54 protein-coding genes and 5 pseudogenes (1 of these 59 only partly in view) are annotated in these 54152 nt (G+C 70.6%); 22 read left to right on the forward strand and 37 right to left on the reverse strand.

Annotated elements, in window-relative coordinates; genetic code table 11:
- On the forward strand, positions 1-15 hold the final stretch of the coding sequence (locus ABZT04_RS25130; RefSeq protein WP_356059222.1) for an NAD(P)H-binding protein. Its footprint begins 867 nt before the window's first position; 15 of the gene's 882 nt are visible here — the last part of the coding sequence; its start codon lies beyond the left edge, outside the window; its stop codon occupies positions 13-15.
- Between the two features lie 451 nt (positions 16-466).
- Here ABZT04_RS25130 and ABZT04_RS25135 read toward each other — a convergent pair whose 3' ends face one another.
- The 6 genes from ABZT04_RS25135 to ABZT04_RS25160 form a co-directional block, all read right to left on the reverse strand.
- Positions 467-961 carry a peptidylprolyl isomerase gene (locus ABZT04_RS25135; RefSeq protein WP_356059223.1) on the reverse strand — a complete coding sequence of 165 codons (495 nt, stop codon included), beginning with the start codon at positions 959-961 and terminating at the stop codon, positions 467-469.
- A 160-nt stretch (positions 962-1121) separates the two neighbouring features.
- On the reverse strand, positions 1122-3137 hold the full coding sequence (locus tag ABZT04_RS25140; RefSeq protein WP_356059224.1) for an NB-ARC domain-containing protein: 2016 nt from the start codon (positions 3135-3137) through the stop codon (positions 1122-1124).
- A 114-nt stretch (positions 3138-3251) separates the two neighbouring features.
- Positions 3252-3911, reverse strand: coding sequence for an MSMEG_1061 family FMN-dependent PPOX-type flavoprotein (locus ABZT04_RS25145; RefSeq protein WP_356059225.1), 660 nt, complete (start codon positions 3909-3911; stop codon positions 3252-3254).
- 78 nt (positions 3912-3989) lie between these two features.
- Positions 3990-5324: a D-alanyl-D-alanine carboxypeptidase/D-alanyl-D-alanine-endopeptidase gene (gene dacB, locus ABZT04_RS25150; RefSeq protein WP_356059226.1), complete on the reverse strand. Its 1335-nt coding sequence runs from the start codon at positions 5322-5324 to the stop codon at positions 3990-3992.
- 153 nt (positions 5325-5477) lie between these two features.
- Positions 5478-6146: an endonuclease gene (locus ABZT04_RS25155; RefSeq protein WP_356059277.1), complete on the reverse strand. Its 669-nt coding sequence runs from the start codon at positions 6144-6146 to the stop codon at positions 5478-5480.
- Positions 6147-6261: 115 nt separating this feature from the next.
- Positions 6262-7797: a CYTH and CHAD domain-containing protein gene (locus ABZT04_RS25160; RefSeq protein WP_356059227.1), complete on the reverse strand. Its 1536-nt coding sequence runs from the start codon at positions 7795-7797 to the stop codon at positions 6262-6264.
- 191 nt (positions 7798-7988) lie between these two features.
- Here ABZT04_RS25160 and ABZT04_RS25165 point away from each other — a divergent pair, with 191 nt between their 5' ends.
- The 5 genes from ABZT04_RS25165 to ABZT04_RS25185 are packed head-to-tail and all read left to right on the forward strand — an operon-like array spanning position 7989 to position 11096.
- Entirely contained in the window at positions 7989-8861 is an 873-nt protein-coding gene (locus ABZT04_RS25165) for a Rieske 2Fe-2S domain-containing protein (protein ID WP_356059228.1), read from the forward strand.
- 40 nt (positions 8862-8901) lie between these two features.
- Positions 8902-9378 (forward strand): SRPBCC family protein, encoded by a 477-nt coding sequence (locus ABZT04_RS25170; RefSeq protein ID WP_356059229.1) that lies wholly within the window; start codon positions 8902-8904, stop codon positions 9376-9378.
- A 40-nt stretch (positions 9379-9418) separates the two neighbouring features.
- Complete coding sequence (locus ABZT04_RS25175; protein WP_356059230.1) at positions 9419-10078, forward strand: nucleotidyltransferase family protein; 660 nt, start codon at positions 9419-9421, stop codon at positions 10076-10078.
- Positions 10075-10365, forward strand: a complete 291-nt coding sequence (locus ABZT04_RS25180) for a hypothetical protein (RefSeq protein WP_356059231.1) — start codon at positions 10075-10077, stop codon at positions 10363-10365. Before ABZT04_RS25175 ends, ABZT04_RS25180 begins: the two co-directional genes overlap by 4 nt.
- Positions 10362-11096 carry a metallophosphoesterase gene (locus ABZT04_RS25185; RefSeq protein ID WP_356059232.1) on the forward strand — a complete coding sequence of 245 codons (735 nt, stop codon included), beginning with the start codon at positions 10362-10364 and terminating at the stop codon, positions 11094-11096. Before ABZT04_RS25180 ends, ABZT04_RS25185 begins: the two co-directional genes overlap by 4 nt.
- Positions 11097-11104: 8 nt before the next feature.
- Here ABZT04_RS25185 and ABZT04_RS25190 read toward each other — a convergent pair whose 3' ends face one another.
- On the reverse strand, positions 11105-12577 hold the full coding sequence (locus tag ABZT04_RS25190) for an ornithine decarboxylase (protein ID WP_356059233.1): 1473 nt from the start codon (positions 12575-12577) through the stop codon (positions 11105-11107).
- A 128-nt stretch (positions 12578-12705) separates the two neighbouring features.
- Here ABZT04_RS25190 and ABZT04_RS25195 point away from each other — a divergent pair, with 128 nt between their 5' ends.
- Entirely contained in the window at positions 12706-14055 is a 1350-nt protein-coding gene (locus tag ABZT04_RS25195) for an ATP-grasp domain-containing protein (protein WP_356059234.1), read from the forward strand.
- Between the two features lie 32 nt (positions 14056-14087).
- Positions 14088-16139, forward strand: coding sequence for a CocE/NonD family hydrolase (locus tag ABZT04_RS25200; protein ID WP_356059235.1), 2052 nt, complete (start codon positions 14088-14090; stop codon positions 16137-16139).
- Here the strand turns inward: ABZT04_RS25200 and ABZT04_RS25205 are convergent.
- The 7 genes and pseudogenes from ABZT04_RS25205 to ABZT04_RS25235 form a co-directional block, all read right to left on the reverse strand.
- A pseudogene (locus tag ABZT04_RS25205) lies at positions 16048-16296 on the reverse strand (hypothetical protein); the annotation flags it as partial. The gene ABZT04_RS25200 and the pseudogene ABZT04_RS25205 sit on opposite strands and share 92 nt — an antisense overlap.
- 214 nt (positions 16297-16510) lie before the next feature.
- Positions 16511-16762: a hypothetical protein gene (locus ABZT04_RS25210; protein WP_356059236.1), complete on the reverse strand. Its 252-nt coding sequence runs from the start codon at positions 16760-16762 to the stop codon at positions 16511-16513.
- A 454-nt stretch (positions 16763-17216) separates the two neighbouring features.
- Positions 17217-18194 carry an NrfD/PsrC family molybdoenzyme membrane anchor subunit gene (gene nrfD, locus ABZT04_RS25215; RefSeq protein ID WP_356059237.1) on the reverse strand — a complete coding sequence of 326 codons (978 nt, stop codon included), beginning with the start codon at positions 18192-18194 and terminating at the stop codon, positions 17217-17219.
- Positions 18191-19099 (reverse strand): 4Fe-4S dicluster domain-containing protein, encoded by a 909-nt coding sequence (locus ABZT04_RS25220; RefSeq protein WP_356059238.1) that lies wholly within the window; start codon positions 19097-19099, stop codon positions 18191-18193. Before ABZT04_RS25220 ends, nrfD begins: the two co-directional genes overlap by 4 nt.
- On the reverse strand, positions 19096-22341 hold the full coding sequence (fdh, locus tag ABZT04_RS25225) for a formate dehydrogenase (protein WP_356059239.1): 3246 nt from the start codon (positions 22339-22341) through the stop codon (positions 19096-19098). The genes ABZT04_RS25220 and fdh overlap by 4 nt, the downstream gene beginning before the upstream one ends.
- Positions 22342-22382: 41 nt before the next feature.
- Positions 22383-22544, reverse strand: a complete 162-nt coding sequence (locus ABZT04_RS25230) for a hydrophobic protein (protein ID WP_356059240.1) — start codon at positions 22542-22544, stop codon at positions 22383-22385.
- Between the two features lie 119 nt (positions 22545-22663).
- On the reverse strand, positions 22664-22888 hold the full coding sequence (locus ABZT04_RS25235; protein ID WP_356059241.1) for a DUF5133 domain-containing protein: 225 nt from the start codon (positions 22886-22888) through the stop codon (positions 22664-22666).
- 240 nt (positions 22889-23128) lie between these two features.
- On the opposite strand from ABZT04_RS25235, the gene ABZT04_RS25240 reads away from it, so the two are divergent.
- Complete coding sequence (locus tag ABZT04_RS25240) at positions 23129-23965, forward strand: ANTAR domain-containing protein (protein ID WP_356059242.1); 837 nt, start codon at positions 23129-23131, stop codon at positions 23963-23965.
- Here the strand turns inward: ABZT04_RS25240 and ABZT04_RS25245 are convergent.
- From ABZT04_RS25245 to ABZT04_RS25305, 13 genes are all read right to left on the reverse strand, one after another.
- Complete coding sequence (locus tag ABZT04_RS25245) at positions 23952-24842, reverse strand: DUF72 domain-containing protein (RefSeq protein ID WP_356059243.1); 891 nt, start codon at positions 24840-24842, stop codon at positions 23952-23954. The two genes, ABZT04_RS25240 and ABZT04_RS25245, sit on opposite strands and share 14 nt — an antisense overlap.
- Before the next feature lie 76 nt (positions 24843-24918).
- Positions 24919-25629: a glycosyltransferase gene (locus ABZT04_RS25250; protein WP_356059244.1), complete on the reverse strand. Its 711-nt coding sequence runs from the start codon at positions 25627-25629 to the stop codon at positions 24919-24921.
- Positions 25626-26252, reverse strand: coding sequence for an SAM-dependent methyltransferase (locus ABZT04_RS25255; RefSeq protein ID WP_356059245.1), 627 nt, complete (start codon positions 26250-26252; stop codon positions 25626-25628). The genes ABZT04_RS25250 and ABZT04_RS25255 overlap by 4 nt, the downstream gene beginning before the upstream one ends.
- On the reverse strand, positions 26249-27013 hold the full coding sequence (locus ABZT04_RS25260; protein ID WP_356059246.1) for a PIG-L family deacetylase: 765 nt from the start codon (positions 27011-27013) through the stop codon (positions 26249-26251). Before ABZT04_RS25260 ends, ABZT04_RS25255 begins: the two co-directional genes overlap by 4 nt.
- A complete protein-coding gene (locus ABZT04_RS25265; protein ID WP_356059247.1) occupies positions 27010-28092 on the reverse strand; it encodes an acyl-CoA dehydrogenase in 1083 nt (360 codons plus the stop codon). The genes ABZT04_RS25260 and ABZT04_RS25265 overlap by 4 nt, the downstream gene beginning before the upstream one ends.
- A 231-nt stretch (positions 28093-28323) precedes the next feature.
- Positions 28324-28734 carry a hypothetical protein gene (locus tag ABZT04_RS25270; RefSeq protein WP_356059248.1) on the reverse strand — a complete coding sequence of 137 codons (411 nt, stop codon included), beginning with the start codon at positions 28732-28734 and terminating at the stop codon, positions 28324-28326.
- Between the two features lie 72 nt (positions 28735-28806).
- Complete coding sequence (locus tag ABZT04_RS25275; protein WP_356059249.1) at positions 28807-29409, reverse strand: hypothetical protein; 603 nt, start codon at positions 29407-29409, stop codon at positions 28807-28809.
- Between the two features lie 5 nt (positions 29410-29414).
- Entirely contained in the window at positions 29415-30287 is an 873-nt protein-coding gene (locus tag ABZT04_RS25280) for a carbohydrate ABC transporter permease (protein WP_356059250.1), read from the reverse strand.
- On the reverse strand, positions 30284-31228 hold the full coding sequence (locus tag ABZT04_RS25285; protein WP_356059251.1) for a sugar ABC transporter permease: 945 nt from the start codon (positions 31226-31228) through the stop codon (positions 30284-30286). The genes ABZT04_RS25280 and ABZT04_RS25285 overlap by 4 nt, the downstream gene beginning before the upstream one ends.
- Entirely contained in the window at positions 31225-32508 is a 1284-nt protein-coding gene (locus tag ABZT04_RS25290) for an ABC transporter substrate-binding protein (RefSeq protein WP_356059252.1), read from the reverse strand. Before ABZT04_RS25290 ends, ABZT04_RS25285 begins: the two co-directional genes overlap by 4 nt.
- 56 nt (positions 32509-32564) lie before the next feature.
- Positions 32565-33326 (reverse strand): cupin, encoded by a 762-nt coding sequence (locus ABZT04_RS25295; RefSeq protein WP_356059278.1) that lies wholly within the window; start codon positions 33324-33326, stop codon positions 32565-32567.
- Complete coding sequence (locus ABZT04_RS25300; RefSeq protein ID WP_356059253.1) at positions 33323-34249, reverse strand: PmoA family protein; 927 nt, start codon at positions 34247-34249, stop codon at positions 33323-33325. The genes ABZT04_RS25295 and ABZT04_RS25300 overlap by 4 nt, the downstream gene beginning before the upstream one ends.
- A complete protein-coding gene (locus ABZT04_RS25305; RefSeq protein ID WP_356059254.1) occupies positions 34246-35400 on the reverse strand; it encodes a Gfo/Idh/MocA family oxidoreductase in 1155 nt (384 codons plus the stop codon). Before ABZT04_RS25305 ends, ABZT04_RS25300 begins: the two co-directional genes overlap by 4 nt.
- Before the next feature lie 405 nt (positions 35401-35805).
- On the opposite strand from ABZT04_RS25305, the gene ABZT04_RS25310 reads away from it, so the two are divergent.
- The gene (locus ABZT04_RS25310) at positions 35806-36924 is read left to right on the forward strand and encodes an NAD(P)/FAD-dependent oxidoreductase (protein ID WP_356059255.1); all 1119 of its coding nucleotides are present in this window, start codon (positions 35806-35808) and stop codon (positions 36922-36924) included.
- Positions 36925-37136: 212 nt separating this feature from the next.
- On the opposite strand, the gene ABZT04_RS25315 is transcribed toward ABZT04_RS25310, so the two are convergent.
- Positions 37137-37634, reverse strand: coding sequence for a pyridoxamine 5'-phosphate oxidase family protein (locus tag ABZT04_RS25315; protein ID WP_356059256.1), 498 nt, complete (start codon positions 37632-37634; stop codon positions 37137-37139).
- Positions 37635-37771: 137 nt separating this feature from the next.
- Positions 37772-38788 (reverse strand): endonuclease/exonuclease/phosphatase family protein, encoded by a 1017-nt coding sequence (locus tag ABZT04_RS25320; RefSeq protein WP_356059279.1) that lies wholly within the window; start codon positions 38786-38788, stop codon positions 37772-37774.
- Between the two features lie 228 nt (positions 38789-39016).
- Here ABZT04_RS25320 and ABZT04_RS25325 point away from each other — a divergent pair, with 228 nt between their 5' ends.
- Entirely contained in the window at positions 39017-39712 is a 696-nt protein-coding gene (locus ABZT04_RS25325) for a response regulator transcription factor (RefSeq protein WP_356059257.1), read from the forward strand.
- Positions 39705-40787, forward strand: a complete 1083-nt coding sequence (locus ABZT04_RS25330) for a HAMP domain-containing sensor histidine kinase (RefSeq protein WP_356059258.1) — start codon at positions 39705-39707, stop codon at positions 40785-40787. Before ABZT04_RS25325 ends, ABZT04_RS25330 begins: the two co-directional genes overlap by 8 nt.
- 34 nt (positions 40788-40821) lie before the next feature.
- On the opposite strand, the gene ABZT04_RS25335 is transcribed toward ABZT04_RS25330, so the two are convergent.
- Positions 40822-41106 (reverse strand): zinc-ribbon domain-containing protein, encoded by a 285-nt coding sequence (locus ABZT04_RS25335; protein WP_356059280.1) that lies wholly within the window; start codon positions 41104-41106, stop codon positions 40822-40824.
- Positions 41107-41334: 228 nt separating this feature from the next.
- Between ABZT04_RS25335 and ABZT04_RS25340 the strand changes: the two genes are divergently transcribed.
- From ABZT04_RS25340 to ABZT04_RS25355, 4 genes are all read left to right on the forward strand, one after another.
- Positions 41335-42483 (forward strand): beta-propeller fold lactonase family protein, encoded by a 1149-nt coding sequence (locus ABZT04_RS25340; protein WP_356059259.1) that lies wholly within the window; start codon positions 41335-41337, stop codon positions 42481-42483.
- 683 nt (positions 42484-43166) lie between these two features.
- Entirely contained in the window at positions 43167-43829 is a 663-nt protein-coding gene (locus ABZT04_RS25345) for a hypothetical protein (protein WP_356059260.1), read from the forward strand.
- 240 nt (positions 43830-44069) lie between these two features.
- On the forward strand, positions 44070-44933 hold the full coding sequence (locus ABZT04_RS25350) for a DedA family protein (RefSeq protein ID WP_356059261.1): 864 nt from the start codon (positions 44070-44072) through the stop codon (positions 44931-44933).
- Positions 44930-45124: a hypothetical protein gene (locus ABZT04_RS25355; RefSeq protein ID WP_356059262.1), complete on the forward strand. Its 195-nt coding sequence runs from the start codon at positions 44930-44932 to the stop codon at positions 45122-45124. The genes ABZT04_RS25350 and ABZT04_RS25355 overlap by 4 nt, the downstream gene beginning before the upstream one ends.
- Positions 45125-45142: 18 nt before the next feature.
- Here the strand turns inward: ABZT04_RS25355 and ABZT04_RS25360 are convergent, their stop codons facing one another.
- Both ABZT04_RS25360 and ABZT04_RS25365 read right to left on the reverse strand, forming a co-directional pair.
- A complete protein-coding gene (locus ABZT04_RS25360; protein ID WP_356059263.1) occupies positions 45143-45799 on the reverse strand; it encodes a hypothetical protein in 657 nt (218 codons plus the stop codon).
- 706 nt (positions 45800-46505) lie between these two features.
- Positions 46506-46889 carry a BlaI/MecI/CopY family transcriptional regulator gene (locus tag ABZT04_RS25365; RefSeq protein WP_356059264.1) on the reverse strand — a complete coding sequence of 128 codons (384 nt, stop codon included), beginning with the start codon at positions 46887-46889 and terminating at the stop codon, positions 46506-46508.
- Between the two features lie 217 nt (positions 46890-47106).
- On the opposite strand from ABZT04_RS25365, the gene ABZT04_RS25370 reads away from it, so the two are divergent.
- Together ABZT04_RS25370 and ABZT04_RS25375 are read left to right on the forward strand one after the other, a co-directional pair.
- Positions 47107-48525, forward strand: coding sequence for a hypothetical protein (locus tag ABZT04_RS25370; RefSeq protein ID WP_356059281.1), 1419 nt, complete (start codon positions 47107-47109; stop codon positions 48523-48525).
- Positions 48522-49475 (forward strand): lysylphosphatidylglycerol synthase transmembrane domain-containing protein, encoded by a 954-nt coding sequence (locus ABZT04_RS25375; RefSeq protein WP_356059265.1) that lies wholly within the window; start codon positions 48522-48524, stop codon positions 49473-49475. The genes ABZT04_RS25370 and ABZT04_RS25375 overlap by 4 nt, the downstream gene beginning before the upstream one ends.
- A gap of 239 nt (positions 49476-49714) precedes the next feature.
- Here ABZT04_RS25375 and ABZT04_RS25380 read toward each other — a convergent pair.
- Positions 49715-50005 (reverse strand): annotated as a pseudogene (locus ABZT04_RS25380) (winged helix-turn-helix domain-containing protein); the annotation flags it as partial.
- Between the two features lie 27 nt (positions 50006-50032).
- Here ABZT04_RS25380 and ABZT04_RS25385 point away from each other — a divergent pair.
- Both ABZT04_RS25385 and ABZT04_RS25390 read left to right on the forward strand, forming a co-directional pair.
- Positions 50033-50119 (forward strand): annotated as a pseudogene (locus ABZT04_RS25385) (histidine kinase); the annotation flags it as partial.
- A gap of 109 nt (positions 50120-50228) precedes the next feature.
- Positions 50229-50729: an ATP-binding protein gene (locus ABZT04_RS25390; protein WP_356059266.1), complete on the forward strand. Its 501-nt coding sequence runs from the start codon at positions 50229-50231 to the stop codon at positions 50727-50729.
- Between the two features lie 33 nt (positions 50730-50762).
- Here ABZT04_RS25390 and ABZT04_RS25395 read toward each other — a convergent pair.
- Positions 50763-50897 (reverse strand): annotated as a pseudogene (locus tag ABZT04_RS25395) (sodium-dependent transporter); the annotation flags it as partial.
- Positions 50898-51050: 153 nt separating this feature from the next.
- On the opposite strand from ABZT04_RS25395, the gene ABZT04_RS25400 reads away from it, so the two are divergent.
- Both ABZT04_RS25400 and ABZT04_RS25405 read left to right on the forward strand, forming a co-directional pair.
- Positions 51051-51890, forward strand: a complete 840-nt coding sequence (locus tag ABZT04_RS25400) for a hypothetical protein (protein ID WP_356059267.1) — start codon at positions 51051-51053, stop codon at positions 51888-51890.
- 311 nt (positions 51891-52201) lie between these two features.
- Positions 52202-52510, forward strand: a complete 309-nt coding sequence (locus ABZT04_RS25405) for a hypothetical protein (protein WP_356059268.1) — start codon at positions 52202-52204, stop codon at positions 52508-52510.
- Positions 52511-52529: 19 nt separating this feature from the next.
- Here ABZT04_RS25405 and ABZT04_RS25410 read toward each other — a convergent pair whose 3' ends face one another.
- The 3 genes and pseudogenes from ABZT04_RS25410 to ABZT04_RS25420 all read right to left on the reverse strand — a co-directional run.
- Complete coding sequence (locus ABZT04_RS25410; RefSeq protein WP_356059269.1) at positions 52530-52745, reverse strand: hypothetical protein; 216 nt, start codon at positions 52743-52745, stop codon at positions 52530-52532.
- A 248-nt stretch (positions 52746-52993) separates the two neighbouring features.
- Positions 52994-53665 carry a hypothetical protein gene (locus ABZT04_RS25415; protein ID WP_356059270.1) on the reverse strand — a complete coding sequence of 224 codons (672 nt, stop codon included), beginning with the start codon at positions 53663-53665 and terminating at the stop codon, positions 52994-52996.
- 352 nt (positions 53666-54017) lie between these two features.
- Positions 54018-54152 (reverse strand): annotated as a pseudogene (locus tag ABZT04_RS25420) (IS5/IS1182 family transposase); the annotation flags it as partial.

Below are 54152 nucleotides of genomic sequence, written 5' to 3' on the forward strand. Positions count from 1 at the left end.
CGGGGGACGGCATAACCCCCTTGCCCGGAAGCGGCGTTGGGCCTGACCGCTCCCTCCGCCGAAGGCCCGGTGACCACACACAGTCGCCCCCGCCTTCTCCGGCTTTCCCGTGCTTCTGGTCCCAGCGCTCTGCTTGCGGTGTGCGGCGGCACGCAGCCTTGCTCGTCGGCCTGGAGTGGGACGCCGCGATGATCCGCGGCCGGGGGAGGCTCGCCGTGACGGTGTCGTTCAGTTCCATCCCGCTGCCGTTCGGCTTCGGCAGGCTCCTGGCGCTCCTGATGGACGACTACGGCTCCAGGTCGACCTGTCAGGGCTGGACGCGGGCGCGCTGGGCACGCTGGGGCTCATCCTGCTGGTGGCAGTCGGGGGCAAATTCACGTCGGGCACGGTCGCCTGAGAGGGCCCGAGACGGCCGGGCCCGGCCCTTCCAGGGGAGGACCGGGCCTGGTCTGTTAGGGGGTCTGGCTCAGGCCTCGACGACGCCGGAAGCGGCGATCTCGATCTTGGCCTTCGTGGCGCCCGACTGCGAGCCCAGGGACTCGATCTTGTCGATGACCTCCTGGCCCTCGACGGCCTCGCCGAAGACGACGTGCTTGCCGTCGAGCCACGGGGTGACGACGGTCGTGATGAAGAACTGCGAGCCATTGGTGTTGCGCCCGGCGTTCGCCATCGACAGCAGGTAGGGGCGGTCGTGCTTCAGGTCGAAGTTCTCGTCCGCGAACTTCTCACCGTAGATGCTCTTGCCACCGGTGCCGTTGTGGTTCGTGAAGTCGCCGCCCTGCAGCATGAACTGCGGGATGACGCGGTGGAAACCGGAACCCGCGTAGCCGAAGCCGTTCTGTCCCGTGGCCAGCTCGCGGAAGTTCCGGGCGGTCTTGGGGACGACCTCGTCGAAGAGGTTGAAGACGATGCGGCCTGCGGGGGCGCCGTCGATGGTGATGTCGAAGTAGACGTTGCTCATAATCAATTCTGTCGCTTTCAGTGTGTTGCACACCGCCCGACGAGGCCGTGTGCCGAACGCCAGGACCGATACTCCGAAGAGCCCCGGCCCGGATTCCGGACTACGGAACTCTATCCGCCGACTGGCTCTCTCACCTTCCGGGGCGAACCGACGCGGCCCGTCAGGACGGGGACGGCCCGTGCATCACGAGGGCAAGACTCTGCTCGGCGTCGTTGTTCAGCGCGTTGTGGAAGGCCTTCTCGTAGGCGTCGTCCCCGATCGACTTGCGGGCCTGCAGCTCCCACTGGTCGCGGACCTCGGAGAGTTCGGGTGTGCCGTGATGGGGATGGCCGAGCATGCGCCAGAAGGTGTTCCCGGTGCCGGAGGTGCGGGCGGCCGCGATGCCGTTGCCCTGGATCGCGTTGGCTCCGGTGAGGAGGTCGAGGGCGAGGGCGATTCCGAGGTTGTCGTTGAGGTTGTGCTTGCTGGTGAGCATGGCCCGGGCATGGCGTTCGGCGTCGCGGGCGCGGCCCTGGACGAGGTCTATGAAGGCGAGCTGGTGGAACGCGTAGGACCGCGCCCAGTGCTCGCCGTAGCGGACGCTGAGGCGGTGCAGGGCGGTGGCCGCTTCGTAGGCCTCGGCCAGTCGGCCCAGCGCGGAGTGGGCGAAGATCCGGATCACCATGCAGCACAGTTGCGGGGCGCCCGCCGGGGGCGAGGTGCCGTGGGCGATCAGGGCGTGGTCGCACACGTCGTACGCGGCCTGGGGCCGGCCGGCCATGAGGTGGGTGAGGCCGAGGGTGTGGGCGGCGAAGAGCGCGGAGGGCGCGGTTCCGTCCTGGTGCGCCGCGGCGGCGCATTCCTCGCCGACGCGCAGGGCGGTCCGGTGGTCGCCCTGGAGGGTGAGCGTGATGCCCAGGGCCCACAGCGCACGGGTGCGGGAGGGACCCGGTTCGGTGCGGAGGGCCAGGACGCGTTCGAGGTAGTCGCGGGACTCGTGGAGGTGCCCGCAACAAGGCCAGAACAGGCCGGTGCGGCCGGCCGCCTCCACGGCGATGTCGGGCTCCGTCTCGATGAGGTGGTCGAGGGCCGCGCGCACGTCGCTGTGGCTCGCCGAGATCCGTCTGTACCAGGCGACCTGCCGATGGCTGAGCCAGCCGGCTTCGGACTCGGCCAGTACGTCGGCGAAGTGGGCGGCATGGAGCTGGGCGAGGGTGCCCTTCTCACCGAGTTCCGCGAGCCACATGGCTCCGTACTCGCACAGGGTGTCGAGCATCCGGTAGCGGGTGCCCACCGGCTGGAGGACGGACTGGTCGACGAGCCGTTCGAGAAGCCGGGGGACGGCGTCGCTGTCGAGCGGACCGCCCGCGCAGACGGACTGTGCGTCGGCGGCGTCGAAGGGGCCGCGGAAGACGGAGAGCCTGGCCCACAGCAGTCGTTCGAGCGGGGAGCACAGTTCGTGGCTCCAGCCGATCGCCGTGCGCAGGGCCCGGTGGCGCCTGGGCCGCGCCGTCGCGTCGACGAGAGTGTCGAGCCGTGAAACGAGGCGCTCGGCGATCTCCGTGAGGCTGCTCTCCCGCAGGCGGGCGCAGGCGAGTTCGACGGCGAGCGGGATGCCCTCCAGGCGGCGGCAGATGGCGAGGACGGTTTCGGCGGAGCCGGGGGAGTCGAGCGCCAACCCGGGGGCGGCCGTGGCACAGCGATCGTGGAACAGGCGCACCGCGTCGCCGCCGTCGTCGTCCAGGGAGAGCGGAGCCACCTCGATCCGGTGCTCACCCCGCACGCCGAGGGGCTGTCTGCTGGTGGCCAGGACGGTCAACTGCGGTGCTGAGGCGAGGAGTTCACTCACCAGGAGAAGACAGGATGACAGCACCCGTTCGCAGCAGTCGAAGACGAGCAGCACCTGGCGGCCGGTCAGCCACTCGCACAACGCCTCGACCGGGGCGCGCGGGTTGTGGTCCAGGAGATCGACCGCGTCGCAGACCGTGGCGGTGAGCAACCGGTCGTCGTAGAGGTGGGAGAGATCGACCCACCAGACCCCGTCCGCGTACTGGCCCCGTACCTGCTCGGCGGTGTGGAGTGCCAGGCGGCTCTTGCCCACACCCCCGCCGCCGGTGAGAGTGACCGACCGATGCTGGGCCAATGCTGCTTCGACTGCGTCGACTTCGCTTTCGCGGCCGACGAAGCTGGTCGTCACGACAGGGAGATTGCCTACCACGGCCCTATCCTGCACGGCCCGGCGCGGGGCCGGACCCACTCGCGGGAAACGGTCACAAGTGATCGACCTGGGCCACCGTTCGATCGGGGCCTACTACTCGTACCGGTACTTCAGCGCGTCCGCCTCCGCCTGCTCGATGTCGGCGATCGTCAGCTCCGGCATCCGCAGTTGGGCCAGCGTCACCTCGGCCGAGGCCGGCTGGGCGTCCGCTGGCAGCCACTGCTCCGGCTTCCAAGCCCCGCTGCGCAACAGCGACTTGGGGCAGTGCGGATAGACCTCCTCGATCCCCACCACCAGCGCACTGGCCGGCGGCTTGCCCACCGCGGTCAACTGGGACAGCAACTCGGGGCGGGTGGAGACGCAGGCCCGGCCGTTCACCCTGAGCGTCGTGGTGCGCCCCGGGATGACGAACAGCAGCCCGGCCCGTCCGGTGGCGATGACGTTCTGCAGGGTGTCCAGACGCTTGTTGCCGGTCGCGTCCGGTATCGCCACCGTCCGTGCGTCCAGGACGGCGACAAACCCGGCGGGACCGCCGCGCGGCGACACGTCACAGTTGCCCTCGGTATCCGCGCTGGCGACCAGGACCAGCGACGAACATCCGATCAACCGCCGTGTCTGCTCGGTGAGTTCGGTCATCTGCTTCCGTCGGGCCGCCTCGCCCGGGAGTTCGTAGACCTGGCGCAACTCCTCCTGGTCGGACACGGCGTCGAGGCTGAGCGAGTCGAAGGCATTGCCGGCAAGGGATGTCGTCATGAGGGCGACCCTAGCGGGCGCAAGCAGCCGGACCTCCGGGCCGGGGCAGGCGGGCCCCGGCCCGGAGGCCGAACTCGGTTACGCCCAGCAGCCGTTGACCGTGGCGGCGAGGCCGTCGAGGGCGTCCTTGGTCGCGGCCGGGTCGGCGGTGGAGTTGTTCTCGATGAAGGAGAAGATCTTCCAGGCCCCGTCCTCGGCCTTGGTCAGTCCGCTGAGCGCGATCGCGCCGGTGAGCGTGCCCGTCTTTGCGCTGACCTTTCCCACGGCGCACTGGGAGTCCGCGGTGTCGAACCGGCCCCACTCAGGCCCCAGCGTCGAGCCCGCCTCGCCCGCGACGGGCAGTCCGTCCACGATGTACTTCAGGGTCGGGCCGTTGGCCGGGTCGTCCGCCAGGTCGAGGATGTCGGCGATGGTCTGCGCCGGGATCCGGTTGGAGCGGGACAGCCCGCTGCCGTCGTGGATCTCGAAGTTGGCCAGGGACACGCCGTACTGGGTGAGCACCTGGCGTACGACCGCCACGCCGTCCTCGAAGGTGGCCGCACGGCCGGCGGCGAGCGCGGTCTGCCGGAGCAGTGTCTCGGCGATATCGTTGTCACTCACCTTGAGCATGTGCTCCACGACGGTCGACAGCGCGGCGGACTGGTGCTCGGCCACGGGGACGGTTCCTGTACCGGCGGTGCCGCGGGTGACGCTCCCGGGGACGGTGACACCCTGCGCGGTGAGGAGCCTCGCGAAGGTCTGGCCGGCGTCCAGGGAGGTGTCCGTGACGTGGTGGCCGTCGACCACCAACGCCCGTACCGGGGCGACGGAGTCGGGGTAGTAGCCGTCGTTCCAGCCGGTGGCGAGGGTGGGCGCCGGGAAGAGGCTGTCGTCGACCTTCACCTTCACCGAGGTCAGGCCCGCGTTCTTCAGACCCGCGACGACGGTCTCGGCCATCGCCTCCAGGTCGGCGGAGGTCAGGGTGCGGTCGCCCCCTCCGACGAGGGTGACGGTGCCGTCGCCGTAGACGGCCTTCGTGGTGAAGCGGTGGTCGGGGCCGAGGATCGTCAGCGCGGCGGTCGAGGTGGCCAGCTTCGTGTTGGACGCGGGCATCAACGCGGTGGTCGCGTCATGGCCCCAGACGACCTTGTCGGACGCGGCGTCGATGACGACTCCGCTGAGCGTGCTGCCCAAACGGGTGTCCTGGACACGGGTGTTGAGGTTGTCCGCGATCTTCTGCTCGGCGGGATCGAGCGTGGCGGCGGCGGTCTTGGGGGTGGTCGTACCGGCGGCGAAGGCCGACGTACCGAACAGGATCGTCCCGGCGACGGGGGTGGTGACGGCGATGACGGCGGCACGCCGCAGGACCGGAGTCATTGTTCTGCTCTTGCGGTGGCGTCCGCCGGAGCGGTCGGCGGACGGTGAGTCGAGCATGGGGCCTCTCTGCAGGGTGTGAGGGGTGGCTGACTGGGGAGAACACCGAAGATCCAAGGAATCTTGGAAGGAAGGTAACAGCACCAACTGCCGTTACCCATGGGTACGTTGTGTTCTTCCGCTTCTGGTCAGCCAGCCGGCCACCCCGTCCCGCTATGAGGCCTTCGCCTGCGACAGGATGTCCTCGGCGAGCCGCTTCTCCAGCGCCACGTGGACCAACCCGTCGGTGAATCGGGCCAGTTCGTCCTCGGCAACCAGGCTCGCGAGCCGGTCGGGCGAGGTGGGGAGGCCGAGGCGCTCGGCGCCCTGCAGTGCCTTGCCGTCGACGTACGGCGCGAACTCCGGCCAGACCGTCTGTACGCCGCGCAGGAAGATGTCGACGCCCGTGGGCCCCAGGCCGGGAAACTTCCGCAGTGCCTGCTTCGGGTCGTCCTCCTCGCGGAGTTTCCGGAGGTCACCGCTGTACTGCTCGATGAGCAGTTCCGCGCCGTCGCCCAGCATGGTGGCGGTGCTTTCGTCGTAGCGCCGGTAACCGCCCTCGCCGAGTGCGTCCACGCGCTGTTGCCAGGTCGCCTTCGCCATGGCCCGTGGGGTGGTCATGCCTGCTTCGAACAGGGCGCGTCCGGCGGCCACCGCGATGTCCGCCCGGATCCGGGCGGACAGGAGCACGGCGAGGACGAGCGCCTGGTAGAGCGGGGCGGGCGTGTTCCGGAGCCTGATACCCGCCTGTGCCAGATACGTGGATTCCTGTCGGTCGAGGAGCGCCCTGACGACCGCCTTCTGTGTGCGGCCGGGGGTCCTCTTCGGGGTCGTGGTGCTCATGACGCCTCGCAGGTCGACGGAACGGGAACGGCCCTTGTGCACAGTGACGAGTTGCACGGCGTCGACGATCGAAAACCCCGGTGCGGGAGGATTTCGGGATGAGATGGGCCGTCGGTCAGTGCGCGAGCGCCTTGCGCATCCCGGACTTCGATGCCTCGGCCCACACCGTCGGCAGCTCCCGCTCGCGCTGCTCGGCGAGGGCCCGCTCCTGGCCGTACAGCAGCCCCCACGTGAAACCGGCTTCTCCCGCCGTCTGCGCGGCCACGGCCAGTTGGTGCAGGGTGTCCCGGGCGACGACACTGTCCTGGTGCTCGCCGAGCACCTTCTGCACGGCCTTGACGCGTTTGCCGAACCGCTTGGCCGGCTTGCCGAGCGCGGAGCGCGCCGGTTCGGTCGCGTACCTCGTCCGCTTGGCCGCCTTGCGGGCCCGGTGGAGGGCCGTGTCGCGCTCCGTGCCCGGCGGGATCTCCATCGCGTGGGTCACACGGGCGGCGAGTCGCTCGTACTCCTTGAGGATCGCCTTCGTCATCACCTTCTCCGGAGCCCGCTCCGCCTTGCGCCGCAGCGGGGGCCGCTGGACGAGCGTGGCCACGGAGTCGAGGAGCGCCAGGTAACGGGGCGAGCGCAGGGCGTCGAGGGTGCGCTGTCGGGCCTCCGCGGTGCGGGCGACGTCCCACACCCGCAGGCGGGCCTCCACCGGTCCGAGCACCAGCTCCGTGGGCGAGGTCCTGATGTGGGAGCCGAGCCGTTCGCGGAGGACCTCCTGATCGCGTTCCGCCCCCAGCTCGGCGCCGAGCCACTTCAGCTCCGCGCGGACCGGATCGGTGACCTCACGCGCGAGCACCGGCCGGTAGGAACGCAGGATGCTGCGCAGCCGACGGCAGGTGACCCGCATTTGGTGCACGGCGTCCGGTAGATCACGGCGTACCGAAGGGTCGAGTTCGACGAGCGTGCTCACCTGCTCGTCGACGTACCGGAGTAGCTCCTCGCCCGCCGTGCCGGTTTCGCCGGCCTTCGCGTCCGTTTCCGGCTGGGGCTGTGTTCCCGCCCCGGTCTCCTCCAAGGCGCGGGCCAGCTTGGACCGATGGTCCGCACGGGAGATGCTGTGGGCACGGAGTGTCTTCTCCAGCGTGTCGAGCAGCGCGGGGTCGGAGTCCTCGGCGAGCTCGATCTCCATCTCGGTCCACGAGGCCGAGGTGTCCCCGGTGGGCAGGGGATCGGCGCGGACCGTGTCGACGCTCAGCTCCGCGAGGACGTCGCCCTCGTGGCCGACGAGGTGCCGGGTGCGGCGGGTGGAGCGGACCCGGACGACGGGTCGGACGTCGGCTCCCCGGGTGCGGGAGAGGACCAGCTCGCGCAGAGTGTCCGGAAGCGTGTCGGATAGCGGTTCCTCCACCTCCTCCCGGCTGTCCCCGGACAGCGGCAGTTTCAGGTGCCAGCCGGCGTCGGCCCCGCCAGTCCTGCGGCGGAGCGTCGCCGACGCCCGGGCGATGCGCAGGTCGTCCGTGTCGTAGTACACGGCGTCGAGTTCGTCGGTGCCCTGGTCCAGGACCGATTCGACACCGCCCACGCCGGTGAGATCCGGCAGCCACGAGCCGTCGCGGGCCGACGGCGCCTCGTACTTTCGTTCTGTTTCTCGCTTCTGTGCCATAAGAGTCGCGTGCACGTCTGGACACGGCTCAAACATCGTCTGTCCGCCTGTACGACCGACACCTCGCGGAGCCGCGTTTGGAAGCTGAGGCGCCTGGCTACCCGGCGGGCATGAACGCGCCGACAACACCACCTTTCTCCCAGTTCCGGGAGGCAGACCCATCCGTACGGGGGCCCGAAGAAGGGGGTCGCGTGGCCGGCTGGCTCGCCGCGGGCGTGCGGGCCCTCGACAGGTTGGGGGAGTGGGACCGGATCGACCCACTGGCCGACCGCGTTCGGGACACCGTCCGCGCGCTGCCCCTGGGCCGGGCCCGTGATGTGCTGCACGGCCGCCATCTCGGACACCCCCTTCACCCGCTGCTGGTCCAACTGCCCACCGGCGCCTGGGTGTCCGCCGCGATCCTGGACGCGTTGCCGGGCTGTCAGCGCCAGAGCCGCCTCCTGGTCGGCGCTGGTGTTCTGACGGCGTTGCCGGCCGCGGCGGCGGGCTGGGTGGACTGGGCCGAGCAGCATGAGCAGCAGATGCGCACCGGTCTCGTCCATGCGACGGGCAACGTGCTGGCCGTCGGCCTGTACGCCGGGTCCTGGCGTGCGCGAGGCGCCGGCAGGACCGGCTGGGGACGCGTGCTCGCCTATACGGGCCTGGCCGTGGCGGGAACCGCCGGGGCGATCGGCGGACACCTGGCCTACCGGCAGGGTGCGGGAGCCAACAAGACCGAACCGGTTCCGCACCTGGTGGCTCCCGGCTGGCACGCGCTGGGCTCCGCCGCGGAACTGCCCGTGGGCAAACCCGTACGGCGACAACTGGGTGAGGTGCCGCTGCTGGTGTACCGGCACCCCGACGGCCATGTCGACGTGCTGGCCGACCGGTGCAGCCATCTCTCGGGCCCGCTTTCGGAGGGCGACGTCGAGGACGGCTGCGTCGAGTGCCCCTGGCACGGCAGCGTCTTCCGCCTCTCGGACGGCTGGAACGTCGCCGGACCGGCCACGGCACCCCAGCCCTCCTTCGCCTCACGCATCACTGCGGACGGAACCCTGGAGGTATGTCTGCCGGGGGCGGGCTGAGGGTACCCGGTGCGGCACAACCACTGACAAGGAGGAACAGATGAGCACAGTGAAGGAAGCGGTGGACGTCGAGGTGCCCGTCCACACCGCCTACAACCAGTGGACGCAGTTCGAGGAGTTCCCCCACTTCATGGAGGGCGTCGAGGAGGTACGACAGCTCGACGAGCGGCACAACCACTGGACCACCAAGATCGGTGGAGTGCGGCGCGAGTTCGACACCGAGATCGTCGACCAGTTCCCGGACGACCGCATCACCTGGCGCGTCGTCGACGGCGAGACCCAGCAGCAGGGCTCGGTGCGTTTCGAGCCGCTGGACGACACCCACACCCGGGTGGAACTCACGATGGACGTCGAGCCCACCGGCGTGGCCGAGAAGGGCGCGGACATGCTGGGCGTCATCGACCGTCGGGTGAAGGGCGACCTGCGCCGCTTCAAGGACTACATCGAGCAGCGTGGCGGCGAGACCGGAGCCTGGCGGGGCCGTATCCGCCCCGGAGGCCCTGACTCGGTGCTGTGACGGCCTCGGCCCACTGACGGCAGGAGACGGAGGCGGAGGCATGTCCGAGGTGAACGACGCCGCCATGGACGACGGCGGCACCGTGACCGATCTGCGTCCCGCGGTAGCGCGGGGCGTGGCGGACGGGCCTCCGCCCGATCGCCACCAGGCGATCCTGGAGGCGGCCAAACAGGTCGGCTCGCTGCTGAAACGCGACGGCCACCGCTTCGCCCTCGCCGGCAGCGCGGCCGTCTACGCCCACGGCGGACCTGGCCGTCTCGGGCACGACGCCGACTTCTGCGTACGGCGGGAGGACGCGGAGGCCGTCGCCGCCACGCTCACCGAAGCGGGCCTGACGGTCGTCGAACCGCCGGAGGACTGGCTGTGGAAGGCGAAGTGCCGGGACCAGGACATCGACCTGCTCTTCGAGATGGCCCATCGGCCGGTGACGTCCGAGCTGCTGGACCGGGCGGTTGAACTGCCCCTGGACTCCGTGCACATGCCGGTGCTGGACGCCACCGACCTTCTGTGGAGTCTGCTGGCGTCCTTCTCCGAGCACCACTGCGACTTCGGCGCGGTGCTGCCCATCGCACGGGAGCTGCGCGAGAAGGTCGACTGGGAGCGGGTCCGCGCGGAGTGCGCGGGCGCGCCGATGCCGGAGGCCTTTCTCTATCTCCTGGAGCGACTGCGGGTGATCACGCCGGTGAGGAGACCCTCATGACGGACCGAGGAGGAGAGCGGGGCGCCGCTACGGGGCAGCCGGCCACCAACATCGAGTACCGGATCGCCCAGTTGGAGAACCGGCTGGCCTCGGGCGAATGCGGCGAACTGGGCCTGCGCGTCGAGACGCACGGCGCGGCCGTGACCGTCCGGGGGATCGTGCCCACCGCCGTGTGCCGCGAGGAAGTGCTGCGCACGGTCCGCCGGGAACTGGCCGGGCTCACCGTGCACACGGACATCGGCGTCGCCGAGGTCGTCCCGCCCGAGAGCCCGGAGGACCTGCCATGATCCGCGTCGCGGCCGTGGGTGACATCCACATGGGCCCGGACAGCAAAGGGCTCCTCAGGCCCGCGTTCGACACCCTGCCGGACCATGCCGACCTGCTGCTCCTCGCGGGAGACCTCACCCGGCACGGCACACCCGAGGAGGCACGAGTGGTCGCCGGTGAGCTGTCCGGTCTCGCCGTGCCGGTCGTCGCCGTCCTCGGCAACCACGACCACCACGACGAGAAACCGGAAGAGGTCACCGCCATCCTCCGTGACGAGGGCGTGCGGGTGCTGGAAGGCGAGGGGACGGTCCTCGAGGTCGACGGCGAGCGCGTCGGTGTCGCGGGGACCAAGGGGTTCGGCGGCGGCTTCGCCGGACGGTGCGGCAGCGAGTTCGGCGAACCGCTGATGAAGGAGTTCGTCCGCTACAGCCGCCGGTGCGCGGACGGACTGCGGGGGAGTCTGGAAGCGCTGGCACGGGAGGGGTGCGCGGTGCGGATCGCCCTCACGCACTTCTCACCGGTTCCCGACACCCTGGCGGGCGAGCCCCTCGAAATCTATCCCTTCCTCGGCAGCTACCTGCTGGCGGAGGCCATGGACACCGCGGGCGCCGACCTCGCCGTGCACGGCCACGCCCACGCCGGTACGGAACACGGTATGACCGGCGGAGGCGTACGCGTACGAAATGTCGCACAGCCGGTCATCCGCAGGGCGTTCAGCGTCTACCACCTCCACGTCGCCGGAGAAGGCTGAGCAGGGGGTCACGAGGAAGCCACGACACGGACCGTCCTGAGGCGCGGGTCCGCCGCGTCGGGCAGGTTCATGCCGGCCTCGACGCCGGTGGTCAGGTAGCGCAGGACGGGTTCGGTGAGACGTTCGCCAGGGAGGACCGCCGGGATGCCCGGCGGGTACGGCGTGATCATCTCTGCCGCGATCCGCCCGACGGCCTGCTCGGTGGCGACGTCCGTATGCGCGTCGAAGTACGCGTCACGGGGCAGGAGGGCCTGGTCCATCCGTAGTTCGGCCGGAGCCGGGACGGCTACCTGGGGGCCGCCGCGCAGTTCGTCGGCATGAGTCCGGAGATCCTTGAGCGCGTCGAGGAGACGACCGGTGGTTTCCTCGTCGTCGGCGTGGGTGAGCTGCGCGCTGATCCGCCGGTGGTCGAAGAGGTGGGCATCGATGTGGTGGTGTGCGCGGAGCCGGTCCGCGGCCCGGTAGCCCGTGACCCCCAGGGCGCTGATGTCGATGACGACGGGGAGGGGGTCGAACTCGGCGGCGAGCCCGGGGCCGCAGAAGTCCTCGGCGTCCTCGACATGGAAGCCGCCCAGTTCCTCGATGGCGCCACGCGTACGCTTCGCGAGCTCCAAGGCGTGGCTCAACAGCTCGTGACCGTGCTGGACCATCTGACGGCGCCAGGCGTCGATGCCGGCGTAGATGAGGACGTTCGGGCTGGTGGTACCCAGCAGGTCGGCTCGGGACGCGAGAGTGGCGGGGTCGATGAGGTCGCCCTGGAGGTGGAAGACCGAGCCCTGCTCCAGGCCGCTGCCCATCTTGTGAATGCTGGTGACACAGACGTCGGCACCCGAGTCCATGGCCCAAGTGGGGAGGTCGTCGTGGAAGGGGAGGTGGGCGCCCCACGCCTCGTCCACGATCAGGGGCTTGCCCCGCCGGTGACAGACCTCCGCGACCGCGCGGAGATCGGCCGCGGCGCCGTAGGGGGTGGGGCTGGTGATCAGGGCGCCGTCGGCTTCGGGGTGCAGGGTGAACGCCTTCTCGTACGCCTCAGCCGACGGCGGGTGGGCGAGGTGCCGGGTGGCGTCCCACGCGGGTTCGACCCAGACGGGTTCGACGCCGGAGAGGATCAGCCCGGCGATGACGGACTTGTGGGCGTCCCGGCCGACGAGGAGGCTGTTGCCCGGGCAGGTCACGGCCAGCATGGCGGCCTTTACGGACAGGGAGCTGCCGCAGGTCGAGAAGAACGTGTGGTCCGCGTGCACGGCGTGCGCCATCAGTTTCTCGGCCCGTTCCAGAACCCCGTCCCGTTCGAGCCGGTCGTCGAGTCCGCCGGTGGCCAGGACGTCGCCGTAGAAGACGGCGTCCCCCAGGACCCGACGGGCCCGCGGGTCGGCACCGCGGGCCTGCTTGTGCCCCGGGGGAGTGAAGGCCAGCTCCTTCGCGGAGTGATAGCGGTCGAGCGCGTCCAGGATGGGTGCTTCATCGTGGTTTGTGCCCATGTCCCACGCGTTCCCCGCAGCCGCGCCAGTCATGCCGGACCGCGCCGCGTTCGCGTACCCACCACGCGTTCGCCCCATGCCCGCGGCCGAACCGTGCGGTTCACGACGATCTCCGGGGGTACGCGGCGATGAATCCAGCCCCCGACCGAAAGGCAGCCGTAGTGCGTGAGCAGACGCGGAAGAACATCTTCGTGGTGGGTCTCGACGAGGCGAACCTCCGCACGCTCCGGGCCGTGCCCGACGCGGACTTGTACCGGTTCCATCAACTGCTGTCGATCGACGAGCTTCAGGAGGGCGAGGTCTCCGTTCCCCGGCTGATGGACAGGGCCCGCGCCGTGCTCGACGCCCACGACGGCAGCGTCGACGCCATCGTCGGCTACTGGGACTTCCCGGTCAGCACCCTCGTCCCGATGCTCGGCAGCGAGTACGGAACCCGCACCACCAGCCTCGAATCCGTCGTCAAGTGCGAGCACAAATACTGGAGTCGGCTGGAGCAACGACAGGTCATCGACGAGTATCCGAACTTCGGCCGCGTCGACCTGGACAGCGACGATCCACGACCGCCCGAGGGCGTCGACTTCCCCATGTGGCTCAAGCCGGCCCTGTCGTACTCCTCCGAACTGGCCTACGGCGTCTCGGACATAGAGGAGTTCCGCACGGCCGTCGCGGAGATACGCAAGGGCATCGCCCGGGTCGGCAGACCATTCGACACGATTCTCGAACTCCTCGACCTGCCCGAGGAGATGAAGGGAATCGGCGGACAAGTGTGCCTCGCCGAGGAGGCGATGACGGGCATTCAGGTCGCCGTAGAGGGCTACGTGTACAAGGGCGAGGTCACCGTGTACGGCGTGCTCGACTCCATCAACTACCCGAACTCGTCGAGCTTTCTGCGCCACCAGTACCCCAGCACCCTGCCCGCCGACGTGATCCGGCGACTGCACGACGTCAGCGAACGCACCATGCGCCGGATCGGCATGGACTCGGCCACCTTCAGCATCGAGTACTTCTACGACCCGAAGACCGGCGGGATCAGCCTGCTGGAGATCAACCCCCGCCACTCCCAGTCCCACGCCGAGCTGTTCGAGTACGTGGACGGCATCCCGAACCACCACCGCATGCTCAGTCTGGCCCTCGGACAGGATCCCGCGCTGCCGGCCGGACAGGGCCCGTACCGGCTGGCGGCCAAGTGGTACTACCGCTGGTTCGGCGACGGCATGGTTCACCAGGTGCCGACCGCGGAGGAGATCGCCGCCATCGAGCGGGACATCCCGGGAGTGCGCGTCGACATCGTCCCCCAGGAAGGGCAGAAGCTCTCCTCGATCTCCCAACAGGACAGCTACAGCTACGAGGTGGCCCACATCTTCACCGGCGGGGACGACGAGCAGGACCTGCGGCGCAAGTTCGACCGCTGCGTCGCCGCCCTCGGCCTCACCTTCGACCACACGGCACCGGGCGGGCGCGACACGAAGACCAAGTGAGCGCCACCCCGGGAAAGGAACAGCGCACCGACATGCGACACGTGGACCAACTCCCGTACGCGATCCAGGAACAGAGCCACGTCACCATCCCGATGTCCGACGGAGTACGACTCTCCGCGCGGATCTGGCGGCCGATCTCCTCCGACCAGGAACCCGTACCGGCCGTCCTCGAATACATCCCGTACCGCAAGAACGACCTGACCTCCACCCGTGACGCCATCCACCATCCCTACATCGCCGGACACGGCTACGCCTGCGTCCGGGTCGACCTGCGGGGCACCGGGGAGTCGGAGGGCGTCCTCCTGGACGAGTACCTGGAACAGGAGCAGAGCGACGCGGAAGAGGCCCTCGCCTGGCTCGCCGACCAGCCGTGGTGCGACGGGACGACGGGCATGATGGGGATCTCCTGGGGCGCTTTCGCCGCACTCCAGGTCGCCGCCCGACAGCCTCCGAGCCTCGCCGCCATCGTCATCGCGTCCTTCACCGACGACCGGTACGCGGACGACATGCACTACCTCGGCGGAGCGATGCTCTCCGACAACCTCGCGGAGGCGGGCACCATGTTCGCCTACGCCACCTGCCCGCCGGACCCCTCCGTCGTCGGCGAACGGTGGCGGGACATGTGGCACGAACGCCTGGAGTCCGCCCGTCCATGGGTCCTGGAGTGGCTGCGCCACCAGCACCGCGACGCCTACTGGCGACACGCCTCGCTCAGCGAGGACTACGGCTCCCTGCGCTGCCCCGTGCTCGCGTCCAGCGGCTGGGCCGACGGATACTCCAACGCCGTGACCCGGCTGCTGGCTCATGTGGACGTCCCCCGCAAGGGACTCGTCGGCCCCTGGTCGCACAAGCTCCCGCACCTCGGTGAACCCGGGCCCGCGATCGGCTACCTCCAGGAAGTCGTCCGCTGGTGGGACCACTGGCTCAAGGGCATCGACAACGGCGTCATGGACGGTCCCGTGCTGCGCGCCTGGATGCAGGAGAGCGTGCCCCCGTCGACGTCGTACGAGGAACGACCCGGCCGCTGGGTCGGGGAGCCGAGCTGGCCGTCCCCCCACATCCGCGACGTGACATATCCGCTGCGGGACCGCGCCGTAGTCATGGGCGACGGCGACGGCGACTCCGGCGAGGCGGAAGAGTCTCGGCCGGACCGGGTGCACGACGTCCAATCGCCCTTGTCCGTAGGGCAGTTCGCGGGGAAGTGGGCCTCCTACAACGCACCGCCCGACCTCCCCTACGACCAGCGGGAGGAGGACGGAGGCTCACTCGTCTTCCAGTCCGAACCCCTTGCCGAACGGATGGAGATCCTCGGCTCCCCGTACGTCGACCTCGACCTGGCGTCGAGCGGCCCGGCGGCACAGGTCATCGCCCGGCTGTCGGACGTCGCCCCCGACGGCCGCGCCACCCGCGTGACCTACGGCGTCCTCGATCTCACCCACCGGGACACGCTGGAGGAGTCGCGCCCCCTGGAACCCGGCCGGCGCTACCGCGTACGCGTCCCGCTCAACGGCGTGGCCCAGGTCTTCCCGCCCGGCCACAGCATCCGCGTCTCCCTCTCCACCTCGTACTGGCCGCTGGTCTGGCCGGCACCCGAACCCGTCCGGCTGAGCGTCCACGAGAGCGGATCGTCGCTCACCCTGCCGGTCAGGCCGCTCGACGAGCCGGACGAGATGCCGAGGACACCGTTCGGCGAGCCGGAGGGCTGCGCGCCCCCGGCCGTCACGAGGCTCACCGAACCCGAACAGGCCTGGACCGTCTCCAGGAACCTGGTCGACTACCACTCCACACTCGACATCGTGAAGGACCGTGGCCTGCAACGCTACGAGGCCAACGGCATCGAGGTCGGCCTGCGCGCCTGCGAGCGGTACAGCTCGGTCGCCGACGACTTCGGCTCACCGACCGGTCGATCCGACTGGACCATGCGCTTCCGACGCCCCGACTGGGACATCCGGGTGGAGACCCACACCGAACTGACCGCGGACCGGGACCACTTCATCGTCGACGCGACGCTGGATGGTTACGAGGGGGACCGCAGGGTGTTCTCCAGGACTTGGAACGAGAAGGTCCCCCGGTCCGCCCCGTGACCGCGGGCCGGGGCGAGCCCGGTCGCTCGCGTAGGGCCTCGCGCTGGGGCGCGACTGTGTACCCGGGGTCTTCGGCGGAGGGGACACCGGCGGCGAAGACGTCGAAGCGGATGCGGGCGGACTCCGCCAGCAGGGCGGCGCCACCTGCTACCGCTGCGCGGGCAGCGGCGCAGCGCAGATCGCGCCGGCCGCGCCGTTGGCGGTCGGCGGTCCGTCCCGTGAGCGTGGGTCAGGGCGACCCAGCCGCTCGCGTAGCGCCTTCTGCTGGGGCACGACCGCGTATCCGCGGGTCCTTGGCGGAGGTGATACGTGCGGCGAAGACGTCGAAGCGGATGCAGGCGGACCCCGTCGGGGCAGGGTGGCGCCACCTGCTACCGCTGCGCGGGCAGCGGCGCAGCGCAGATCGCGCCGGCCGCGTCGATGGCGGTCGGCGGTCCGTCCTGTGTGGGCGCGGGTCGGGGCGACCCCAGCCGGTCGCGTAGCGCCTTCTGCTGGGGCACGTCCGCGTATCGCGGGTCCTTGGCGGAGGCGATACGTGCGGCGAAGACGTCGAAGCGGATGCGGGCGGACCCCGTCGGGGCAGGGTGGCGCCACCCGCTACCGCCGCGCGGGCAGCGGCGCACCGCAGATCGCGCCAGCCGCGTCGATGGCGGTCGGCGGTCCGTCCCGTGGGCGCGGGTCAGGGCGACCCGGCCGCTCGCGTAGCGCCTTCTGCTGCGACCCGTCCGTGTAGCGGGGGTGCTCGTCGGAGGTGAGGCTCGCGGTGAAGGCGCCGAACCGGGTGCAGGCGGAGCCCGCCAGTGCGGGGGCCGGGGCCCGCCCGGTGGCAACAGCGCACCGCGGTCCGCGCCGACGGCGGTTAGTGGTCCGCCCGGTGAGCGCGCGTCAGGGTGAGCCCTGCCGCTGGGGCACGACCATGTAGGGGGGATCCTCGCCGGAGGCGGCACCGGCGGCGAAGGCGCCGAAGCGGGTGCAGGCGGACCCCGCCGTAGTGTGGCACCGCTCGCCGTCGCCGTGCGGCTGCAACAGCGCACCGCAGATCGCAGCGGCCGCGCCGGTCCATCCCGTAAGCGTGCGTCAGGGCGAGCCCTGCCGCACGCGCAGCGCCTCCCGTTGCGGCGCGACCGTGTACCGGGGGTCCTCGGCCGAGGCGACACCCGCGGCGAAGACGCCGAAGCGCGTGCAGGCGGAACCCGCCAGCAGGGCCACACCGCTCGCCGCCGCGACCGGCCGGGCCGTGCGCCGCGGCAGCAGCGCGCCGCAGACTGCGCCCGCCGCGCCCATGGCCGTCAGTAGACGCGCTGCCCTCAGCAGCGTTCCGGCGCGGCCCTCCCGGAGGGTCTCGGCGACCATGCCGAGTCGCCGTTCCATGCGGTCGGAGACCAGTTGCTCGGCGGCTGCCGCGAACAGAGCGGCTGAGCGGGCCGGGGCCGACTCGCCGGCCGGTGCCACCACGAGTGCCATGCCCGCCGCTGCTGCGGTCGCCGATGCCGCGAACAGATACGGGAGTTCGCGGTGCGCGCCGTGCCACGCGGGTACCGCGGTGTCGGCGGCCAGGACCGCCGTGTACGTGGCGACCACCGGGCCCAGCAGTGCCGCGCCGGCCGTGGCCGCGGTGCCTGTCCTGGGCAGTCGGCCGGTTACCGCGGTGAGGGCGGCCACGCCTGCCGCCGGGCCGTAGGCGGCCAGGACCCATGAACCGACGCTCATCGGCGAGGTCGGCTTGAGGACGCGCAGCATGTTCGGGAAACGGCTCGGCCGGCCGAGGTCGTTGACCAGGGCCGCGGCTGAGAGGGAGACCGCGACCAGGGAGGACGCCTTCATGCCGGTGGCGAGCGTGGTGCGGCCGGTCAGGTGCGCGCCGGCCGCCAGTACCGAGCCGGCGCCCGCCAGTCCGCCCAGGAAGAAGTAGCCCGCGATGTCCCGCGCCGCCCAGGACGGCGCCTTGACGACGGGCCTGCCGTAGTACGACTCGAACTCGGCGCGGGGGACCATGAGTTGTTCGCCGCCACGGCGCTTCCCCCTGCGCCCACGTCCGTCGGCGGGGCCGGTCATCGGGTCCTCCCTCGACGCAGGACGGCCGGCAGTGCGAAGGACACGGCGAGGCCGCCCACCAGGGACAGGGCCGCCGCGCCCGCGTGTTTCCACATGGCGGGCAGGTCACGGGTGGTGACGACCGGGTCCGGTGGCAGCCCGTAGACCTCGGGCTCGTCGAGGAGCAGGAAGAACGCGCCGTCGCCGCCGACCCCGTCGTCCGGCTCGTGGCCGTACAACCGGGCACCCGGCACGCCGGACTCCTGAAGCTGCTCGACCCGCAGCGCGGCTCGCTCGCGCAGTTCGTCGAGTGGGCCGAACTGGATGGACTCGGTCGGGCACGCCTTGGCGCAGGCCGGTTCCTGGCCCGCGCCGAGGCGGTCGTAGCACATCGTGCACTTGAACGCCCGTCCGTCCGTGGGGCGTTGCTCGATGACGCCGTAGGGGCAGGCGGGTACGCAGTATCCGCAGCCGTTGCAGATGTCCTCCTGGACCACGACGGTGCCGAACTCGGTGCGGAAGAGGGACCCGGTGGGGCAGACGTCCAGGCAGGCGGCGTGGGTGCAGTGTTTGCAGACGTCGGACGACATCAGCCACCGTACGTCTCCCGTCGTCGGCTCCGTTGTGCCCTGGGCGAGCGGGAGTTGGGTTCGGCCCTCGGGCTCGGGGACCTGCTGTTCGATGAAGGCGACGTGCCGCCAGGTGGAGGCGCCGAGTCCCTGGGTGTTGTCGTAGCTCATCCCGGTGAGGGAGAGACCGTCCTCGGGGATCGCGTTCCATTCCTTGCAGGCGACCTCGCATGCCTTGCAGCCGATGCAGACGGAGGTGTCGGTGAAGAAGCCGACCCGGGGCGGCGGCTCGGGGTGCCCGGCGTCCCGCGCGGGATCGGGTTCGACACCGCTCAACAGGTGCTGGTGGTCGCTCACTTGCGGCTCTCCGTCCCGGTGGTGTCAGTGATGCCCGCCCGCCGCCGGTACTCGGCGACCAGCTCCGGCAGCGCGGGCCCTCGTGGCCTGCGGCCGGGCCGGATGTCGGCGGTGAGGGCCTTGTCCTCCTGGATGTGCGCGTTGGGGTCGAGCGCCATGGCGACGAGCTCGTTGGCCGCGTCGCCGGTGGCGATCCCGTTGGGACCCCAGTGGAAGGGCAGCCCGATCTGGTGCACCGTACGGCCGTGCACCGTAAGGGGTTTGAGCCGCGGCGTCACCAACACCCGTGCCTCGACGGCGTTGCGCGCGGTGATGACGGTCGCCCAGCCGGTGTGCTTCAACCCCCGCTCGGCGGCGAGCTGCGGGGAGACCTCGCAGAAGAACTCCGGCTGGAGTTCGGAGAGATGGGGCGACCAGCGGCTCATGCCGCCCGCCGTGAAGTGCTCGGTCAGCCGGTGTGTGGTGACCACGTAGGGGTAGACCTCCGCCCCCGGTTCGTCCCCGCTGGGGTGGTAGCGGTTGCCCTCGCGCGGCAGGAGCCGGCGTACGGGGGAGCGGGGTGTCGCGGGATAGAGGGCGTTGGTGAACGGCGAGTCCTGCGGCTCGTAGTGGGTCGGCAGCGGGCCGTCCTCCAGACCGGCCGGCGCGTACAGCCAGCCCTTGCCGTCGGCCTGCATGATGAACGGGTCGTCGCCGCGCAGGGCGTCCGGTCCCGTCGCGTCCTCCGGCGGCACGTAGCCGGGGGCACGGTCGGGCACGAAGTCCGGGATGTCGCGGCCGGTCCACTTCTCCTCGCCCTCGTCCCACCACACATAGGCCTTGCGATCGCTCCACGGTGTGCCGTCGGGAGCCGCGGAGGCCCGGTTGTAGAGGATGCGGCGGTTGGCGGGCCAGGACCACGCCCACTCGGCGGCCACCCAGTCCTGCTCGGTGTGCGGTTTACGGCGGGCCGCCTGGTTGACGCCGTCCGCGAAGACACCGCAGTAGATCCAGCAGCCGCACCGGGTCGAGCCGTCGTCCTTCAGCTCCGTGTACGCGGACAGGGGTTTCCCGTCCGGGCCGCGCCCGTTGATCTCCGCGAGGACCGCCGCCGAGACCGGCTCCCGCAGCGGGCCGTCCACCGGATAGTCCCAGGTCAGGTCATGGATGGGCTGGTCCATCGGATCGGTGGAGTCGGCCAGCCGCGCCTTGATGCGGCGGCCCAGGTGGTACATGAACCACAGGTCGCTGCGGGCGTCGCCCTCGGGTTCGACCGCCGCGTGGTGCCATTGGAGCCAGCGGTTGGTGTTGGTGAAGGAACCGGACTTCTCGGTGTGGGCGGCGGCGGGGAAGAAGAACACCTCGGTCGCGATGTCCTCGGTGCGCAGCTCACCCGTCTCGATCTCGGGCCCGTCCTGCCACCAGGTCGCCGACTCGATCAGCGAGAAGTCGCGGACCACCAGCCACTCCAGGTTGGCCATGCCGAGCCGCTGGAGACGGGTGTTGGCGGAGCCCACGGCCGGGTTCTCACCCATCAGGAAGTAGCCCTTGCAGACCCCGTCGAGCTGGGCCATGACGGTGTCGTACGTCGAGTGGGACCCGGTAAGGCGTGGCAGATGGTCGAAGCAGAAGTCGTTGTCGGCGGTGGCCGCGTCGCCGTAGTACGCCTTGAGCAGACTGACGAAGTAGGCCCGCATGTTGCCCCAGAAGCCCTTCTCCGTACGGCTGGCCTCGATGAACGCGTCCAGGTCCTCGTGGGCGTGGGCATGGGGCATCGGCAGATAGCCGGGCAGCAGGTTGAACAGCGTGGGGATGTCGCTCGAACCCTGGATGGAGGCGTGACCGCGCAGGGCCTGGATGCCGCCGCCGGGGCGCCCGATGTTGCCGAGCAGCAGTTGGAGGATGCTCGCGGCGCGGATGTACTGCGAGCCGACCGAGTGCTGGGTCCAGCCGACCGCGTAGGCGAACGCGCTGGTCCGCTCCCGCCCCGAGTTCTCGGTCAGGGCGTCGCACACCTCGAGGAACAGCTCGCGCGGCACCCCGCACGTCTCCTCCACCAACTCCGGTGTGTAGCGGGCGTAATGGCGTTTGAGGATCTGGTACACGCAGCGCGGATGGCTGAGCGTCTCGTCGCGGGCCGCGCGGTGTTCGGCCTGTGCCCCTCCCGAGCCGTGCGTCTCCGCGCCGCCGGGGGTGGGCGCGAACTCCTCGTACTGCTCGTCCACGTCACCGGCCGGCGCCTGGACCTCGGCCCCCTCGTACTGCCAGGACGCCGGGTCGTAATGGTGGCCCTCCTCGTCCAGGCCGGAGAAGACTCCGCCGAGTTCCTCGGTGTCGCGGAAGTCCTCACCGACCAGGGTCGCCGCGTTGGTGTAGGCGAGCACGTACTCGCGGAAGTCCTTGCCCTCGCTCAGGACGTGGTTGATGATCCCGCCGAGGAAGGCGATGTCACTGCCGGCGCGGATCGGGACATGGAGGTCGGCGAGCGCGCTGGTGCGGGTGAAGCGTGGATCGACGTGGATGATCCGGGCCCCGCGCGCCTTGGCCTCCATCACCCACTGGAAGCCGACCGGGTGGGCCTCCGCGAAGTTCGAACCCTGGATGACGATGCAGTCGGAGTGCTGGAGGTCCTGCATGAACGTGGTCGCGCCGCCGCGCCCGAACGACGTACCGAGGCCCGCCACGGTGGAGCTGTGGCAGACCCGCGCCTGGTTCTCCACCTGGACCACGCCGAGTCCCGTCAGCAGCTTCTTGATCAGGTAGTTCTCCTCGTTGTCGAGGGTGGCGCCGCCGAGACTCGCGATGCCGAGCGTGCGGGCGGTGCGCAGCCCGTCCCGCTCCCACTCCCAGGTGCGGCGGCGCGTCTCGACGACCCGGTCGGCCACCATGTCCATGGCGGTCTCCAGGTCCAACGGCTCCCAGTCCGTGGCGTGCGGACGCCGGTACAGCACCTGGTGGCGGCGGGCGGAACCGGTGGTGAGCTGGAGGGTCGCCGAGCCCTTCGGGCAGAGCCTGCCGCGGCTGATGGGGGAGTCCGGGTCACCTTCGATCTGTACGACCTTGTCGTCCTTGACGTAGACCTGCTGGCCGCAGCCGACGGCGCAGTAGGGGCAGACGGAGCGGACCACCCGTTCGGCCTCGTCCGTACGGGGCCGCAGGCCCTCGGTGGTGGCCGACATGGCGGCGCGGCCCCGGCCCAGGCGGTCGCTGCCGGTCAGTTGACGGTAGACGGGCCAGTCCTGGACCCAACCGCGCACGCCCATCGGGTGTCCTCTCGTCGTCGTTCGGCGGGGGGCGGACGGACCTACCAGCGGTACCAGCGGCCGCCACCGCCCCGGGGGCGGGCGACGAAGCCGATCACCCACAGCACGATCACGACGATCGCGATCCACCACAGCACGTTGACCGCGAAACCCGCGCCGAAAAGGATCAGAGCCAGCAGAAGAACGAGAAGCAGAGGGATCATGGGTGCCACCTCCAGGCCGGCATGTGCCGGGCGCTCCGTCGGCGCATGCGGTTCCGCGCCGATTCCACTGTCCCCCGAGTGGCCCGAAATCTCTCTTGCTAACGAACGCCGACGGGAAATCATCCGACGACGGAGTCGTCCTCCGGCCGAGCGCCCGGTAGCCCGTTGCGGGCGGCGATCACGGCCGCGTCGATGTCGCTGGTCCCCGTGGCCAGGCACAGGCTGTAGGAGACGTCCAGCAGGCGCCGCTGGACATCGGGGCCCGAATGCTCCGCGTCCAGGACGCGCAGGGAGTCGTACTCGGCGAGCAGCCCGTTGAGTACGACGGGGTGGGCCAGCAGCATGAAGTTCTCCTTGCCTGACGAAACCGGTGAGGTCCGGTTCCGGACGGATACGCGGAGCACCGGATACCCCATCCGGAGGCGGCTATCCGGGGGATGACCATGGACCGTGAAATGGATACGGTCTGGGAGTGCTTGGGAAGTAGGCACATGCGCGTGGACCACCAGCGCCCCGGCTGATGCCGGAGGTCGCTCCGTCCGCGTGGGATTCCGTGTGTCTGGTTCTGGAAAGTGGAGATCGCCGTGACCTACGACGAACTGCCCTCGTCGACCGAGAAGACCCCGCGGGTGGAGGCCCGCTCGCTCCGGGAACGGGTGGTGAGCCTGGAGAAGCAGATCCGGGCCCGCTCCCAAGTCGCGCTGGCCCAGGGCGTGTTGATGGGGCGGTACGGCCTGGCGGACCCGGAGGAGGCGTTCGCGCTGATGCGGGCCGCGTCGCAGCGCGCCAACATCAAGCTCCACCAGATCGCCACCGCCCTCGCGACGACCACCGCGCCCGCGGCGGGTGCTCCCCTGTGGTTCCCCGACCGCACCCGCACCGCCGCCCCCTCGCTGGCGGACCTCCGGGCCGGGACGCTCGACGCGAGGAACCAGGGCCAGGTGCTGACCGCGGCGCTGGGCCGGGTGCTGGAGATGTCCGGTGGCGACGCGGGCAACGCCCAACTGGCCGAGGGCGGGGTGCTGCGTATGGAGAGACATCAGGGCCACCCACAGGCGTTCACGGACTACTTCGCCTTCGTCGAGGACGGCACATCGTGCTCCCGCGCCGCGCATGTGGCACGCCAGGTGACCGTACGCGACATCGCGGTCACCGACGTGTTCGACGAGGAGACGCGCCAGGTCATCCTCGAAAGCGGCAGCCGCGCCTGCCACAGCGTTCCGCTCAGCGGGCCGGACGGAACCGTGCGAGGGGTCATCTCCAGCCATCACGCCCGCCCGGTCACGGGGTTCGCCCGCACGCAGCTGGTCGCCTTCGACCAGGTCCGGCAGGTGGTCGGGGAGTGGCTGCAGTGGTACCGCAGCACCGTCGTCCTGGACGCGCTGGAAGACCTCCACCACAGCGCGGTCAACCGATCCTGACTTCGGGGCCACCGGGCCGAGCGGTCACGGCAGAGGATCCGAGCAGCCGTGTCATGGCCTCGGCGGCTCGTACGGCGGCGTCGGCGCAGCAGTTGTTGAACAGGACGTGCACGTGCTCGGCCCGATCGGCGAGGGCGCGCAACCGGGGCACCCAATCGGCGAGTTCATCCTCGCTGTACTCGTACCGGAAGCGGTCCTCCTTGCTTCCCCGCCCCCACTCGGTACTGCGGCCGTGGAACCGCACGACCGACAGCCGGCCGGTGGTGAGAGGGGTGGCGGGCGGCAGAGCGGACGGCAGCGACTGGTTCATGTCGACGCCGACCGCCGCCATGCCGTGACCCGCCAGGAGGGCCCGGGTGGCCTCGGCCTGTTCACCGCGCCACCAGGCGGGATGCCGGAACTCCACGGCAACCGGCCAGGAGCGGGTCCGTCGGGCGGTGCGGGCGAGGAACTCCTCGGCTCGTTCGCCGGGCCGTAGCCACGGCGGGAACTGGAAGAGGACGCTCCCCAGCCGTCCGGCGTGACGCAACGGCTCGATCCCGGCCGCGAACCGCGCCCACACCTCGTCGAGGACTTCCGGGTCGCGGGGATCGGCAGGCAGTCCCTCGGGCAGCGCGGACCGGGCCGTCGGGTGTCCGGTGAGCAGGGAGAACGCCTTGACGTCGAAGGTGAAGGCGTCCGGCGTCCGCTCCACCCACAGATGGCTGTTGCGCTCGCTGGGCAGCCCGTAGTACGTCGAGTCGACCTCGACGACGGGGAACCGCTCGGCGTAGTACCGCAGCCGCTTCTCCGCGTCCCGTTGCCCTCTCGGGTACCAGCCGCTGCGGACCAGCGCCGGATCGGTCCAGGAACAGGTGCCCACCAGGATGTCTCCCATAAGGGCCCGGTACCCGCGTCGAGTGCGGGCAAGGGTGCCTTCCTCGCGCCTCAACCGCCTTTGCCGGAGCCGACGTTCAGGGCACAAGGCCCGCCGACCGTGACATCGCCGCGAGATGGTCGCCGAAGCCATGACGGGCCCGGGGGCGCAGTCGCGGCGAGGTGAGCACGGGGCAGTGGGCCGAACGCAGCACCCGGTGGCCACGTCTTTCCAGCGCTTCGACCAGGGCCCGGTCCTCGCCGGTGGCCAGGGGCGGGAAGCCGCCCACGTCCAGATAGGAGGCCGCGCCGATACCGAGGTTCGCGCCGTGCACATGGGGATGGCACCAGGTGGCCCGGCCCGCCGGGCGGGTCTGCTCGTACTGGCGACGGTGGGCGGCGGCCAGGGACGAGGAGGGCGGCAGGACGACGGTGCCCACCACCGCCTGCCAGCCTTCGCGGGCCCGGGCCACCTGATACGCGAGCCAGCCGGCCGGGACGGTGCTGTCCGCGTCCGTGGTGGCGACCCAGACCGCCCCGCAGTGGTGCGCGCGCCGGTCGAGGGCGCGCCGGATCCCGATGTGCCGGGCCAGGCCGGGGTTGCGGCAGTCGGTGGTGACGACGACGGCACCGGCCGCGCGGGCGAGCACGGCCGTACGGTCCCGGCAGGCGTCCGCCACCACGACCGTCGACACCCGGACACCGGCGAGCCCGGGATGACGGGCGGCCATGGCGACCGCTTCCAGGGCGGCCGGCAGCAGCGCCTCCTCATTGTGGGCGGGGATGACGACGGCCAGGTCCGCGATCACACCAGTCCCTCTCCCGCCGCGACCGAGACGGCCCCGCCTCCATCCGGGCCGATGCGCTGGTGGACCTGGAGGACGAAGTCCTGCTCGCGGTGGTCGGCGAGCAGGCCGAGCCCCGGCTGCCGGGCGAGACGGCGGGCGACATCGGTGCCGGTGGCGAGATGCTCGGGCACGGGATGGTCCCAGTGGACGGTGACCAGGGTCCCGCCGGGATCCAGCGCCGCCACCGACAACTCCAGCAACCGGTCCAGAGCGGGAGCGTCGAGGTAGTAGAGGAGTTCCGACAGGACGATCAGGTCGAAGGTCCCGGGCGGCCACTCCTCGGGCACCAGCATGCGCCGGACCTCGACATGGGCCAGGTCGCGGGTGCGGTTCCGGGCGGTGACCGCCGCCGACTCCACCCGGTCACAGGCGAGCAGCGTGTCGCAGCGATCGGCCAGCCGACGGGTCAACTCGCCCACCGAGCAGCCCGGTTCGAAAGCACGCCGATAGCGGGGCAGCGGCAGCGCGGCGACGGTCAGTTCGTACTTACGGCGCTCGTACCAGCGCCGCGACAGGCTCCACGGGTCGTCGGTGTCGTGGTACATGGCGTCGAAGTAGGCGTCCGGGGTGCGAGGGCGCGTCATCCGAACACCACCTCCCAGCCGCGCAGATGGTGGGCGAGTTCCTCCGGGGGCAGCACGGCCCTGTCCTGCGGGGCGGGGCCGAGCGGCCGGATCTGGGTGGCGAAACGATCGACCGCCGCCGCCTTGCGGGCCTGTACGGCGGCCGGAAGCGTGATCCGTGCCGCCTGCTCCCAGGGCACCCGTGGATCACCGGGCTCGGCCCAGTGCCACATCCACACCGGATAGAGCCGGCACGGCACGGACATCGCGCGGGACGCCGTGAGGGCCGCGCGTCCCACGGCCTCATGGTCGGCGTGCACATCGCCTGTCCACGGGGCGACACACAGGGCGGCACCGCGCAGGACCTCCGCCAGAGAGCCGGCGAGGCGGTCCTCGTGCTCGGCCACCCGCGTGTCGGGCAGCCCGAGCCGTACCACCTCCGCCCGATTCGCTCCCAGCGCCCGGAGTGCCTCGCGCAGTTCGTCCGCGCGGAGGGCGGCGAGCCGGCCGGGGGTGACCTGGGTGCTGTGCGGATGGGAGCCCTCCCCGTCCGTGGCCGACACCACCGTCACCGCGAGTCCGGCGTCCACCAGCAGGGCGATGGTGCCGCCCATGCCGAGAACCTCGTCGTCCGGGTGGGCGGCGACCACCACCACCCGTCCCGCCGCCGGGAGTTCGTACTCCGGCATCCGGTGCCACCCCTGCCAGTCCCGCCACCGCCGCTCGTCGGTGCCGGGAGCCTGGATGGGATCGGCGTGCTCCTCCTCGTACCGGGCCTTCACCGGTCCGCTCCGGCGCCGCGCGTCACCATCGCGCCCAGGGCCGCGAGGTCCCGCTCGGCATGGTGCTGGCGGATGTAGACGGCGAGATCGGCGGCGGCCCGCGCGTGTCTTCCGTCATGGCACAGAGGCCCTGCTCCCAAGGCCCGGCCCACATGGTCCAGCACGTCGGCGCACACCTCGGCGACCAGCGAGCGCACCCGCAGAGCGCGCAGAGCGGCCGTGTCGCCCCGGTCCTGCGGGTCGGCGTCGATCTCCGCCGCCGCCCGGAGCAGCGCCGTTCCCGCCGTGTGCAGGCGCAGGTCCACCGCGCCGGCGTGCGCGTCGACGAACGGATCGTCACGCCCCTCGGCCCGCTCGAACAGGGCCTGCGCCACCGCCTGCGCCCCGCCGTACCAACAGGCGGCCACACCGACACCGCCATGATGGAAACCGGGCCGCCGCACATACGCCTCCACGCCGCCGACCGGGACGGCGGGCACCTCGGTGAACCGGATGTCCGGGCTGTCGCTGCCCGCCATGCCGACCGCCTGCCAGGTGTCGGCCACCGGGCGGCATCCGGCGCGTGTCCCCGGTCCGGCCTCCGCGGCCGTGAACGGGGCGCTCGGCCTACCGGTCCTGACCGCGAACAGCCGACGGCCGTCCTCAGCCTTGGCGGTGACCAGGGCGTGCGTGCAACTGTGCGCTCCGGAGCAGTACTTCTTGAGTCCGTTGAGCACCCAGCCGTCCGCCGACCGCGTGGCGGTGAGTCCCGAGCCAGGAGGCTCGGCCGCCCACACGCCCCAGTACTGTCCGGGCCCGACGCCCTCACCCCCGAGTTCGGCGAGGATCGCCACCGCGTCCAGATGGCCCTCCACCAGACGGGCGACGCACAGATCCTCGCGGGCGACCGCGCTCAGCGTGTCGAACCGCTCGGCCGTGCGACCACTCCCGGGCAGCGGACACGCGGCCCCGTCGACCGCCAGGGCATCCACACGACGGGCGAAGGCCTCCTCCACAGCAGCGCTGTGGAGGAGGGGGCCGTCGTGGTGCCAGTCGCCGGCGGAACGGAGACGGGCCGAAGGTGTGGTCAGCTCCTGCATCGGTGGGACTCCTCGCTCTGCGTCCGCCGGCACCCGGCTCCGGCCTCCTGAGCTGTGCCGGTAACCCGCACCTCTGGGTGCCCCTGGATCACAGGACTACACATGGCCGACGGGGGCCCGGACCGTGTTCGGCGTCCCGGGATCGACCCAGGAACTGCGGGGACACGTGAACGGCCCCGCCGGAGCGGGGCCGTTCACTGTGGGGGGCGATGCACCATCGCGGGCTCGGCTTCAGCAGGACGGCAGCGGGTTCGTCTCGTCGTAGACGTCACTGTCCTTCACGAAGCCCCAGCCGCCGTGGCTGCGGTGCGGGCTGTCGGCCAGCGTGTAGATCCAGCGGTAGGGGTGAGGACCGCCGCCGCCCGTGTAGTCGCCCTCGTATCGGCAGGTGAACCAGTTGGTGGTGCTGTTGAGGTAGCCGACGGTCTCTCCGTCCCACTCGACACGGATTCCCGCCTTGTTGTTGCACCACCAGTGGTTGGTGGCGCTCTGATCGCGCAGGCAGGCGGACGCGGTCGTGCGGGCGGCCGCGTCGCTCCCGGAGGGCTGTGCGACGGCGGCACTCGTCAAGGTGCTGACAAGGATGAAGGCGCAGGCCACGGCGCCTGCGAGTCGGCCGGCACGGGGCGAGGTCCTGGTCATGGGCATCCCGAGGTAGGTGACGTGGACGGCCCTCAACCTCACAGACCCGCGCGTGACGTGCCACCAATTCCATCATCGTCGAAAGGCGTTTGCGGTCCGTCGGACCTGAACCGCCGTCAGCGCCAACGCCAGCGGCCCGGGAGCCAGGAACGCCAGCGGCACCAGCATCCAGGCACACAGGGCAGCCGCCGCCACCGCGAGCAGCACCAATGCGCTGCCCCCGGCATCGTGTACGGCGTCTCCGGCGGCCTCCCGTACGGCCGCCGTCCAGTCGGTGAGCGCCTCGGGGCGGGCGCAGGCTCGCAGGCCCACCACCAGGGCAGCCGCGCCGATGGCCGCTGCCACGACCGCGAACAGCGGAGCCCCCGGCAGTCCGGCCCTCGCGAGGGCGAGGTCCGCGACCACCAGCAGGGCCCCGGTCAGGGCGACGGCGCCCGCCGCGAGGTCGCCGGGCCGCAGCCGCTGTCGTAGCACCGCCAAGTACCGTCCGGCGGTGGCCGGTTGGCCATCACCCGCACCGCGCAGGACCGCGCACGCGGTGGACAGCGTGGCCGGGATCGTGACCACGGGCAGGGACAGCAGGGCCGTGAGCAGGCCGATGCTGAGCATGTCGGCGAAGAGGGTCATACGGGGGCCGAAGACCTCGCCCGGATCCCGCGAGGACGTGTCGCGCATGCCGCTCACCCCTTGAGTCCGGAGCTGGCCACGCCCTCGACCAGGAAGCGCTGGAAGGCGAGGAAGAACAGCACGATCGGCAGCAGCGCGATCACCGACATCGCGAACATAGGGCCGAACGCCGACTGGCTGGAGGCGTCGACGAACGACTGCAACGCGAGGGTGAGGGTGAACTTCTGCGGGTCGAAGAGGTAGATCAGTTGGGTGAAGAAGTCGTTCCAGGTCCAGATGAACGTGAAGATCGCCGTGGTGATCAGCGCGGGGCGGGTCAGCGGCAGGACGATCTGGAAGAAACTGCGGAACGGACCGCAGCCGTCGATCCGGGCCGCCTCCTCCAACTCCCGTGGCAGACCGCGCATGAACTGCACGATCAGGAACACGAAGAAGGCTTCCGTGGCGAGGAACTTCGGGAGGATCAGCGGCCAGTAGGTGTTCACCAGGCCGAGCTTGTTGAAGATGATGTACTGCGGGATCAGCACCGCGTGGTGCGGCAGCATGATCGTCGCGATCATGAACGCGAACAGCGGGCCGCGGAAGCGGAAGCGCAGGCGGGCGAACGCGTACGCGGTGAGGGAACAACTGATGACGTTCCCGATCACCGCACCGCCCGCGATCAGCAGCGAGTTGCCGAGCAGCCGCCAGACGGAGACGTCGTTCACGCCGTCCAGGGCGGTCGTGTAGTTCGACCATTCCAGGTGGCTGGGCAGCAGGTTGAGGCTCGCGATGACCTCGTCGGCCGGCTTGAGCGAGGTCGCCAGCAGCCAGGCCAGCGGATAGAGCATGACCAGCAGCGCGGCCAGACAGCCGACGTGCAGGGCGACCCGGTTCCAGCGAACAACCTTGCGTGGCGCGGCTGTTGATGTCGATACGGCGGTCATCGGTCCCCCTCGGACGCGTAGAAGACCCAGGAGCGCGAGGTACGGAACAACACCGCCGTGACGGCGCCGATGGCGAGCAGCAGCACCCAGGCCATGGCGGAGGCGTAGCCCATGTGGGAGGCGACGAAGCCCCGGTCGTAGAGGTAGAGGGTGTAGACGAGGGTCGAGTCGGCGGGGCCGCCCTTGCCCGCACTGAGGGCGAAGGCGGGTGTGAAGACCTGGAAGGCCTGGATGGTCTGGAGCACCAGGTTGAAGAAGACCACGGGGGACAGCATCGGCACGGTGATGGACAGGAACTGCCGCCATCTCCCGGCCCCGTCCACCGACGCCGCCTCGTACAGCTCGACCGGGATCTGCTGGAGACCGGCCAGGAAGATCACCATCGGCGCGCCGAACTGCCAGACCGACAGCAGCGCCACGGCCAGCAGCGACCAGCCCGGCCTGGTGACCCAGCCGCCGGTACCGAAGAGGTGGTCCACCGTGCCGCCGTCGTTGAAGATCGCCCGCCAGACCAGCGCGATGGACATCGACGCGCCGAGCAGCGAGGGCGCGTAGAAGGCGGAGCGGTAGAAGCCCTTGCCGCGCTTCATGGTTTTGAGGGCGAGCGCGACGACGAGGGCGAACGCGAGTTGGAGGGGTACGGCGATGACGACGTAGGTGAGGGTCGTCATGACCGATCGCCAGTAGCGCGGGTCCTCGGTGAACATCTGCACGTAGTTGCGCAGCCCCACCCAGTGCGGCGGGTTGAACAAGTCGTAGTCGGTGAAGGAGAGATACAGCGAGACGGCCATCGGCAGCAGCGTCAGGACGCTCGCGCCGAGCAGCCAGGGCGAGAGGAACACCCAGGCGGCGCCTTCGCGTTGGCGCTTCGGGCGGCGCTTCGAGGCGGGGGTGGGCCTGGAGGGGCGCGCGGTGGGTACGGGGATGTCGGTGGTGGTCATGACCTCAGCTCCGCCTTGGCCTCGGTGATGTAGTCCTTGGCCGCCGCGTGCGGCGACATGAGGTCGAACGACACCTGCTCGTAGTCGCGTTGGAAGGTGGTCTGCAGTGAGTTGTCACCGGTGGGCGGGGCCTGCGGCGGGTCCTTGAGAGTGCCTTCCACGGACGCCTGGTAGTCGGAGATCGTCTTGCCGAAGTCCGTCAACCGCCCGGCGGTCTGCTCGCGGACGGTCTCGTTGACGGGGATGCCACGGGTGGCGCCGAGGACCTTCGCCGCCTGCTCGTCGTTGATGAGGAAGTCGATGAGTTCGGCGGCCTCCTTCGGATGGCCGGTGCGGGCCGCGGCACCGAGGAACATCGACGGCTTGTAGTACTGACCGGGGGTGCCGTCCGTGCCCGACGGCATCGGCGCCAGCGCGATGCCTCCCTTGACGAGTGCCACGTAACCGCTCGCGGGGGCATCCCAGTTGAAGTCGGAGGTGGCCTTGCCGCGACCGAGCGGGGTGTTCTCCACGGAGCCGTCGAGCTGGGTGTTCTGCTCGGCGGGGGAGACCGCGCCCTCCTTGCTGAGCGCGTGGGTGAAGGTCCAGTAGCGGGCGAGGTCGTCGGCGGTGAAGGCGAGGTTGCCGTCCTTGGTGTAGAGCGCCTTGCCCTGGCCGCGCAGCCACACCTCGAAGAAGTCCTCGCTCCAGCCCGGGTCGGTGCCGCCCGGCTGCCCCGTCTTCTTCGCCAGCGCGCGCATGGAGTCCGCCCAGTCGCTCCAGGTCCAGCCCTTGCTCGGGAGCGGCACTCCGGTCGCCTTCCAGGCGGCGACGTCGTAGACCATGGTCTCGGTGCCCCGGCCCTGCGGGATCGCGTACAGGGTGTCGCCCACCTTGCCGGTGGCCAGCAGACCCTTGTCGATCTCGTCGGTGCGCAGGACGTCCTTGACCTTGCCGAGGTCGAGGAGGACGTGCCCGAGGGCGTACTGGTCGATCTGGCGGTAGTCGAGCTGCATCACGTCGGGCGCGTCGCCTCCCGTGGCCTGGACGGCGAGCTTCTGCTTGTAGGAGCCGAAGTCCGAGAACGACGTCTGCACCTGGATGTTCGGGTGCTCCTTCTCGAACAGGGCGACGGCCTGGTCGGTGCGTTCCGCGCGGTCGGGGTTGCCCCACCACGTGTACCGCAGCACGATCTTGCCGCCGGCGACCGATTCCCCGGAGCCTCCGCATCCGGCCAGCAACGCGCAGAGCGCGAGTGCGAGAGCCGTTGCGCAGAACCCCGTTGTCCTGTGTCCGGGCATACCGACGTGTCCCTTCCTCTCCTCTGTCGTCTTCCGGGCCCCCTCCGAATCCGCCGCTACTCGCCGCCGTACGGCAGCGTCGTCCCCGGCAGGTTGTACTCGTCCCTGCGACCGCACATCCCGAACCCGCCGAGGCGGGTCGGCGCGGTCTCGTGCGCGGTCGCCTCGCCGAGATACGACGGCTCGCCGGCCGCCAGCGCGTCGAGCTGGGCGCCGGTGCGCTCGGCGGTCGCCAACGCGCCGGCCCGCCACAGCTCGCGCCAGTTCGGGACCTTCGCGCGCACCAACTCGGCGGCGGCGCGCTGGAATTGGAGATACGGGCCGTTGTCACCGGCGGCCAGGGCCGCGCGCAGCGGTTGGTATCCCTCGACGGCGAGATCCCGGCGGCGCCGTGCTGCGGCAGCGGTGTCCGGGCCGGTGCCGGGCGGGAGCGTGGCCGCCGCCGCGTACCGCTCCGGGTCGGCGAGCACCTCGGGCGGGAAGGTGAAGACGGCGTCCCCGGCCTCCGGCAGCCCGCTGTTCTGCATCAGCACGGTGATCCGCAGATCGCCGCCCTGCACCATGCGGTGCACGGTCCCCGGCGTGAACCAGGCGACCGAGCCCGCCTCCAGCGGGATGTCCCGGTAGCCGTCGGGGCTGAGCGTCTGCACCGCGCCCCGGCCGCCGGTGACGACGTACGCCTCCGTGCAGACCAGGTGGAGATGCGGGCTGCCGCCGCACACACCGTCGGCGGCCTCCCAGTCGTAGGCGCTGAGATGGGAGAGGCCGATGGCGCCGGGGAGCGGGTGGGGGAGTTCCGGCTTGGCGGGTTTGGTCACCACGGCAGACCCTCCAGGTGGTTGGCGACCCGCTCGCGGTCCCAGGCGCCGTCGGCGACGACCACCCGGTAGCGGTAGGCGAATGACTCGCCGGGCGGTAGCTCGAACTCCTCGAAGAACGCCCAGGAGAACGCGACGGTCGGGATCGGCTCGGAGCGCACGAACCAGTGCGACTCGTGGATCGCGCCGCGGGTGTCGAGGTTCTCGGGCGCGTGCGCGAACATGATCGTCGAATGGCCGTCGACGTCGTCGTGTTCGGCGGTGAAGGCGAGCCACGGACCCTGCGATCCCATCAGCTTCTCGGTGTCCGCGTCGGTGTCCGGCGCGAAGGCGGTGCCCCCGGTGAAGTCGCGCGGACCGCGCCACTGCAGACTGGTGTAACCGGCCAACTCCCGTCCCTCGGTGGTCGGTGAGCCGAAGGCGAGGGGTTCATCGCGGACGTTGGTGAGCCGGATCGACCAGTCCAGGGCCCAGGCGCCAGCCTCCTCGTCGACGGAGTGGACGGCCAACTCCCGTACTTCACGCGCCCATTCCGCGCCGCCGTTCTCCACCCAGGTGAGTTCCTCGGTGAAGGCCAACCGGTCGTCGGTGACGGTCAGTTCGGGGAACCCGTCGTGCCGTATCGAGCCGACGCGCTCGGGCTGCGGGAGGTAACCCTGGCCGTGCACATAGCAGTTGCCGCCCCAGAAGTTCTGGCCGGAGAGATGACTGGCCGTCATCTGGAAGCCCTTGTGCCAGCGGTGGTCGCTCGGGCGGTACCCCGTCACCGTACGACCGGAGAGGGTGCGCACCGGGTGGGCGTACGGCTTGCGCGCCTCGAAGGCCTCGGGATCGGGACGGTAGACGTAGCGGAAGATCTCCGTGCCGTTCGCGGCCTCGACGGCGAGGTGGTCGCCGTGGACGTGGCTGACCCGGATTGTCATGCGCGCTCCTTGGGGGCCCAGTGGGGGTGGTCGCCGTGCATGGCCTGGTAGAAGGAATCGCCCGGTGTGATCTCGCCCGCGTGGACGGGCCGCCCGGTGAACGCCGACTTGTAGAGGGCGGCGGCGAATTCGAGGGTGGCGCGGGCGTCGGGTCCGCTGCCCGGCGGCCTGACACCCTTGTCCAACGCGTCGAGGAGGGCACCGAGTTGGGCCGAGTGCGAGCTGGGCACGTCGGTGTCGGGGACGCGCCAGGCCGCGGCACGCTCGGCGGTCACGTGCGGTGCGGGGGTGTAGACCCAGTCCTCGTTGCGGTGGCCGTAGAGGTGAGTGAGTTCGACGGTCGCGTCGGCGCAGTCGATACGGATCCGGCTCACCTCGTCGGGGGACAGCACGCTGTTGACCACGGTGGCCAGGGCCCCGTTCTCGAACCGCACCAGGGCGGTGGAGACGTCCTCGCTCTCGGTGTCGTGGACCAGCCGGGCGGCCATCGCCCGGATCTCCGTCCACGGCCCGAGCAGATGCAGCAGCAGGTCGTACTGGTGGATGCCGTGGCCCATGGTCGGGCCGCCGCCCTCACTGGCCCACGTCCCACGCCACGGGACCGCGTAGTACGCGGCGTCCCGGTGCCAGGTGGTCTGGCAGTGCGCGACGCGCGGAGCGCCCAACTCGCCGCTCGCGAGAAGCCGTTGCGCGTGGACGGCCCCGGACCCGTACCGGTGCTGGAAGACCACGGAGGCGTACGCGCCCGACGCCTCCTCCGCCGCCGCGACCTCGTCGTACTCGGCGAGCGACAACGTCAACGGCTTCTCGCACAACACCCAGGCCCCGGCCTTGAGCGCCGCCACCGTCTGCTCCCGGTGCAGCGACGGCGGCGTACCGATGAGCACCAGATCGGGGCGTACGGCGTCCAGCATCGCGTCCGCCGAGGTGTAACCGGCGACTTCGGCGCCCGCGACGTCACCAGCGAGCTGCCGGAAGGCGTCGAGCCGGTCCTGGTCCACGTCCACGGCGGCGACCAGTTCCGCCCGCGAGGAGTGGGCCCTGAGCGCGGGCAGATGGCTGCCGGTGACGATGCCGCCGGTGCCGATGACGGCTACGCGGTGGGGGGTGGGGTGCGAGGGGAGTGAGGCGGGTGGGGGGAGTGGGGGCATGCGGGTCTCCTCGGGCCGGCCTGGGGAGCGGCGCGACAGGTACGCGGAAAGCGCTTGCTTCTGGAGGGTGACCCTAGATGTCGACCGAATGTCCGGACAACCCCTCTGCGACAACATTCGGAGATCCATCCTCCGTTTACATTCTCTCCACAAGTGACGCCGTGCTGTCTGGCGCGGCGACGGGAGCTGGGGGTTTTGGCAGCCGCGGCCTCGTTGATGCGCTCACGGCGGTGCACGTCTGTCTCTCGGTAGCCGCGGTTCGCGCGTCCGTGGTGTCGGCGGGTTGTCGGCGGTCGATGGTGTCTGTCGCCGCACTGTCGGCGTTCTGTCGGCGGCGCCTGGAACGTTCGCTGGAGGTCCTGTCGGGCGCGCGGCCCGGCAGGCGCGAACACACGAGGGACGACTATGACGACACACGTCACGATCATCGGTGCCGGACTCGGCGGTCTCACGCTCGCCCGCGTCCTGCACCTCCATGGCATCCCGTGCACGGTCTACGAGGCGGAGGCCTCGTCGACGGCGCGCGCGCAGGGCGGCCTGCTCGACATCCGCGACTACAACGGCCAACTCGCCCTGCGGGCGGCCGGATTGCTCGACGAGTTCCGCGGTCTCATCCTGGACGGACGCCAGGCGATGCGGCTCGTGGACCGGGACGGGAAGATCCTCTTCGACGATCCGGACGACGGCACGGGCGGCAACCCCGAAGTACAGCGCGGCGAACTGCGGCAGATGCTGCTGGACTCGCTTCCGGCCGGCACCGTCCGCTGGGGGCACAAGGTCGGCGGGGTCCGTGCGCTCGGCGAGGGCCGCCACGAGGTGGCCTTCGCGGGCGGCGCCACTGTCACCACGAGCCTGCTGGTGGGCGCGGACGGCGCGTGGTCGAGGGTGCGGCCGCTACTGTCCGACGCGACACCCGAGTACACCGGCATCTCGTTCGTGGAGACCCACCTGTTCGACGGCGACAACCGGCACCCGACCAGTGCGAAGACCGTCGGTGGCGGAGCGCTGATGGTGCTTGAGCCGGGAAAGGGGATCCTGGCCCACCGGGAGCGCGGTGGGAACCTCCACACCTGGGTGCTGCTGTCCCGGTCGCGGGAGTGGTTCGCCGATATCGATTTCACCGATGCCGGCGCGGCAACTGCCCGCACCGTGCGGGAGTTTGACGGCTGGGCACCGGAGCTCACCGCCCTGATCACCGACGGTGAAACCCCTCCTGTCCTGCGCATGCTCCACACCCTGCCCATCGAGCACCGTTGGGATCGGACGGCCGGGGTGACCCTGATCGGCGACGCAGCACACCTCACGGCCCCGAACGGCGAGGGCGCCAACCTGGCCATGTACGACGGCGCCGAACTCGGCAGGGCCGTCGCCGCGCACCCTCACGACATGGAGGCCGCGCTCGCCGAGTACGAGCAGGCCATGTTTCCTCGGAGTGCCGCGGCCGCCGCCGACGCGCCTGATCTCTACGAGATGTTGGGGGAGGACACGCCGTACAGCCTGATCAACAGCTTCGCTGGGAGTTAGGTCTGTCATGTGTGCGGATGAGTAGCGTCCGGGGGTGGGGGAGATCGAGGTCGTTTTGGAGCAGGTGGCCTGGGTGCTGGTGCGTGACGGGCGGGTGCTGGTCACGCGCAACCGGGGTGTGGATCTCTTCTACTTCCGGGGCGGGAAGCGGGAACCGGGTGAGTCCGATGCCGAGACCTTGGCGCGCGAGATGGCCTGGAGAAGTCTGGTTCTCAAGCGCGCTGACGTTCCGCCCGCTGTTGGATCAGCTCCTCGACCGCGGAAGGCAGGGTGGTTTCGAAGTCGATGAGCTTCGCCCAGGTCGGGGTGACCACGATGCGGACCATGCCGTCGTAGAGCGAGCGGACCTCGGCCTCCCACTCGACGCGCTGCTCGGGTGTCATCTCGTAGCTGCCGTTCATCTGGAGGTACTCCTCCGGGATGCCGTCGACGACGTCCAGTTCCACCTGCCCGCGGATCAGCAGGATCTTCGGCGGGTGGACCTCGGTGTCGATGGTCAGGGCCACCATCGGGTTCTGGCGCAGGGCGTGCAGTTTCGGGGCGTTCTTCGTGGTGCACAGGACGATCTCCGAGCCGTTCCAGGCGAACGCGATCGGGATACTGCGCGGTGTGCCGTCCTTGGCGACGTAGGCCAGGCGGGTCAGGTCGCGGGCCAGCAGTTCCTGGCTGAGCGGTCGGTTCAGTACTTCGGTGATCTCGGTCTGCTCCATGGCGATCGCTCCTTCGTCGGCGTTGTCGAGCGACTCGTTCGTGGCCGCTCGTGTCCCTGGGACGGAGCGGGCGGAGTGTTCTCGACACCCGAGGCCTATGAATTTTGACGCGCTCCTCCTGCTTCAGCATCGGAACCTCAAAGTGTCCGCCCGCCGAGCCAGTCGATCCCGGCCGCCACCGGCAGATGGTCACTGCCGGTGGACGGCAGCACCCACGAACTCCTTGGCTCCACCCCGCGGACCAGGATCTGGTCGATCCGCACCACCGGGAACCTCGCCGGCCAACTGAAGCCGAAACCGTCGCCCGCCGTGTCCTGAACCGAGTGCAGTTGCGAGGAGAGGCCGTCGAACGCCCGGTCGCCCATGGCGCCGTTCAGATCGCCGAGCAGCACCACCCGCTCGATCCGCTCGGCGGCGACGGCCTGGCCGAGCGCCTGCGCGCCCGCGTTTCTCTGGCCCGCGGAAAGGCCCGCCCGTGGGCTGACCCGTACGGACCCCAAGTGGGCGACGTACACCGCCAGCGGCCCGTGGTCCGTGGCGACCGTGGTGCGCAGCGCCCGGTTGTACCGCATCTTGACGTCGGCCGGTTTGGTGGCCGCCAGCGGGCCCGCGTCCATCTTCACGTCTACCGGCCGGGTGTCCGACAGCGGCAGTTTGCTCCACAGTCCGACCGTGCCCTGCACGGTGTGGTACCGGTACGTTTTCGCCAACTCCTTCTCGTACGTGCCCTTCGCCTGCGGGGGCACCTCCTCCAGGGCGAGCAGGTCCGCGCCGGAGGCGGCCAGGTCGCGGGCGGTGGCGGCCGGGTCGGGGTTGTCGGCGCCGACGTTGTGGCTGACCACGACGAGGTCGCCGCCCGGATGGGACTTGTCGCGGAGCAGACCGCCGAAGAGGTTCAACCACACCGTGACCGGCAGCAGCAGCGCGACCACCGCGGAGGCGGAGCGGCGCCAGAGCGCACCGGCCAGCAGCATCGGAACGAACAGGCCGAACCACGGCAGGAAGGTCTCCACCAGGCTGCCGAGATTCCCGATCCGGTTCGGGATCTCGGCGTGCAGCAGCATGAGCAGACCGAGCAGCAGCGCCAGCGCGGCGAGTACCGGGCCGCGTCTCCAGGGTCCCGGTCGGCAAACGGCGCGCAACGTCCGGTAGATGTTCGCGCGCCAGGCGCCCGAGCGAGGAAGTCGGTGCTCGGCGACATCGCCGGCCGCGCCGAGCGGTTCACGGTCCTCGCCGTCTTCATGGTGCTCACGGGGACCGGTGGTCGTTTGCCCTGGTGGCACGGGTCGAGTCATGCCGCCAGTCAAGGCGGCGTGGTGTTGCCGGTGCGTATGCGGTTTTCGATACGCCGACGATATGTGCCGGCTCGTAGCATCGAGAGCATGCGTGTGTTGATCGTCGAGGACGAGCCCTATCTGGCGGAAGCCGTCCGCGACGGCCTGCGACTGGGAGCCATCGCGGCCGACATCGCGGGCGACGGCGACACCGCTCTGGAACTGCTGAGCATCAACACCTACGACATCGCCGTTCTCGACCGCGACATCCCGGGACCGTCCGGTGACGAGATCGCCAAACGCATCGTCGCCTCCGGCAGCGGCATGCCGATCCTCATGCTCACCGCGGCCGACCGACTCGACGACAAGACCACCGGGTTCGAACTCGGCGCCGACGACTACCTCACAAAGCCGTTCGAACTGCAGGAACTCGTGCTCAGGCTCAGGGCACTTGACCGCAGACGTGCCCATCACAGGCCGCCCGTAAGGGAGATCGCCGGTCTGCGGCTGGACCCGTTCCGCAGGGAGGTCTACCGCGAGGACCGTTACGTCGCACTCACCAGGAAGCAGTTCGCGGTACTCGAGGTCCTCGTCGCCGCCGAAGGCGGTGTCGTCAGCGCGGAAGAACTCCTGGAACGGGCCTGGGACGAGAACGCCGACCCGTTCACCAACGCCGTACGCATCACCGTCTCGGCACTGCGCAAGCGTCTCGGCGAACCCTGGATCATCACCACCGTGCCCGGCGTCGGCTATCGCATCGACACCCAACCGGAGGCCGGGCAAGGGGGAGCGGATCGTGGATAGAGCCCCCGGCCTGAGCGTCCGCCTCAAACTCACCCTCAGCTACGCCGGGTTCGTCATGCTCGCCGGCGCCCTGCTGCTGGCGGCGGTGTGGGTGTTCCTGAATCGCGTACCCCACCCCGGCCTCATCATCGAACCCGACTACCGCCTGGCCGTCGTACGCACCTTCGCCCCGACGGCCGTCGCCGTCATGGGGTTCCTGTTGGTGTTCGGTCTCGCCGGAGGGTGGATCCTCGCCGGCCGGATGCTCGACCCCCTGACCCGCATCACGGACGCCGCGCGTATGGCCACGCACGGATCGCTCGCCCACCGCATCCGGCTACCGGGCCGCATGGACGAGTTCCGCGAACTCGCCGACACCTTCGACGCGATGCTCGCACGGCTCGAAGCACACGTCGACGAGCAACGGAGATTCGCGGCCAACGCCTCGCACGAATTGCGCACCCCGCTCGCGATCTCGAAAACACTCCTCGACGTGGCGCGCACCGATCCGAACCACGACACCGGCGAAATCATCGACCGCCTTCATGTGGTCAACACCAGAGCGATCGACCTCACCGAGGCACTGCTTCTGCTCAGCCGCGCAGACCGACGGTCGTTCACCCGAGAACACGTAGATCTGTCGCTCATGGCGGAAGAAGCCACCGAAACACTTCTCCCCCTCGCGGAGAAACACGGCGTCACCATCGAGACCTCCGGCGACTTCACCCCCACGAGCGGATCACCGGCGCTCCTGCTGCAGTTGACCACAAACCTCGTGCACAACGCGATCGTCCACAACCTGCCCGAACAGGGCACCGTATGGGTCAGTACCGGCGTCCGCCCCGGGGCTGTGGTGCTCACCGTCGAAAACACCGGCGAGATTCTCACCCCTCAGTTGGCCTCGACGCTTACCGAGCCATTCCAACGCGGCACCGAACGCATTCGCACCGACCACGCGGGCGTCGGCCTCGGCCTGGCGATCGTCAAAACCATCACCCACGCACACGACGGAACACTCACCCTCACCCCGCGCGCCGTCGGCGGAATCCGTATCACGCTGGAACTACCCGCGACGTCCCCGCACACCGCGGGATGAGGATTCGGGAATCGGTGGAAATCCCGCTGCTTGTTCAGTGCTGATAGGGCTGCTGCTGTTGCGGCTGCCCGTACGCCTGGCCGTTCGCGGCCTGCGCCTGCAACTGCTCCGCCTGTTCCTTCGTGATTTTCTGCTCGACCCCGCAGAAGGTGCACTGCATCACGTACTTCGTCGAGAGCGGAAACAGCGGCACGAAGAACAGCGTGAACTTGGTGACGCGCTTCCTGAGCGTATGCGCGGCGGGATTTCCGCAGTTGCCGCACACCAGCGTGAGTATCGCGAGCTGGTACAGGTATCCCTTGGTGCCGAAAATGATCATGTTGTTGGTCTCTCCCAGGACGGTGCCGCCTGACACGGTGTCACCAAGCGGCGAGTGCGGTCACGGAGCACAGTCTCTTACACGGTGATGCGCTCGGGGGACTCGGCCGCCAATCCTTACAGGTCGCGGACGTCCAGGCGATATGTCGCTTTCGTCCGATCGTCGAGGTTCCGGGCGACCTAACGTTCGAGCCGGCCCCAACTCCCGCTCCCCATACGGAGAATGACGATGACGCTTGCCCGTACCGCCCGGATCACCGCCGCGATCGGCACCGCCACGCTCGCCGCTGCCGCCACGTTCGCCGTCCCGGCCTCCGCCGCCGTTCCGCTGGAGACGGGGCACCACGGCTCCCCGGTGTTCGTGCAGACCAACAGCGCGAGCGGGAACGCCGTCGTCGCCTACGACCGTCACGCCGACGGCACGCTCACCGCCGCGGGCCGCTACCCCACCGGCGGCCTGGGCGGCACCCTGACCGGCTCGGTGGTGGACCACCTCGCCTCGCAGGGCTCTCTCGCCTACGACAGCAAGCACCACCTGCTCTACGCCGTGAACGCGGGCAGCAACACCGTCACGGTGTTCGCCGTACAGGGCGACCGGCTCAAGCGCACCCAGGAAGTGGCCTCCGGCGGGTCGTTCCCGGTCGGCATCGCCGTTCACGACAACACGGTCTACGTGCTCAACGCCCTGGACGGAGGCGCCGTACAGGGCTTCGTCCGGGTCGGCGACCGCCTGGCCGCCGTCCCCTCCTGGCACCGTGGCCTCGGCCTGGACCCGGCGGCCACGCCCCAGTTCACCCACACCCCGGGCCAGATCGCGTTCACCCCCGACGGCAGTCGGCTGGTCGTCACCACCAAGGCCGCGACCAACAGCATCGTCGTGTTCCCCCTCGGCCGCTCCGGTGCTCCGGCCGCCGCGCCGGTGGTGAACAGCCTGCCCGGGACCGTGCCGTTCGGGTTCGTCTTCGACGCCGCGGGCCGCCTCCAGGTCACCGAGGCCGGCACCAACGCCGTGGCGACCTTCACCGTGGCCCGGGACGGCAAGGTCACTCCGGTGGGTGCCCCCGTCGCCACCGGACAGGCCGCGACCTGCTGGATCGTCAGGGACGGCCGCCACGTGTACGCGTCCAACGCGGGCAGCAACAGCCTCTCCGGCTTCCGCACCGACAGCCGCCACGGCCTCACCCCGCTCGGCAACACCACCACCGACGGCGGCACCGTCGACGCCGCTGTCTCCTCGGACGGCCGCTACCTCTACGCGCAGACCGGTGCCCAGGGCATCGTGGACGAGTTCCGGGTGAACCGCGACGGTTCACTGACCGGGATCGGCTCGGTCACGGTGCCCGACGCGGTGGGCGGGGAGGGCATCGTCGCCCTGTAGCCGACCCGGACCGGTGAACCACGCCTGGTCGTCACTCCGACTGTGCGTGGCAGGCCCCTCCGGCAGTCGTAGCCGGAGGGGCCTCGGTGCGGATCGCGGCAAGTCGCAGGTCGTCGGCCGACGTTGATGCCGTCAGTCCTGACCTGAGGTCAGTCCTGCGGATGGTCGGGCCCCGTGGGGAGCGGCCGAAGCCGTTGCGGTCGTAGGTGCCGAACCGTGCGCTGATGGCGGTGGCCCGCAGCGGGTACGTCGACGTACCCTCCCCTCAACTGCTCGCCGAACAGCGGCTCTTACCGCCGGTGACGTCGCCGTGAGACGGCCACCCGCCCGTCCCGCCGGCTCGGTACCCTGGCCGCGCGCGCCATCGACGGTATGCGGCGCGTGTTCCCCGAAGACCTGCTGGGCGTTCCGCGCCCGGGACCCCGGAAGGCCGAGAACGCATGACCACCGATGAGGGCCCGGACGCGGGTGAGCCGCGAGGCGAGGGCGCCCGGCCGTCCCGACGCGAGACGACTGGCCCGAGCGCACGGCGGAGCGGCCGGTCCGGGACCGGCGGGGTGTCGCCGCTCTTCGACCCGGAGGCCGCGCGTGCCGCGCGGGCTCTCGCCTCAATACCGGCGAACCTGCGAGACGAACCGGATGAGGATGCCGCCCCCGCAAGGACTTCTGCCTCATCGTGGCGATTGCGGGCCGGGAAGCCCGCGCTGATCGGTGTCGCCCTGTTGCTCGTGCTGGGCATCGGCACCGCCGTACTGCTCAGCGGATCGGGCAACGCCGCGTCGCACGGCCCGTCTGCCTCGGGCGACGACCTCCAGACCGGTGCTCCCGGCAGCGACGGCGCTGCTCCGAGCGGTACGGCGTCCCCCAGTCTCCTGAGCGACAAGCAGTCCGACGGGCTGGCCGCTTCAGCCTCGGGCACGCCGGACAGCGGAGGTAGCCCGAAGAGCTCCGCGCCCTCCGCGACCGCCTCCGCGACGGCAACCGCTACGCCCAAGCGGGCTGCGGCGAAGTCCTGGACCACCGTGGTGGTGCGGGCCACCAGTGTGCTGACGTCCGGTCAGGCCTGGCACTCCAACCGGACCAGCTTGGCCATGACGTCGGACGGTGACCTCGTCATCCGCGACGAGAACAACCACGTCCGCTGGTCGGCCGGTACGGCGGGCCGCGGCTACAAGACCGTCTTCCAGGCCGACGGCAACTTCGCCGTCTACACCCAGGACGGCGCCACCGCCTGGTCCACCCGCACCGACGGCCACAACGGTGCCACGCTGATCCTCCGGGCGGACGGCGATGTCGCCGTCGTCCACGACGGCACGACGATCTGGCACAGTGGCACCCAGCACTGACGCCGCTCGTGCCCTTGGCAGACGCCCGGGACGTGTTGCCGTCGTCGCGGTCGTCGCCCTCGGGCTGCTGCCGCCCGTCCTCCAGTGGCTCCGCGCCCGGCGATCCGACCGGCGCTCCGAACGGACGGGCTGCCGGTGACGAGTCCCACCCCGACCGACGACGAGCCGGCCTCCGAAAGCCGGCTTGTTCCCCCGCCCTCCCAGACCCCGACGCGTCGCCCGTGCCGCTGGACCGTTGCCGTGCTCCTGGTGGTGATCCCGGCCGGATATCTGGCGATCTCGGCGGCTCAAAGCCGTAACGAGGCCGCCGCCAGGAAACGGCGGGCCGAGCGGGCCGGGCTCGTCCACGACATGCCTTCCGCCGTCGAGCGCGGCGTCTATCAGGTGCCGATACCTACCCACGCGAACGCCGTCGCCTTCTTCGAGGCCAACACCTGGGAGAAGGACTCCCTGTACGTGCAGTTCACCACCACCCCCGCCGGACTGAACGGCCTCTTCACCCGACTGGGCACCAGGACTGCGCCCCGCTCACGACATCACCACCCGTCGCGGCCTCCCGCCGCAGGCGCCACCGCTCGGCCCGCCCGGTACCCTCCGTTCCAGAGGAGATCCGCGATGACCGCACCCGCACCTCCATTGCCCGGCGTATTCGCCGACCTCGCCCCACTCCTTGACCACTGGGGATACGCGGCGGTCGGCGGCCTGCTCTTCCTGGAGGACTTCGGAGTGCCGGTCCCCGGGGAGACCGTGCTGATCGCCGCCGCCGTCTACGCCGGGGCAGGCCGACTGAACGTCCTCGCGCTCGCCGTGATCGCGGTGCTCGCGGCCGTTGTCGGCGACAACGTCGGCTACCTCATCGGCCGGTACGGCGGCCACCGCCTCGTGACGCGCTACGGCCGTTACGTGCTGCTCACCCCGGCGCGTGTCGCCAAGGCAGAGGCGTTCTTCGCCCGGAACGGCGGCAAGGTCATCACGGTCTCCCGCTTCATCGAGGGACTGCGCCAGGCCAACGGCATCATCGCCGGGCTGAGCGAGATGCCCTGGCGCCGGTTCCTCGCCTTCAACATGCTGGGAGCGGTGTTGTGGGGGGGGGTGTCTGGGTGACCCTCGGCTACGCCGCCGGAGACCACATCGGCACCCTGTACCCGGCCATCCAGCGCTACGAGCTGTACCTGCTCGCGGCGGCGGGCGTCATCCTCGCCGCCGTAGTCGCACGCCACCTGCTTCGTCGTCGGGCAACGCACGCGACCCGGACGCCTTCCGCCCCGGACGATCAGGACACCCCAGCTCCCTGACCGTCGGGTCCGTGTTCGTCAGCAGCGGCCGGCGTGCTCCTCGGTGTCGATGTCGGTGAGGTAGGAGCGCAGGGTGAGGGACGAGGTGGGCCAGGGCCGGGGGAAAGGGCGAAGGCGTCGCCAGTCGTACGGCGGATGTCCGAGCTTCGGGCGGAGCCGGTCGTAGCGGTTGATCAACGCCCACCCCCCGACGCACACCACGATCAGCACGCTTCCGGCGACATCGAGGGGACGAGCTCCGGGCGCCAACAGGCCGCCGACCCCGGCTGTCCACAGCCAGTAGCCGAGCAGCGGATAGACGACGAGCTGATGCCAGATCTTGGTGGGCGCGACGGCCTGCTGACGGGTGAAGAATCCCGACCGCAGCTCACCGTGCCACTGCACCAGACCGAAGATCAGCCAGCCGCCACCCGACGCCAGTCCCCACCACGGTCCCGCGGGTCCGCTCGGCGACGCCGCACCCATCCGCCAGACCCCCAGCGCGACCGCGGCGGCCAGCAGCGGATCACCGAGCAGCACCGCCACGAACCCGGTGCGAAAGCCCATCAGACGGCGCTCCAGCACGAGCGCCAATACCCACAGGCCACCCGGTGTGACAACCAGCGCCGCGAGGGCAGCGACCCAGGGGCCGTGCTCCAGCGGTACGCCCAGCCAGGGAAGATAGGGACCGCTCACAACAGAAACGATTTCCCGGCGCACCCGTACCCATGCCCCGAAATTGAACATTGCGATTCCGTGGCACTTCGTGCCAGGAGCGTCGAGAAGGCCCTCGGTCGGCGCCGCCGAGGATCCCCCGCCACGTCGAACGGTTGACCCGGTACGCAGATCTGCTTCGGCGGCGTGGGCGTGCATGGCCGCTCCGTACAGCCGCTCCGCGTGTCGTGCGCGGCCACGCGCCCGGTCCGTGCGGCACGCCGCCGTCGCACCGTTCCGGCGGCGCGATAGCGCCCGAACGTGCCGTGGCACCGGGCCCACTGGTGGCGGCGAGCCCCCTTCCGGCCCTGGCCCGCCGCCGGGGACGCCCGTACGACGGCCCGCGGCCCCGGCCTCCTTGTCCACCCGCGTACCGACTGCCGCACACCATCGCCCGCGTCCCCGCCTGCGGAGCCTGCGCCCGGCCCAAGGCGGCACGATCCCCGGAACCGCGCTCACCGACGGCGACAGACGCATCGTCGGCGAGGGCCGAAGCGACGGTCAGCCTCATTCGGGGCCGTCAGCGCGCAGAAGTCCTCCCAGCAGCCACCCGTCCTCCGCCGACAGGTCCGACACGAACTGGGTCGGCACCACCGCAGCGTCCCCGGCCCTGGGCCAGGACGCGGGCGGCGAGCACCGGAGCGAGCAGCAACGGGGTGTGGACGTCAACCCTGATCGCTCGCCGCCGCTACTGCTCGCTCCCGCCGAGCAGTTCGCGCAGCGCCTGTTCTTCTTCGGCGCTCAGACCGGTGACGAACTGCTGGAGGGCCGCGATCGGGTCCGGGCCCCGGCCGAGGGCCTCGTGCATGGCCTGAGCGGTCAGTTCCGCGGCGTTCTTGGCGGGCCGGTACGCGCCGCGCCGCCCGTCGGCGCCCCGCAGGACGAGCCCCTTGTCGTACAGCCGCTTGAGGATCGTGTGCACGGTGTTGTAGGCGAGCCTGCCGCCGATCGCGGTCTGGATCTCCGCCGGTGTCAGCGCCCCGTCGCCCGCCCACAGCGCGGAGAGGATCTCGCTCTCCAGCGCGCCGGCGCTACGCCGTTCGGCTCTGCCCTCAGGGCCCGTGCCAGCCATGGCTGAAACCCTACAGCGTGTAGGGATTCCCGGGTCGGAGAGTTCGCGGAGACCCTACAGCTTGTAGGGTTGATGTGACCCTACAAGCTGTAGGGGGTTGGGGTGTGAGATGAAGGACGGCCCGCAGGTCTCGGACAGCGCGCAGGTCACGTCGACCGTTGTGCGCAGACCGGATCCACCGCGATCTGTATCCGCCGACCGGTGGTTCCGGGGCGAGATGGCGCTCGCGGTCGTGGCCACTGCCTTCACCCTGGCCCAACTCCTCCTCGTACGGCCGGGGATGGGCCTCGGCTGGGACGAGTCGGTCTACGTCAGCCAGGTCTCCTCCCATGCGCCGGCCGCGTTCTTCAGTGCCCCGCGCGCCCGCGGTGTGCCGCTGCTGGTGGCGCCGATCGCCTCCTGGTCTTCGTCCACCGCGCTGCTGCGGGTCTACCTGGCCGTCCTGTCCGGCCTCGCCCTCTTCCTCGCCCTGCGTGCCTGGCGGGACGTCCTGCCCGTCCGCGTGCGCGCGACCGCGGGCGCTCTCTTCGCCACCCTCTGGGTGACCCTCTACTACGGCCCGCAGGCCATGCCCAACTACTGGGTCGCCGTCTGCGCCCTGGCCGGCACGGGATACTTCCTGCGCGCCCAGGCGAACCGCTCCGACCGCACGGCCGTGTGGGGTGTGGGCCTGAGCGCGGCGCTGATGGCCTGGATGCGCCCCACGGACGCGTTCTGGGCGACCCTGCCGCTGCTCGTCCTGCTGGTGGGCATGCGGTCATGGCGGCGCCCCGCGCTGCTGACGGCGCTGGTCGGCGGCCTCGCCGCCGGGGCGGCCGAGTGGGTGATCGAGGCATACGTCTCCTACGGCGGCCTCGCGCAGCGCCTGGCCGACGCGTCCAGCATCGAGGGCGGTCTCGGCTGGAACATCGCACTCGGAGACCAACTGCGCGCGCTGGGCGGGCGAACGCTGTGCCGCCCCTGCACCGGCGGCGCGCCGTCCGCCGCCGTGACCCTGTGGTGGTACGCGCTGCTGGTCCTCGCCGTCTGCGCCGCCGTGGTCGCGATCCGGGCCCGGCCGCGCGGCGCCGCCATGCTGGTCCCGCTGGCCTGCGCGGTGTCGGCGGCTTTCCCGTATCTCTTCCTGATCGGCTATGCGGCACCCCGCTTCCTGCTGGCGGCCTATGCGCTGCTCGCCATGCCGGTCGCCGATCTTCTGCTCCGCCTGTTCCGGGCGTCCGGACGGATCCGACGGCCGCTGACCGTGGCCCTGTTGACCGTTGCCCTGGCCGGGCATCTGGCCGTACAGGTCGTGGTGCTGGAGCACACGGTGCAGAGCACCACCGCCTCCCACCGCGAGTGGGCCCGCATCGCCGCGGGGCTGCACGGACTGGGTGTCCGTCCGCCCTGTCTGGTCACCGGGGAGAACTACGTCCCGATCGCCTTCGCGGCGGGCTGCTCCTCCGCGGCGACCGGCGGCCACGACGCCAACACCACGGCTGACGCCATCCGGCGGACCGCGCGCCGCATGCCCACCGCCGCTCTCGTGGCACCGGGCAGCGGCCCGCCCGGCTACGCCCGCACCTGGGCGCCGCACCGGGTGGCCGGCGTGCGTGTCTACGTCGCACCGGCCCCGGCGCCCGGAGCACGCCGGTGAACACCGTCGACGCACCGCTCTCCCGCGGTCCTCACCGGAGTTGGCGGCTCGCCGTCGCCTCGGTCGTCGTCGTGGCTGCCGCCTGGGTGATCGTCGGGCACCGGCACACGGTGGACGCCGGTGCCGACCGGCTCGCCGTCGCGGACCGCGACTGGTTGCTGGTGGCCGGGGCCGCCGCCGTGTCGACCTGGGTGTGCGCGGCGATCACCCAGCAGGGAGCGGTGACGGAACGGCTGCCCGCCGGGCGACTGGTGATGGTGCAGTTCGCGGCGTGCGCGGCCAATCACGTACTGCCGGCCGGGGTCGGCGCGAGCGCGGTCAACCTGCGGTTCCTCACCCGCTGCGGGTTGACCACCGCCCGATCGGCGACCGCGCTCGCGGTCAAGGCCGCAGCGGGCGGTCTGGTGCGCTTCGCGCTGGCCATCGTGTTGCTCCTGGCGATGCCCGGGACGCCGCGGCTCTCGCCGGCCGTCCCACGCGACGCCCTGGCGCTGTCCATCGCCGGATGCGCCGTAGTGGCCATCCTGGCGGTGACGCTGATCCGGCCGCTGCGCCACCGCGCGGGGCGCACGCTCCGGCGCGTCCTGACCGATGTGCGGGCCGTACACGGCAGCCCGTCCAGAGCCTGCGCCCTGTGGGGAGGAGCCGTCGGCTTCGCCCTCCTGCACGCCACCGTGCTGATCGCCGTGGTCCGGGCACTTGAGGTGACGGTGCCCGCCGGTCACATCCTGCTGGCCTACCTCCTCGCCAGCGGCGCCGCCGTCCTGCTGCCCACTCCGGGCGGCCTGGGCTCACTCGACGCCGCGCTCGTGCTGACGCTCACCGCGGCCGGGGCGCCCGGGGCCACCGCCCTGTCGGCGGTCTTCGGCTACCGCATGCTGACGGCCTGGCTGCCGCTGCTCCCCGGCCTGCTGGCACTGGCGCTGCTGGCCCGCCGGTCCGTCCTGTGAACAGGCTTCGTATGCACCAGTGATCGCCGCCCTCAAGGTGTCGGACAGTTGAGCCGGCCGTGTTCGCGATACAGGCCGACCTCGCCGATCGGCGACACGGGCCGCCAGGCCCTCGGCGAACCGCGGCGTCTGCTCGGTGTGCTGCGCGAGGTGGCGGACGGGTCCCGGGCCGGGCCCGCCGAACTCGGTCTGCGGCATCAACGCTTTGCCTACGAGACGGAGCCGGAGAACGACGGCCGTCAGATTTCCAGGCGGTAGCCGTGTCCGCGCAGTGTGGTGATGCGGGGCAGCCGGACGCGGTCGTCGGCCGCCTGGGTGAGCCGGCGGCGCAGGCCGGCCATGGTGACGTCGAGGGTCTTGGTGGAGCCGAACCAGTTCTCGTCCCAGACCTCGGCCATCAGGGTCTCCCGGGAGACGGCTTCGCCCGGGTGCTGGGCGAGTAGGGCGAGCAGGTCGAACTCCTTGGGACGGAGCGGGACTTCCACGTCGTGGAGCGTGCAGCGCCGGGCGGAGACGTCGAGGACGAGGTCGGCCAAGTGGCCCGCACCCACAACGAGATGCTGCACAGCCTCGCCGAACTCCTGCGCCACGAAAGGGACTTCACGGCCAACGCCTCCCACCAACTGCGCACCCCGCTGACCGGACTGCAGCTCACCCTGGAGGCGGGCCTCTCGCAGGACGACGACGCCCAACTGCGTCCCGCCCGAGGAGGAGCTGGCGACGACCTGGCGCCTGCACGGCACAGTGGAGGAGGTGCCGCGCCTGTCGCGCTCCCGCCGCCTCGCGCCTTCCCTCGCCCCGGACACCGCGGTGACCCACCTCGTGCGGGACATCGAGGAGCGCCGGCACGGCCTGTTCGCCCGCGACGGCAGACGCCTGGAGTGCGAGACCCCTGACGTACCGGACGACGTCCGTGTCCCGGGCGGCCCCGTCGCCGAGATCCTCGGAGTGCTGCTGGACAACGCGCGCGTCCACGGGGAGGGCACCGTCCGTCTCAGGGTGCGGGACCTTGAGGACGCCCTCGCCTTCGACGTCCGTGACGAGGGTGAGTTCGACAGCGGGACGGCACGGCTCTTCGACAGCGGGCACAGCGGCGGCCCGGGAGACGGGATCGGCCTCGCTCTCGCCCGCGACCTGGCCTTCTCCCTGGGAGGCAGGGTCTCGGCGGCGGGTGGCCGTCGTCCGACCACGTTCACTCTGCTGGTGCCTGTCCAACCTGTTCGTGAGGACGAGACCGGAGACGGCGGTGGCTGAGTTGCGGGTACGACCAGTCGGCGTGGGGGGCCGTCAGGGCGCGCCATGAGAGGTGGCCCGGAGCCGGGTGACGACGTGGCCGACGGCCGTCTTCTGCGACAACCCGTAGGCGAGGACCGGCAGCAGCAGATGAGGCTTGTCGGGCAGCGAGGTCGTGATCAACACAGCGCAGCCAGTTGGTCGCGCGGTCCATCGGCGGACGCAAGCGGGCGGGACAGTCGGGGATTCATGAGGCCATCGTGCGCGGACGGCAGATGTGGGGGGGTGATCACCACGCGCGGTCAGGATGCGTTCAGGTACTCGCTGGCACGGTCGTTCCCCATGACCTACGAACTGTCCGAAACACCGGAAGCCGCACGGAACGCCGACGGTCCCGCGCGGCACACACGGCGCCTGGGCCTGAACAAGGTCCCCGAGATCACCGTCTACTTCTGGATCATCAAGGTCCTGTGCACGACGGTCGGCGAGACCGCGGCCGACCTGCTCAACGAGAAGGCGGGCCTGGGCCTGACCGGCGTGTCGGTGCTCATGAGCGCCCTCCTCGCGGTCGTCCTGGTCGTCCAGTTCCGCACCGCCGCCTACCGCGCGGGCGTGTACTGGCTCGCCGTCGCCCTGATCAGCGTCGTCGGCACGCTGATCAGCGACAACCTGACCGACAACATGGGTGTGCCGCTGGAGACGACCACCACGGTGTTCGCGATCGCCCTCGCGGTGGTGTTCGTGGTCTGGTACCGGCGTGAGCGGACTCTGTCCATCCACAGCATCGACACCACCGGCCGCGAGTCGTTCTACTGGCTGGCCGTGCTGTTCACCTTCGCCCTCGGCACGGCGGCCGGCGACCTGGTCTCCGAGCGCATGGACCTGGGCTACTGGCTGTCCGCGATCCTGTTCGCCGTCGCCATCGCGGCCGTGGCGATCGCTCACTTCGCCCTTGGCCTGGACGCGGTGTGGAGCTTCTGGATCGCCTACGTCCTCACCCGTCCGCTGGGCGCCTCGATCGGCGACTACCTCTCCCAGCCGACCGGCGACGGCGGCCTCGGCTTCGGCACGGTCGTCACGAGCGGGCTCTTCCTCGCTGTCATCCTCGGCCTGGTGGTGTACCTGGCGATCACCCGCAAGGACGCCACCGAGTCCGGACGGGTCGCGCGGCAGGCGGCTTGAGAGGGTCGGGGGCGTGCGCGAAGCGTTCAGTTGTTGATCGCGAGCGGCGTGTTCCACGGTCGTCCCCCTCGGCGGCTGGTCCGTATGTCACAGGGCGCCTTCTCCCTTCGGGGAGGGGTGCCCTTCGACACCCGCACGCGACAGGAGCGGCCGACTTCGGAGAACGCTGATGTCCTCATCGACCTCGACTCCGCACTGGGGTGGGGCCCGCGGGGCCTCGGCCTCGGCTATGCGACGGGCGCAGCCGTTCTGATCTCGGCCCTGGTCTGCTCGGCGATTCTCGTCTCCAACACCCTAGGCACCTCCACGGGTTGCTTCCTGTCCCACGGTCCGGACTCGCCGCCGGTGACTTCCTCACCGAACCGGTTGCCAAGGGCGGGATCGACCTCGGTACGGCGGGTTCGCCGGCTGTGCCGATGGCCGTCCTGATCGGCGCGATGGGATACGCCAACGTCGCGGAGTGCCGGAGCCTCGCGGTCCCTGGCAGCGCGGGCCGAGAGGGACGCGCGCGACGGGTTCCCCCGGCGGGCGGGCTGACCACGAGCGATGCCGTGCCGGCGGGCCGGGAGGCTGCCCGGCAGATGGCCGCGGCGCGGCTCATGAGTTCTGCTGCGCGCTGACGTTGATGCGGGCGGCGAGTCATGCGCAGCGGAGTTGGGCTGGTGCGACGAGCGCCGAGGAGGCAAGGGCGGCCCGGGTATGGCGGCCCGTGAGGTGGGGGATCGGGGGCTGCTGGGCGGAGGCCGGCGAGACCGCGGGGACGGTCACCGCAGAGGCCAGCCACAGCGGGGCCATCATCAGGAAGTAGCCGTCCTGGGGCCGGGTGGGAGAGGTAGAGGGAGAGCCGAGGCGCACGACCTCATCGATTACGGCTACTCCGACACCGGCATGTCGGACTACGAGGAGGACCACCTGGTACCCCTCGACTGGGCGGCTCTCGCCGCGATGCCGGAAACCCGTGGCCGGAACAGCGCTACGGGACCAAGACCTCGTGCACCAAGGACGGCGGAGAGACCAAGCTCAAGAGGGCGGTGTGCAACGCACCATCAGCTTCTCCGCCGCCCGCAGCGCCACCGTGAGTTCGAAGCCCCTGCCGGTGAAGCTCAGTCCAGGCCAAGGGCACTGAGTGCGGTGGTCCAGTCGGTGACGATCGCCTTCTGCGCCTGGGAGAGGGTGACCTTGCCCGCACAGACCGCAGTGTGCAGCTTCGTCTCCACCGGGTCCTTCAGGTTGTTGACCCCGCCGCCCTTCTTGTGGCCGGGGTCCGGGGGCTCGACCCACAGGTTGCGGGGATCATTGGGGTCGCCGCCGAGCTGCAGGCTTATCTCGTGGTCGTACTCGGCGTCGCCCATGTTCCCGGTGTAGCCGTAGGAGACGGCGTTGAGCTTCTTCTCCTTGCCCGTGACGTACGTGGAGGGCCGAATGCCGGAGGTGTAACCGCCCTTGCGGCATATCGTCGACTTCAGGTTCGCCTGTGTGACCGCCGGGGAGATCGCTCCCGGGGTGCACTTCGGGTCCTCCAACGGCTCCCCCTTCTCGTACCGGTAGTGACAACTGCCCGCCGCGGGCTGCTGCTGCACGGTGTACTTCTTCTGCGGGCCGGCCCCCACCGCTATCGAGTGCCCCGCACCCGCCGCACCCGAGGGAGACGGGGCCGGCGCCGCGCCGGAGGATGACGAATCCGGATCCGATGTACCCAGCGGGACGGACGAACAGCCCGCCAGCAACAGGCAGGTGAGCAGCGCGGGCGAAGCCGCGAGGCGGGTGGAGCGCATGACGTCCCCTCAAGGGCAGGCGATAGCTGAGCAGATGCTGCCCTACCAGGAATTCCGCACACCGGGCGGGGTGCCCGAGCGGGAGCGAACACCGCTCGGGAGGGCGCGCACCGCAGGCGCGGAGCGGCGGATGGAAGGGCAACGGCTGGCGCGCTCTGTCCGCCACCGTGATCCCCACGGATGCCCTGGGAGAGACGGACGGGGCGTACGCCGGCTGCCGAGCCGGCCGCGTCTGCCGCAACTGACCGTCGCAGACGGCCAGAGGAACAAGGCCGTGGATCCGGGCCACCTGATGAGAGATCACCTGGCCCCCAGAGGCCGGCCCGCGCAGCCCGCACCCTAAGACGTCGTTTCACTTGGTGAGTCGGCGGTGGTTGATGAGGCTGGTGGCGATGGCGGTGAAGGCCAGGAAGTGTTCAGCTTGCGTTCGTAGCGTCGGTGGAGGCGGCGGCATCCGCTGAGCCAGGACATGGTGCGTTCTACGACC

The organism is Streptomyces sp. NPDC005492, assembly GCF_040605995.1.
Taxonomy (GTDB): Bacteria; Actinomycetota; Actinomycetes; order Streptomycetales; family Streptomycetaceae; genus Streptomyces.

What these genes read in the sequence shown, in the direction of transcription:
- ABZT04_RS25135 (WP_356059223.1), bottom strand. Translation starts at nt 961, where the DNA reads ATGAGCAACGTCTACTTCGACATCACCATCGACGGCGCCCCCGCAGGC.
- ABZT04_RS25145 (WP_356059225.1), bottom strand. Translation starts at nt 3,911, where the DNA reads ATGACGACATCCCTTGCCGGCAATGCCTTCGACTCGCTCAGCCTCGAC.
- dacB (WP_356059226.1), bottom strand. Translation starts at nt 5,324, where the DNA reads ATGCTCGACTCACCGTCCGCCGACCGCTCCGGCGGACGCCACCGCAAG.
- ABZT04_RS25155 (WP_356059277.1), bottom strand. Translation starts at nt 6,146, where the DNA reads ATGAGCACCACGACCCCGAAGAGGACCCCCGGCCGCACACAGAAGGCG.
- ABZT04_RS25160 (WP_356059227.1), bottom strand. Translation starts at nt 7,797, where the DNA reads ATGGCACAGAAGCGAGAAACAGAACGAAAGTACGAGGCGCCGTCGGCC.
- ABZT04_RS25170 (WP_356059229.1), top strand. Translation starts at nt 8,902, where the DNA reads ATGAGCACAGTGAAGGAAGCGGTGGACGTCGAGGTGCCCGTCCACACC.
- ABZT04_RS25175 (WP_356059230.1), top strand. Translation starts at nt 9,419, where the DNA reads ATGTCCGAGGTGAACGACGCCGCCATGGACGACGGCGGCACCGTGACC.
- ABZT04_RS25180 (WP_356059231.1), top strand. Translation starts at nt 10,075, where the DNA reads ATGACGGACCGAGGAGGAGAGCGGGGCGCCGCTACGGGGCAGCCGGCC.
- ABZT04_RS25185 (WP_356059232.1), top strand. Translation starts at nt 10,362, where the DNA reads ATGATCCGCGTCGCGGCCGTGGGTGACATCCACATGGGCCCGGACAGC.
- ABZT04_RS25190 (WP_356059233.1), bottom strand. Translation starts at nt 12,577, where the DNA reads ATGGGCACAAACCACGATGAAGCACCCATCCTGGACGCGCTCGACCGC.
- ABZT04_RS25195 (WP_356059234.1), top strand. Translation starts at nt 12,706, where the DNA reads ATGAATCCAGCCCCCGACCGAAAGGCAGCCGTAGTGCGTGAGCAGACG.
- ABZT04_RS25200 (WP_356059235.1), top strand. Translation starts at nt 14,088, where the DNA reads ATGCGACACGTGGACCAACTCCCGTACGCGATCCAGGAACAGAGCCAC.
- nrfD (WP_356059237.1), bottom strand. Translation starts at nt 18,194, where the DNA reads ATGACCGGCCCCGCCGACGGACGTGGGCGCAGGGGGAAGCGCCGTGGC.
- fdh (WP_356059239.1), bottom strand. Translation starts at nt 22,341, where the DNA reads ATGGGCGTGCGCGGTTGGGTCCAGGACTGGCCCGTCTACCGTCAACTG.
- ABZT04_RS25230 (WP_356059240.1), bottom strand. Translation starts at nt 22,544, where the DNA reads ATGATCCCTCTGCTTCTCGTTCTTCTGCTGGCTCTGATCCTTTTCGGC.
- ABZT04_RS25235 (WP_356059241.1), bottom strand. Translation starts at nt 22,888, where the DNA reads ATGCTGCTGGCCCACCCCGTCGTACTCAACGGGCTGCTCGCCGAGTAC.
- ABZT04_RS25245 (WP_356059243.1), bottom strand. Translation starts at nt 24,842, where the DNA reads ATGGGAGACATCCTGGTGGGCACCTGTTCCTGGACCGATCCGGCGCTG.
- ABZT04_RS25255 (WP_356059245.1), bottom strand. Translation starts at nt 26,252, where the DNA reads ATGACGCGCCCTCGCACCCCGGACGCCTACTTCGACGCCATGTACCAC.
- ABZT04_RS25265 (WP_356059247.1), bottom strand. Translation starts at nt 28,092, where the DNA reads ATGCAGGAGCTGACCACACCTTCGGCCCGTCTCCGTTCCGCCGGCGAC.
- ABZT04_RS25270 (WP_356059248.1), bottom strand. Translation starts at nt 28,734, where the DNA reads ATGACCAGGACCTCGCCCCGTGCCGGCCGACTCGCAGGCGCCGTGGCC.
- ABZT04_RS25275 (WP_356059249.1), bottom strand. Translation starts at nt 29,409, where the DNA reads ATGCGCGACACGTCCTCGCGGGATCCGGGCGAGGTCTTCGGCCCCCGT.
- ABZT04_RS25280 (WP_356059250.1), bottom strand. Translation starts at nt 30,287, where the DNA reads ATGACCGCCGTATCGACATCAACAGCCGCGCCACGCAAGGTTGTTCGC.
- ABZT04_RS25285 (WP_356059251.1), bottom strand. Translation starts at nt 31,228, where the DNA reads ATGACCACCACCGACATCCCCGTACCCACCGCGCGCCCCTCCAGGCCC.
- ABZT04_RS25290 (WP_356059252.1), bottom strand. Translation starts at nt 32,508, where the DNA reads ATGCCCGGACACAGGACAACGGGGTTCTGCGCAACGGCTCTCGCACTC.
- ABZT04_RS25300 (WP_356059253.1), bottom strand. Translation starts at nt 34,249, where the DNA reads ATGACAATCCGGGTCAGCCACGTCCACGGCGACCACCTCGCCGTCGAG.
- ABZT04_RS25305 (WP_356059254.1), bottom strand. Translation starts at nt 35,400, where the DNA reads ATGCCCCCACTCCCCCCACCCGCCTCACTCCCCTCGCACCCCACCCCC.
- ABZT04_RS25310 (WP_356059255.1), top strand. Translation starts at nt 35,806, where the DNA reads ATGACGACACACGTCACGATCATCGGTGCCGGACTCGGCGGTCTCACG.
- ABZT04_RS25315 (WP_356059256.1), bottom strand. Translation starts at nt 37,634, where the DNA reads ATGGAGCAGACCGAGATCACCGAAGTACTGAACCGACCGCTCAGCCAG.
- ABZT04_RS25325 (WP_356059257.1), top strand. Translation starts at nt 39,017, where the DNA reads ATGCGTGTGTTGATCGTCGAGGACGAGCCCTATCTGGCGGAAGCCGTC.
- ABZT04_RS25335 (WP_356059280.1), bottom strand. Translation starts at nt 41,106, where the DNA reads ATGATCATTTTCGGCACCAAGGGATACCTGTACCAGCTCGCGATACTC.
- ABZT04_RS25340 (WP_356059259.1), top strand. Translation starts at nt 41,335, where the DNA reads ATGACGCTTGCCCGTACCGCCCGGATCACCGCCGCGATCGGCACCGCC.
- ABZT04_RS25365 (WP_356059264.1), bottom strand. Translation starts at nt 46,889, where the DNA reads ATGGCTGGCACGGGCCCTGAGGGCAGAGCCGAACGGCGTAGCGCCGGC.
- ABZT04_RS25370 (WP_356059281.1), top strand. Translation starts at nt 47,107, where the DNA reads ATGGCGCTCGCGGTCGTGGCCACTGCCTTCACCCTGGCCCAACTCCTC.
- ABZT04_RS25400 (WP_356059267.1), top strand. Translation starts at nt 51,051, where the DNA reads ATGACCTACGAACTGTCCGAAACACCGGAAGCCGCACGGAACGCCGAC.
- ABZT04_RS25415 (WP_356059270.1), bottom strand. Translation starts at nt 53,665, where the DNA reads ATGCGCTCCACCCGCCTCGCGGCTTCGCCCGCGCTGCTCACCTGCCTG.